Annotated in this window: 45 protein-coding genes and 2 pseudogenes (1 of these 47 running past the window's edge); 28 read left to right on the top strand and 19 right to left on the bottom strand. The window is 44.4% G+C overall.

Annotated features, from left to right (window positions below; translation table 11 throughout):
* Positions 1–427: 427 nt before the first annotated feature.
* The 14 genes from RMX89_RS13520 to aroF all read right to left on the bottom strand — a co-directional run bounded on the left by RMX89_RS13520 (position 428) and on the right by aroF (position 17,610).
* Positions 428–982, bottom strand: a complete 555-nt coding sequence (locus RMX89_RS13520; RefSeq protein ID WP_322689293.1) for a hypothetical protein — start codon at positions 980–982, stop codon at positions 428–430.
* 102 nt (positions 983–1,084) lie between these two features.
* The gene (locus RMX89_RS13515) at positions 1,085–2,818 is read right to left on the bottom strand and encodes a multicopper oxidase family protein (RefSeq protein ID WP_322689292.1); all 1,734 of its coding nucleotides are present in this window, start codon (positions 2,816–2,818) and stop codon (positions 1,085–1,087) included.
* A 119-nt stretch (positions 2,819–2,937) separates the two neighbouring features.
* Positions 2,938–4,173 (bottom strand): bifunctional chorismate mutase/prephenate dehydrogenase, encoded by a 1,236-nt coding sequence (gene tyrA / locus RMX89_RS13510; RefSeq protein WP_322689291.1) that lies wholly within the window; start codon positions 4,171–4,173, stop codon positions 2,938–2,940.
* Positions 4,174–4,239: 66 nt separating this feature from the next.
* On the bottom strand, positions 4,240–4,677 hold the full coding sequence (aroH, locus tag RMX89_RS13505; RefSeq protein WP_322689290.1) for a chorismate mutase: 438 nt from the start codon (positions 4,675–4,677) through the stop codon (positions 4,240–4,242).
* Positions 4,678–5,069: 392 nt separating this feature from the next.
* A complete protein-coding gene (locus RMX89_RS13500) occupies positions 5,070–5,702 on the bottom strand; it encodes a hypothetical protein (protein WP_322689289.1) in 633 nt (210 codons plus the stop codon).
* 64 nt (positions 5,703–5,766) lie between these two features.
* Entirely contained in the window at positions 5,767–6,420 is a 654-nt protein-coding gene (locus tag RMX89_RS13495) for a PEP-CTERM sorting domain-containing protein (protein ID WP_322689288.1), read from the bottom strand.
* Between the two features lie 102 nt (positions 6,421–6,522).
* Positions 6,523–7,158, bottom strand: a complete 636-nt coding sequence (locus RMX89_RS13490) for a PEP-CTERM sorting domain-containing protein (protein WP_322689287.1) — start codon at positions 7,156–7,158, stop codon at positions 6,523–6,525.
* Positions 7,159–7,287: 129 nt separating this feature from the next.
* Positions 7,288–8,037 (bottom strand): Coq4 family protein, encoded by a 750-nt coding sequence (locus RMX89_RS13485; protein WP_322689286.1) that lies wholly within the window; start codon positions 8,035–8,037, stop codon positions 7,288–7,290.
* 94 nt (positions 8,038–8,131) lie between these two features.
* On the bottom strand, positions 8,132–9,277 hold the full coding sequence (locus RMX89_RS13480) for a 3-oxoacyl-ACP synthase III family protein (protein ID WP_322689285.1): 1,146 nt from the start codon (positions 9,275–9,277) through the stop codon (positions 8,132–8,134).
* A 408-nt stretch (positions 9,278–9,685) separates the two neighbouring features.
* Positions 9,686–11,539 carry a ScyA-related TPP-binding enzyme gene (locus RMX89_RS13475; RefSeq protein WP_322689284.1) on the bottom strand — a complete coding sequence of 618 codons (1,854 nt, stop codon included), beginning with the start codon at positions 11,537–11,539 and terminating at the stop codon, positions 9,686–9,688.
* Positions 11,540–11,671: 132 nt separating this feature from the next.
* Complete coding sequence (locus RMX89_RS13470) at positions 11,672–13,195, bottom strand: long-chain fatty acid--CoA ligase (RefSeq protein WP_322689283.1); 1,524 nt, start codon at positions 13,193–13,195, stop codon at positions 11,672–11,674.
* Between the two features lie 47 nt (positions 13,196–13,242).
* A complete protein-coding gene (locus RMX89_RS13465) occupies positions 13,243–14,679 on the bottom strand; it encodes a cytochrome P450 (protein WP_322689282.1) in 1,437 nt (478 codons plus the stop codon).
* A gap of 65 nt (positions 14,680–14,744) precedes the next feature.
* Positions 14,745–16,442: an aromatic amino acid ammonia-lyase gene (locus RMX89_RS13460; protein WP_322689281.1), complete on the bottom strand. Its 1,698-nt coding sequence runs from the start codon at positions 16,440–16,442 to the stop codon at positions 14,745–14,747.
* A gap of 58 nt (positions 16,443–16,500) precedes the next feature.
* Positions 16,501–17,610 carry a 3-deoxy-7-phosphoheptulonate synthase gene (gene aroF, locus RMX89_RS13455; protein WP_322689280.1) on the bottom strand — a complete coding sequence of 370 codons (1,110 nt, stop codon included), beginning with the start codon at positions 17,608–17,610 and terminating at the stop codon, positions 16,501–16,503.
* 484 nt (positions 17,611–18,094) lie between these two features.
* Between aroF and RMX89_RS13450 the strand changes: the two genes are divergently transcribed.
* The 25 genes from RMX89_RS13450 to RMX89_RS13330 all read left to right on the top strand — a co-directional run bounded on the left by RMX89_RS13450 (position 18,095) and on the right by RMX89_RS13330 (position 48,271).
* Positions 18,095–18,991, top strand: a complete 897-nt coding sequence (locus tag RMX89_RS13450) for an SDR family oxidoreductase (RefSeq protein WP_322689279.1) — start codon at positions 18,095–18,097, stop codon at positions 18,989–18,991.
* Between the two features lie 509 nt (positions 18,992–19,500).
* Positions 19,501–19,791 (top strand): HNH endonuclease, encoded by a 291-nt coding sequence (locus RMX89_RS13445; RefSeq protein WP_322674611.1) that lies wholly within the window; start codon positions 19,501–19,503, stop codon positions 19,789–19,791.
* 358 nt (positions 19,792–20,149) lie between these two features.
* Positions 20,150–21,052 (top strand): phytanoyl-CoA dioxygenase family protein, encoded by a 903-nt coding sequence (locus tag RMX89_RS13440; protein ID WP_322674610.1) that lies wholly within the window; start codon positions 20,150–20,152, stop codon positions 21,050–21,052.
* Between the two features lie 343 nt (positions 21,053–21,395).
* Positions 21,396–21,635, top strand: coding sequence for a hypothetical protein (locus tag RMX89_RS13435; RefSeq protein WP_322674609.1), 240 nt, complete (start codon positions 21,396–21,398; stop codon positions 21,633–21,635).
* 122 nt (positions 21,636–21,757) lie between these two features.
* The gene (locus tag RMX89_RS13430) at positions 21,758–28,666 is read left to right on the top strand and encodes a protein kinase domain-containing protein (RefSeq protein ID WP_322689278.1); all 6,909 of its coding nucleotides are present in this window, start codon (positions 21,758–21,760) and stop codon (positions 28,664–28,666) included.
* Positions 28,667–28,672: 6 nt separating this feature from the next.
* Positions 28,673–29,302 (top strand): response regulator transcription factor, encoded by a 630-nt coding sequence (locus RMX89_RS13425; protein WP_322689277.1) that lies wholly within the window; start codon positions 28,673–28,675, stop codon positions 29,300–29,302.
* A gap of 264 nt (positions 29,303–29,566) precedes the next feature.
* The gene (locus RMX89_RS13420; protein WP_322689276.1) at positions 29,567–30,172 is read left to right on the top strand and encodes a DsbA family protein; all 606 of its coding nucleotides are present in this window, start codon (positions 29,567–29,569) and stop codon (positions 30,170–30,172) included.
* A gap of 281 nt (positions 30,173–30,453) precedes the next feature.
* Positions 30,454–33,228, top strand: a complete 2,775-nt coding sequence (locus RMX89_RS13415; RefSeq protein WP_322689275.1) for a PAS domain-containing protein — start codon at positions 30,454–30,456, stop codon at positions 33,226–33,228.
* Positions 33,229–33,240: 12 nt separating this feature from the next.
* Complete coding sequence (locus RMX89_RS13410; protein ID WP_322685817.1) at positions 33,241–33,870, top strand: response regulator transcription factor; 630 nt, start codon at positions 33,241–33,243, stop codon at positions 33,868–33,870.
* A gap of 271 nt (positions 33,871–34,141) precedes the next feature.
* Positions 34,142–34,423, top strand: a complete 282-nt coding sequence (locus RMX89_RS13405; protein WP_322674603.1) for a hypothetical protein — start codon at positions 34,142–34,144, stop codon at positions 34,421–34,423.
* A gap of 287 nt (positions 34,424–34,710) precedes the next feature.
* On the top strand, positions 34,711–35,268 hold the full coding sequence (locus RMX89_RS13400) for a DsbA family protein (protein WP_322674602.1): 558 nt from the start codon (positions 34,711–34,713) through the stop codon (positions 35,266–35,268).
* A gap of 114 nt (positions 35,269–35,382) precedes the next feature.
* Positions 35,383–36,195 carry an alpha/beta hydrolase gene (locus tag RMX89_RS13395; RefSeq protein ID WP_322689274.1) on the top strand — a complete coding sequence of 271 codons (813 nt, stop codon included), beginning with the start codon at positions 35,383–35,385 and terminating at the stop codon, positions 36,193–36,195.
* A 145-nt stretch (positions 36,196–36,340) separates the two neighbouring features.
* Positions 36,341–37,918: a GMC family oxidoreductase gene (locus RMX89_RS13390; RefSeq protein ID WP_322689273.1), complete on the top strand. Its 1,578-nt coding sequence runs from the start codon at positions 36,341–36,343 to the stop codon at positions 37,916–37,918.
* Positions 37,919–38,041: 123 nt separating this feature from the next.
* Positions 38,042–38,503: a cupin domain-containing protein gene (locus tag RMX89_RS13385; protein WP_322674599.1), complete on the top strand. Its 462-nt coding sequence runs from the start codon at positions 38,042–38,044 to the stop codon at positions 38,501–38,503.
* Between the two features lie 31 nt (positions 38,504–38,534).
* Complete coding sequence (locus RMX89_RS13380) at positions 38,535–38,663, top strand: hypothetical protein (RefSeq protein WP_322689272.1); 129 nt, start codon at positions 38,535–38,537, stop codon at positions 38,661–38,663.
* Positions 38,664–38,704: 41 nt separating this feature from the next.
* Positions 38,705–39,454, top strand: a complete 750-nt coding sequence (locus RMX89_RS13375) for a glucose 1-dehydrogenase (protein WP_322689271.1) — start codon at positions 38,705–38,707, stop codon at positions 39,452–39,454.
* Between the two features lie 38 nt (positions 39,455–39,492).
* The gene (locus RMX89_RS13370; RefSeq protein WP_322689270.1) at positions 39,493–40,263 is read left to right on the top strand and encodes an alpha/beta fold hydrolase; all 771 of its coding nucleotides are present in this window, start codon (positions 39,493–39,495) and stop codon (positions 40,261–40,263) included.
* Between the two features lie 184 nt (positions 40,264–40,447).
* Complete coding sequence (locus tag RMX89_RS13365) at positions 40,448–41,887, top strand: SidA/IucD/PvdA family monooxygenase (protein WP_322689269.1); 1,440 nt, start codon at positions 40,448–40,450, stop codon at positions 41,885–41,887.
* Between the two features lie 252 nt (positions 41,888–42,139).
* A complete protein-coding gene (locus RMX89_RS13360; protein ID WP_322674594.1) occupies positions 42,140–43,045 on the top strand; it encodes an alpha/beta hydrolase in 906 nt (301 codons plus the stop codon).
* A 339-nt stretch (positions 43,046–43,384) separates the two neighbouring features.
* Entirely contained in the window at positions 43,385–43,780 is a 396-nt protein-coding gene (locus RMX89_RS13355) for a DUF6130 family protein (RefSeq protein WP_322689268.1), read from the top strand.
* Between the two features lie 226 nt (positions 43,781–44,006).
* Entirely contained in the window at positions 44,007–44,546 is a 540-nt protein-coding gene (locus tag RMX89_RS13350; RefSeq protein WP_322689267.1) for a nuclear transport factor 2 family protein, read from the top strand.
* A gap of 52 nt (positions 44,547–44,598) precedes the next feature.
* Positions 44,599–45,003, top strand: a complete 405-nt coding sequence (locus RMX89_RS13345) for a DUF302 domain-containing protein (protein ID WP_322689266.1) — start codon at positions 44,599–44,601, stop codon at positions 45,001–45,003.
* 242 nt (positions 45,004–45,245) lie between these two features.
* Positions 45,246–45,737 (top strand): hypothetical protein, encoded by a 492-nt coding sequence (locus RMX89_RS13340; protein ID WP_322685805.1) that lies wholly within the window; start codon positions 45,246–45,248, stop codon positions 45,735–45,737.
* A 161-nt stretch (positions 45,738–45,898) separates the two neighbouring features.
* Positions 45,899–47,293 carry a mercuric reductase gene (locus RMX89_RS13335; RefSeq protein WP_322689265.1) on the top strand — a complete coding sequence of 465 codons (1,395 nt, stop codon included), beginning with the start codon at positions 45,899–45,901 and terminating at the stop codon, positions 47,291–47,293.
* A 72-nt stretch (positions 47,294–47,365) separates the two neighbouring features.
* Positions 47,366–48,271, top strand: coding sequence for a malate dehydrogenase (locus RMX89_RS13330; RefSeq protein ID WP_322689264.1), 906 nt, complete (start codon positions 47,366–47,368; stop codon positions 48,269–48,271).
* Positions 48,272–48,772: 501 nt separating this feature from the next.
* Here RMX89_RS13330 and tehA read toward each other — a convergent pair.
* The 3 genes and pseudogenes from tehA to gnd all read right to left on the bottom strand — a co-directional run bounded on the left by tehA (position 48,773) and on the right by gnd (position 51,857).
* Positions 48,773–49,750 (bottom strand): dicarboxylate transporter/tellurite-resistance protein TehA, encoded by a 978-nt coding sequence (gene tehA / locus RMX89_RS13325; protein WP_322689263.1) that lies wholly within the window; start codon positions 49,748–49,750, stop codon positions 48,773–48,775.
* Positions 49,751–49,894: 144 nt separating this feature from the next.
* A pseudogene (locus RMX89_RS13320) lies at positions 49,895–50,709 on the bottom strand (class I fructose-bisphosphate aldolase).
* Between the two features lie 119 nt (positions 50,710–50,828).
* Positions 50,829–51,857, bottom strand: coding sequence for a phosphogluconate dehydrogenase (NAD(+)-dependent, decarboxylating) (gene gnd / locus RMX89_RS13315; protein ID WP_322689262.1), 1,029 nt, complete (start codon positions 51,855–51,857; stop codon positions 50,829–50,831).
* A gap of 207 nt (positions 51,858–52,064) precedes the next feature.
* On the opposite strand from gnd, the gene RMX89_RS13310 reads away from it, so the two are divergent.
* Entirely contained in the window at positions 52,065–53,252 is a 1,188-nt protein-coding gene (locus tag RMX89_RS13310; RefSeq protein WP_322689261.1) for an RNA-guided endonuclease TnpB family protein, read from the top strand.
* 259 nt (positions 53,253–53,511) lie between these two features.
* On the opposite strand, the gene RMX89_RS13305 is transcribed toward RMX89_RS13310, so the two are convergent.
* Positions 53,512–54,801 (bottom strand): NAD(P)/FAD-dependent oxidoreductase, encoded by a 1,290-nt coding sequence (locus tag RMX89_RS13305; protein WP_322689260.1) that lies wholly within the window; start codon positions 54,799–54,801, stop codon positions 53,512–53,514.
* 208 nt (positions 54,802–55,009) lie between these two features.
* On the bottom strand, positions 55,010–55,219 hold the full coding sequence (locus RMX89_RS13300; protein WP_322689259.1) for a hypothetical protein: 210 nt from the start codon (positions 55,217–55,219) through the stop codon (positions 55,010–55,012).
* A gap of 773 nt (positions 55,220–55,992) precedes the next feature.
* Here RMX89_RS13300 and RMX89_RS13295 point away from each other — a divergent pair.
* Both RMX89_RS13295 and RMX89_RS13290 read left to right on the top strand, forming a co-directional pair.
* Positions 55,993–56,115, top strand: a pseudogene (locus tag RMX89_RS13295) (IS630 family transposase); the annotation flags it as partial.
* A 418-nt stretch (positions 56,116–56,533) separates the two neighbouring features.
* Positions 56,534–57,253, top strand: the 5' end (the start) of a protein-coding gene (locus tag RMX89_RS13290; protein WP_322689258.1) for an efflux RND transporter periplasmic adaptor subunit. It continues 954 nt past the right edge of the window; 720 of the gene's 1,674 nt are visible here — the first part of the coding sequence; it begins with the start codon at positions 56,534–56,536; the stop codon falls past the right edge of the window.

Below are 57,253 nucleotides of genomic sequence, written 5' to 3'. Positions count from 1 at the left end.
GTTTCCTAAATCCTTTGTGAGCAAGCTTTTCAAGACTTAACGGGAAAAGTCAGCTATATCATTTGGTCTGAAAGCTTATCAGACAAGATTTTCAAGCTAATTTTTTATATCAAACTCAGGTGAACTAGAGTATCAACGACGACTAAAAAGTATTCTGAGAGATTTGCGAATAACAATTGTAATTACCTAAAATCCCTATTATGAATTAGGCTGACAAGGCTAAAATGTTGTAATAGATTTTTGATAAAATTGAGATAAATTAATGCGTTCTGCTTTTTTCTAATACACTGTTTTAGCCTTGACGTGCAACTAAAAACGGGATTTGGGGTAATTAAATTATTTGTGTGTAGTCCGTAAGCTTTGATAGGAGGTTAGAGGGAATCTAAAAGTAATTAAAATCCCGGCGATCAACTTTTAAAAATATCTGTTAATTAGCAATGCCTCCATTGGAATGATTGAGTTTTTTAAGACTGAGCCTACCGTTTATTTTGTTGATAGCTACTAAAACAGTTACACTTAGTATTCCCAACATTAAAGAAGACTCAGGTATAGGTGTTATAGAAAAAGAACTGAGGGGATAACCTGTATAGGAACCTTGATATCCAACTTCTAAATAGTCATAAGTGTTAAAAACATTATATGACACTTTTCCTGCGGTGAAAGCAAATCCAAATTCACTCAATGCTGGAGAATCAACTAGTAAGAGATTGTCATTGTCAAGAAATGAACCTGGAGGTAATAAAGATTCTATTGGATCGCTATTTCTAGTGCCTGTAATATCTATAATCTCATAACTATTTGTGGCGGAATGGTAAGGGCTAGTTGTTAATGTTCCACTGGCTATAACATTGTCATTTGGGTTCAGTACACTTGTACCAGAGTAGTAAAAATTAAACATGGCAGCCGAAACAGGAGGCATCATAGCCGTTAGAAAACAGATCGTACCAGTAAAAGTAACTGCAAGTTTTTTGTCAAAATTCATTCTATTTTTCTTTTTATTTCAAATCACTATTAAGATCGTCTTTGGTTAATGACTTATTCTTAAAGAACCCCATCTTTGATTCTCTTCTCAACACATACGAAGCTACGGTAGAACGTCAAAAGGTAGCATCATGTCGTTATCCTCGTGATTCAGCATGTGGCAGTGCCACACAAATCGTCCAGTGAATGAATTGCCAAAAGGTAAATTTGCTGCGGCTTTAGCACCAAAAGGAACTATCACACGAACCACCTCAAACGGATTGACTACTACAGTATCTTTCCAACCAGCCTCGTTCGCTGCTGGCGGTTTTGCTGAACCTTTTAAATAGGGAGTAGGGTCGAGTGGTGGATAACCGTATGGGACTGTATCCCCACCAGGTGCGTTGTGCATGAGTACTTTACGCGGCCCAGTAGCCCTGTATGCTGCTGAATACGCAGTATCATTGATTGATTGACGGTTGAGGATTTGAAATGGTACTAGATGCAAATGCATTGTGTGAGCAAATGGCTGAAGATTGATAAAGTTCCACTGCTCTACTGTGTCTACTTGTGGTTGCTCTCTCAATTCTGGGTGGTTGGCTGCCTCATGCCAGTAAACGGCGTTGAGTATCATGGCTAAGACTTTAAAATTAGAGTCCAAAATATCTATTAGAACCAGGTTGCGCTCTTTGACTGGTTTCGTAGCAATTTTTGTGATTAATGGATTGTTTACTCGCAGCCTTGTGGGAATAGCTTTAGGAACGGCAGCACCCTGATTCACTGTAAACTGCATAACTTCTGGCATTTTAAAGAAACCCTGAGCAATTACCGTAGCTAAACCTTTGGGATACGGTGCAGCAGCGTCGTTTTGCAATACAATCTTGTCTCCTGGCAGGCTTTGAGAAAAATCGATGAGTACGTCTGCTCGTTCACCAGGCCCTAGCAGTAGCTTAGACAAATATACTGGAGCGTTTAGGAATCCTCCGTCACTGCCAATTTGAATTAGTTGCTGATTTGACGACAGCTTTAATCTGAAGAATCGGGAGTTTGAGGCGTTGACGATGCGGAAGCGGTACAAAGTTCGGTCAACATTGAGGTTTGGCCAAGCCTTGCCGTTGACGACAGCAACATCAGCGTAAAACTCAGTTTTCCATGTCGCTGGAAAGGACATCGAACCATTGGAATCGAAGGAATGATCTTGCAGCACCAACGGTATTTCATAAGGCGCTCCAGCAGGGATACCAAGGGGGCCATTGCCACCAATGGGATCGTCATCATCCCTAATCAGATACATTCCAGCTAAACCGGCTTGGAGGTTCAAAGCGGTCATGCCAAGGGAATGGTCATGATACCAGAGTGTTCCTGCCTCTTGATTGTTGTTGTAGTTGTACACATTGCTCTGTCCAGGCAGATATGTATCTTCTGGATAACCGTCGCTCTCAGGTTCGGTATTGCTGCCGTGTAAGTGTATAATTGTTCGGGGATTAGTTATGTCGGATGCATTGACACCATGCAAGTTTGTATCTACTGACCCAGCTAATGGATGAGTGCCAAGTTTATTGAATGCCTGAATCCTAACGGGCGTTCCCCTTGCTACCTCGAAAGTGGGGCCAAGATAAGACAATCCGCCGTAACCCCAGGTGGTAGAAGATCCTAAGCTGCTATGGAACGAGTGTGTACCTGGTGCAATATCTAAGGTACTAGGCGGTGAAATTGGGTATGAAATGGGCAGAGACTCGGTAAATTTTGAAAGTGAGGGCGAGGCTGCATAGGTTCTCTTTCCTTTAAGTAGTTCGGGGAGCAGAACTCCGGCTCCTAAACCTGCACTCATCGTTAAAAATTGCTTTCTAGTTAACATTTTTGATTTTGGTTGTAAAAATTAGCATTGAGTCTACAAGGAATTGGACTTACGCAAGAACTCTTTGAAACTCTGATTTCTTTGTGTCCAACTCTTACGAGATGCTGCGCGAATGCGCTCTACCCTTTGGATTCAATAGTTCTTCCATGAGAAAGAACCTCGGCTCGTGGTGCTATAGGTTGATTAGCGATCGCTACGCCCGCCGTTGGCGTTCGCGTTAGCGTCTCTGAAAGAGAAGCCTCTCGTACAGAAGGCATCGTATGTTTACTAAAACATAGTTGTTTTTGTTCGACATCTTTAGCTGCTAAGAGTGTACTCAAGGAGTCAATTACATAAGTACTTTCTTCTACAGCAGAGTGCATTTCTTCTGCCAAAAAGCTATGGGTTGCTTTGAACTCCTGAATTAAACTATCTCGATCGTTTTGAATAACTAATTGCGCCAACCGATTATAAGCGATCGCTAGCTGCCCAATAGCTTCTCGACGCTCTGATGTCGCAAGCATAATATCTACTACCAGAGGTGCAGACTGACTGAACAAGCGGCCAACTATGTCCATTTCTAGACGAAAAATTGGGCTAGAAAAATCTAAGCTACGATGGATGTCAATGTTTTGTTCTGCTAGGAAAACACCAAGACTAAACGTTGTAAAATTACGGATTGCTTGAACAGCAATCATCATTTCATCGTGTTCTTCTGGTGTTGACACAATCAGTTTACCACCATCATGTTCAATTAAATCCAAAAGCCATTGAAATGCATCGTCTCCACGACCAGAACAGACTACCACCTTTTGGCACAAGAAGGATTTTATCCCTGGGTCAAACATTGGATGTAAGCTCATTACAGGCCCACTATGCTGCTCAAGCATAGTCTGTAATATTGGAGTTTTAATACTAGCAATATCAGCTAAAGCAGTAGTTGGAGAGAGGTATTTAGCAAGTTTATGTATCACATCTATTGTATATTCAATAGGAACACAAACTAAAACTAAATCTGCTTTTTTTAGTAGTGATTCTGCTTGTTCCCAGTCCCCCTGGTCGAGAATACTGATGTAGTGGCCGGTGGCTGATAATTTCTGCTGAAAAAAGTACCCCATCATACCGCGTCCACCAACTAGAGTAACCCGTCGTGGTTTGGTATTTGCTGGAGGCGAAAATGCATTAGCAGCAGAGGTACAACCTGTAACCAGGTTTTTCCACATTGACTCTGGAACACCAGCCTCCACTAAGGAGAATGCAAAATTAGTAATTTGTTCTTCTAAAGATATAGATTGTGATTCAGCTAAAACTGCAATTCTTTTACCTAGTGAATCAATGAGTTGTTGGTCAATTTGTTTCAGCTTTTCTGGAAGCATAAGACCTCTTCAATAGATGATTATTTTTTCAGAGATAGCGATGTCTGCGACAGTCTACGCTTACGCTTAACTGCATCTCGCTATATCCGGGCGTAACTGTGCAGCGCCACGCAAATAGATCGGGCGTAATGCATTTTGAGCCATAGGGGTATTAAAGTGAATTAGCACCCGAATACAGCATTTCAGGCTACCGTTTACCTGCATTTGCTGGACATCCAATAGAGGAACTCGATCCCAACCCGGACGTTGACGTGCCACCGCTGCTGGAAACATTGCATCTAAATCAGGAGTTGCTGAAAAGGTGACACTAACGATTTCAGCAGGATCTAAAGGATTGTTTGCTTCTAAAGCATTCAATAACTCATCTACAGCCTCAGCGATCGCTTGTGCTGAGTTTTGGCTAACTGTAGTTGCACCCCGGAGTCCTCGCACCCGCCATTCTCCAAGTGACGCTGATATGTGATTTTGTTGGTATGTATGTGTAAGCAATGTGAACTTATCCATGTTGATTTAACCCTTAAAGACTTAATTTTTGTCTCAACACAAAGTTTTAGTTAGCTACTCTTTCAACCCAAAATAATTGGAACTTTTTTCAGATTTTTAGTCTAATTTTTATTGATTTTTGCTATTTCTTAATACCAATAGCTATGTGCTGCTTTGAAGAGTGCGATCGCCTATTATAGTTTTGATCCGATATATATCAGGTATAGATGATATATTCTGACAAAATTCTAGAGAGATTATTGAGATTAAAGAGTTAAAAAACAATAAACCTATTTGTAACCCTCTTTCATTCTTTAGATATAACGATTGTTTAACAATAGAAAGTTTAACCAAAGGTGATGAAAGAGGAGCAATCTAGATTGGGCTAAAAGTTAACTAAACCAGCGTCAGTCTTAGATATCAATTAGTTTTCCTTGGCGCTGACGACGACAGAAGATAAAGTAAGCGCCTACCCCTAACAATGCAGGCAACAATCCAGGTTCAAAAACCCTTTCAATTCGGGTTTGGACAGTTCCTGTGTACAGTAGATTGCCTATTGAATTAGGAAAGTCCGCATTTGGATAGACATCAAGAATTGCAGTACTTGGAACTGTTGTTCGGATGGCGGTAGATTCCCCAAATGTACCCTTTGGATAATGAAAATAGTTCAGCAAAGCAAACTCAGACGCTGGCTGCCGTTGAGAAGCGCGTACTTCCCAAATAAAATCGTCGGTATCAGGTGATGTAAGACCATCTTCTTGACGGGGTAAAAAAACAATCGGATTGCCAACGGTTCCTTGAAAAACTCCCTTCTCCCCCAAATCAAATTTATAATCATATCCCCCTTCAAAATATAGGGTAGACTTCGGTGAATCTGGAGTTCCTATGGCAGTGTCATCGTAAGTAAAGTAACCGTTCACTCTCTCACCTTCAAAGCTGAATCGATACAAAGCTGCTTGAGCAGTGTCTATATTTAATATTATCGATACGAGGAATGCTGCTGCACTTGAAATAACAGGAAGTGAGAATTTATCAAATAGAGCCATTTCTCTTACCTTTAAAAAAGATTGATTGCCAAATTAAATTTTTTAATAGCTCGGTGAACTAATCTTATGCAGATAATAGTTGTCGGCGCTGACGACGGAAAATAAACCAAGCACTCACTCCCAGTAATGCAGACACTGATGCAGGTTCAGGAATCTGTTCGATTTTTGTTTTAACAGTTCCTTGAAATGTGTAGTCTCCCGTCGTATTAGGGAAATCCCAGTATGGGTAAACTCTGAGTCTAGCGGTGTCAGATACGCTCGTGCGGATGGCAACAGAATCTGAAAAGGTTCCCTCTGGGTAACTAAAGCGAATTGACAAACCGTATTGCCGCCCACTGGCAGCCGGAGGAACGTAAAGAATAAAGTCATCAACGCCACCATCGTAGCCTAAATTACCAGCACGGCTAAGATAAACAATATTTCTGGCCTCATCATGTATATCTTGCTGCGATCCTTTTGTTCCCTCGGTAACAACACCCCCTGCATTAATGGAATATTGTTCCACTGAGCCATCATACTCAGCAAGAGGAAAGTTCTCTCCGAGAGGTTCTAGCTTCTTAGCTGAATCATTATAGATAAAGTAACCATTTGCTCCCTCGCCCTCGAAAGTAAATTTAAACAGGGCAGCTTCAGCAGTATTTATGTTTAATGTTACTGACGCAAGTAACACTGCTGCACTTGAAATAGCCGAAAGCGATAATTTATTCAATAAAGCCATTTTTATTACCTCTAAAAAACATTGATTGCCCAATTAGTTTCTGAAACTAACTTTAATAAAGTACTAAAAAAGACTTAAATATACTAAGTTGGTTTACTATAATTAATTCTCTTCAGTAATAATATGTCGGTGCTGACGACGGAACAAAAACCAAGCGCCTACTCCTAACAATGCAGGCAAGAATGTAGGCTCAGGAACCTTCTCAATCCGAGTTCGGACAGTTCCTGTATACAACAGGTTGCCTCTTGAAGAAGAAGGGTCTACATTTGGATAAACATCAAGAATTGCAGTACTTGGGACTGTTGTCCGTATAGCGGTAGATCCACCAAATGTATCTTCTGGGTAATGAAAATAGCTCACGAAAGCAAACTCAGACGCTGGTTGTCGTTGAAAAGCACGTACTTCCCAAATAAAATCATCAGTGTCAGGATATGGAATACCATCTTCAGCACGAGCTAAAAAAATAATCAGATTACCAACACTTCCTTCAAAAACCCCCTTCTCCCCAAAGTCAAATTTATAATCATATCCTCCATCAGGATATGCTGTAGCATTGGGTGTAAAGGGACTGCTTCCTATGGCACTGTCATCGTAAGTAAAGTAACCGTTTACTCCCTCACCCTCGAAACTAAATTTCAATAAGGCAGCTTGGGCTGGATTTGTACCAAGCGTTCCTAAAGCTAAAAATGCTACAATGCTGACAGCAGAAGCAATTGAGAATTTATTCAACAAAGCCATTTTAGTTATGTCCCAATCAATATATAGCAGTCTTAAATGATATGGGAGAATGAATAAAAGCTGTAATGCTTGTATAATTAAGTACTTTTGCCTCAGTATTTTCTCGCATATCATTTAAGATTGCTATTGTTATACTTTCAGGCTGAAAATTTTATTATTTGGCAGGCGATCGCGTTGTAAAACTTGACCTGGGAGTATATTATACTCTGCCTGAATACTTTCTAAAGGTCTGTGCCACATTTCTTCCCAGCGCACAGCCCAAAGGGGATGAGCAGCACGACCCCGTTGCCAGCCTTCAAATAGCGCCTCTAGAGCCAAGCCTAGATTCTTGGTGTTAATGGTTGCAAAGTGCAGAACCAAAGCTGTCATCAACAAGGTTTGATAGACTGTTGGGCCTTGACCATGACAAAAACCCTGGAGTGCTAATTCTCCCAAAATTTCTGTGTTATAGCCAGTTATGACGTGCCAGATATCGTGAGTCTGCATTTTGCGTATTTTGATATAGTTTAAATCATCAGGTGAATCATAAGCGCTATAGTCATAAGCAGGAATACCATTTTCAGTCATGTGATGATAGTAGACATAACCTAGAGTTCCTGGAGCGCAGTCTTGATTGAGGTCTTCTAATTTATACTGAGGCCCCAAATAGCGTTGCGAAATCATTTCTGCCATCCCAGGATAAAGCTGCAACTGTTCAACATGGTCAGAAGCTTGCATGTCATCCAGATGCCTGATTGTTTCTTCTAACTTGAAATACCATGCAAGCTCAGGATCTTGAGGAAATGCTGCTACTGATAAAAAAGCCTGGATAAAAGCTGGATCGTTCAGCACGGAGTTGGAATTGGTCAGGACTTGTGCCGTTGACTCTGTAATCTCCATCACAAAACTCCTTTCAAAGATGTATGTATTTTGCTGTTTAGATGTATGCAGTGTAGAGACGCAATTAATCACGTCTCTATAAAAGTCAAGAATCCTATTGACGAATCAGAATTCTATCCTCTTGTTGAGAAAAGCTGACTGATGGAGCAGGAGCAGGGCCTAGCGCGACATCGCCCCAGCGCATTACACAGCCACCAGCATTAGATGACGAACCCATTGTGTAGACGAGAACTAGATCGTTTTCACGAATTTTACCTGCATGGGCGGCATGGTAGAGATTCGCAACGGGAAAGGTTGGCCCAATATTGGCATATAGGGGATTAATGTTGAGTGTACGCTCTGGTTCAATACCGAGAGCGCGGGTGCAAACTCGTGAATACCAGGCACTGGGTGTATTAAAGACAAAAAAGTTGATTTGATCTAAGGTGAGTCCAGCATCAGCGATCGCACCGTGGCAACATAGACGAATAAACTTCACTGTTGTCTCGTTAAACATCTTGCTTGCACCCTTGCCACCTCGGATAAACATTTTGACGTTACCATGTTCATCGGTGGTGAATTCATTATAGAAAGCACCGCAGGTAGCAGCAGTATTGGCAATTTTCGTACCGAGAATACCTTGGTTTGCTTTCAGTTTACCAACTACAAAGGCTCCAGCACCGTCGCCTGATAAAAATGCTAAAGTATCATTTTCGTCAGTATAGCGCGAATATGTAGTTGAGACGACTACTAACACATTCTGATACTGTCTCGTTTGCACTAAAGAACAGGCCGTTTGAAGCGAAACTAATACTGAAGTGCAAGTTGATTCTATATTCCACGCCGCAGCTTGTAGTCCCAATTTTCCAGCCAGAAAAGCAGCATTACCAGGTGTGATTTGCTCTGGAAATAGTGAAGTAACGAGCATGAGATCGATGTCTTCAGGAGATAGCTTTGCGGCTTCGAGGGCATCGAGGGCGGCGCGATATTCTAGTGAGAGCGAAGTCTCATCGGGAGCTAACACCCTTCGTTCCACAGTACCACGGAAAGGGTCTGACATATATGGTGTTACTTCTTGTGACCAGATATCATCATCACTGGTGACTGTGGCTTGGTCGGGTACAAACAATTTCGCTAGAGTTTTTTGTTCAGCCTCAGCAACCATCTTTGGGAAATTCTCTCTGTAGTAATTGTTTGTGCGGATGATGCTAGGAAAGTTAACTGAAACTGCACGAATACCTACTGGTTCTAATGTTGTCATGACAAATATCCTTTTGATTTTGTTTTTGGTATTACACGATGAAAGTGGAAAATACTGATACGATTCTCAGTTGAGTGAGGTAAAAGAACCCCACCCCCAACCCCCTCATCGCTTGCGGGGAGGGGGCTATGATATACCTTGTATGATTTGGAAACGCTATATAGTTATTAATCATTGGTACTAATGACTAATGACCGAATGGCACGCTTGTAAAGCTGAAAGCTCGTGTAGGCAGGGTGTTGGGGGTAGGGTTGCAGGTTCGGGGAAAATTAAGAAAACAAAATATCGAGTATGAACATAAATATTTTCCTTCTTCACTACACCCACTCAGCCACACCCCACACCCAAAAGCCTTATAGGTAATGGGTTTGGCGTTAACAAGCGTGCCATTCGACTAATGACCAATGACTAATGACCAATAACCGTTTTAGCTTCTATGGCTCCTTGCTTAATCAAACTTTGAATGCGGCCTCCAATAGGTGCGGGTCGCGTTGGGTCAATTTTCACATCAACAATGAATGGAACAGTAGATAAAAGTGCTTTTTGTAGCGCCGCTTCCAAATCTGATTCAATATTAACACAGATACCGTCAGCTCCCATAGCTCTAGCGATCGCAGCAAAATCAGTACTCGGTATTTCTGTATCTATGGGAACCTGGCCACTTAACCCCTGCAATGCCATTCCTTGGGCGCACATATTGTAACGTCCATCGTTGAGGATAATCCAGACAGATGGAACCTCAAATCTCACTGCCGTGCTGACTTCGTTGTTCATCAGCATTGCTCCGTCGCCAACAATTGCAACGGCTTTACCTTTTCGCCCTAATGCTGTGCCAACTACCCCGGTGGTAGCATGACCCATAGAGCCAAAACCAGTACTAATCCGGTAACGACCTGGTTGCTTAAATCGCAACAAGTGAGTTGCCCAAGCAAAGGAGTTACCCGCTTCAGCTAAGATTGAGGCATCGCTACCCTCAATAATCAGCCCTTGAATTGCATCCATCAGAACTTCGGGGCGCACTAAACCATTGTTGCGGGGAGCATTGGTGTAAATTTCAGGACGGGGTAGTGAGGAATTAGGAAACCAATTAAGACGTTTTGGCAAGTGTTTTAATATCGCTTTGAGGAATGCTTTGATTTCTGAGTGGACAGCAACAGTCTCTACTGATGGATAAGCTACTCCTGGAACTTGCGCATCGATATCAACATGAATGAATCCATTACTGGGAATCATCGCCGGACTCCAAAATGAGGTAGGTTCACCAAGGCGCGTTCCCAACACTAATATGCGTTGCGGTCGTTGCTCTTGCATATATGTCAGGACTGATAAATGTCCGCTAAAACCTGTGACACCGATAAATTGGGGATGATGTTCTGGAAAAATCCCTTTGGCGCGAGGTGATGTCATTACCGCCGCCCCAGTTTTTTGTGCCAACTGGCGGATTTCCTCGGCGGCGTGTCGCGCCCCAAAGCCAACCCAGATGGCAAAGGATTCTTCAGATAATAGTTTTACAGATTTAGCGATCGCTTCTTCACTAGCTGTTGGTACAGATTGAGAAAAGCCTTGCTGAGGTAACTGTGCTTTTAATGGTGTCGTCTGGATTGGGGTAGGAACGCTAATATGGGCTACAAAGCTGCCTGGTTGGGCTAAACCTTGGGCAAGTCTGCGAGAAATTTCTGGCAGTTGATCTCCAGACTCTAATATAGTTGCGTAATTGAATAGTGGGCCCGAAGTAAAAATTCCTGAGAAGGGCATTGTGTGGGCGCTAGTTTCTTGACAAGCTCCCCGACCGCGATTTGCAGTTGAGGTTGCAGCCGACAAGAAAATTACCTTTGCTCCTTCCCCTCGCGCCGCAAAAAGCCCAGTCAGAGCGTTAGTGATCCCAGGGCCTGTAGTAGTGAATACCACGACGGGGCGATCGCTGGCAAAATAAGTTTCAGTCGCGGCGAAGGCTGCTCCTGATTCATGGCGAAAGTGAAGCAATTGGATGCTGCTACGGTTTAATGTTGCCCATAATGGCCCGATACCGCCTCCTGAAACACCGAATCCATACTCAACTCCCAAATTTTCCAGGATCTCGATTAAAGCCTCTGCAACTGTAGGTTGAGCTAATTCTGACTCTGGAGATTTTTCATTCAGTGATGCAGGCGAGAAAATAGAAGATCCAGTTGAATCAAATGAGATTTGATTAGGTGAGAGGCTAGTTTTCGTTCCCAAAGCTTGAGAAGAATTAGTGCTTTTGTTGATGGATTTAATATTCATGATTGCCAATTTTTGTTACTTTCTGTTGACTTTTTACGTACTTGCGTATTTTTGGAAAATTCTTTGATGTAGGGTAAATCAAAAACCTGTTTCCCCTATTTTCTTTTATTTGAAGTGAGTAGTTAGCTCAAACTACGATTTATTTGTTAAAAGCCTTTTAGAACCTGATTGCTGGCGCAAAACTCGTTTTAGAACTTTACCAGTTGGGTTTTTTGGCAGAGAATCTACAAAATTAATGTTACAGGGAAGTTTGTATTTTGCCATTCTTTCAGAGCAAAATTTGATGATTTGTTCTTCGCTAATAACGTGACCATCTTTCAAAATAATATTTGCGTGAACTATCTCACCTTTATAATCATCATTTACACCATATACAGCTACTTCAGCAACAGACGAGTGTTGATAAATTACATTTTCTACTTCAGTTGGATATACCTTAAATCCAGACATATTAATCATGTCTTTCAAACGGTCAACGATGTAAAAAAAACCGTCTTCATCTACCCGACCAATGTCACCAGTATGGAACCAACCATCTTTAATTACTTCAGCAGTTTCAAATGGACGATTCCAATAACCAAGCATGACATTAGGCCCTTTAATTACTATTTGACCCAATTCACCAAGCTCTACCTGATTACCCTTAGTGTCTATAACCTTCATTTCTACATTCTCGATGGGAGCGCCAATGGAACCGAGTTTGTATTTCAAATCATGATTATAAGATGCACATGGTGATGTTTCAGTTAAACCATATCCTTCATTGATGACTTTTCCATACTTATCTCGCCAAGTTTGTGCAACTTCAATTGGCATCGGTGCAGCTGCTGAAAAGTAATAACGCACGCTATTGAGGTTATAACTAGATAAATCGCTATTTAACAGATTAATAAATACCGTTGGTACACCAAAGAACATTGTTACTTGATGAGTTGCGATCGCGTTGAGTATTTGCTCAAGATCAAATCGACGTTTCAGGATAATTGTGGCACACACGTTTAATGCTGCATTGAGAATAGCATTTTGACCAAAGCAATGAAATAACGGTAAGTAAAGTACTAATCGGTCATCTGATTGCATTCCACAACAACGGTTTTGCGAATACATATTAGAAATTATGTTGCCGTGAGAAAGGGTCGCTCCTTTAGGAAAACCTGTTGTTCCCGACGTATAGACAATGCTAGCAGGAGTATGGCGATCTATTTCAATAGCATCTGCATTACCAGAAGCACTTTCCATCAGTTTTGCTAAAGTAATTCCCTTTTTGGCGCTACCTTCTGCAATCAAAATGTGTTGCAGTTCGGGTAAATCTGCCTCTGGTACATTTTCAACGAGTGACTCTGTGGTAATGATTGCCTTAGCAGCACAATCGTTGAGAATATAGCTAACTTCATTGCTTTTCAGCATGACGTTGACTGAGACAACAACCGCACCAATTTTGAGAATACCAAGATAAGAAATGATAAATTCTGGAATATTTGGCAAAAACAAAACTACGCGATCGCCTTTTTTAATTCCTAATCCACTTAAACTGTTAGCTAGACGATTTGCTAGTTGGTTAAGCTGTTTGTAAGTAAAAGATTTCTCTTCAAATATCAGCGCAATTTTGTCAGGATATAGTTGATAACCCCGCTCGATATGATGGGCAATATTCATGGCTAAAAAGACTCACTTAACTTCATTACCTTTGTCTACTTCGACAGTCATTGCTCAGAAGAATTCAGTGTTAATAATATCTTTTGAGTATTTAGCTGACTGACGTTATCGAGTTCCGTTCGTGGCTGCAATGTCATCAGGATGCCTTTGCGTGTTTGCAGAGTTAGCAATGGCTGCGGCTCAACTGGATGTTCAGGCAGTAGATTGAGGCGGAAACGTTGACACACCATTGCCACAATCAACTGAATTTCTGTTAATGCAAAGATGTCACCTAAGCATTGACGTTGGCCGCCGCCGAAAGGAAAGTATGCATAACGGGGACGATCAACAGAGCGTTCTGGTGTGAATCGTTCAGGATCAAAGCCTTCAGGATTATCCCAAAAAGTAGGGAGGCGGTGCGTGACAAAGGGACTGAACAAAAGCATCGAGCCAGCTGGAATATGATAGCCGCCAATCAAATCATCGCCCAAGTTGTTGCGGGCATAAACCCACGCACCCGGATAAAGTCGCATTGCCTCTTGGACAACCATTTTGGTATATTTCAGGTATGGCAAATCCTCGAAAGTAGGGGTTCTGCAAGCCAATACCGTAGCCAGTTCTGCCTGTAACTCGCGTTCCACGGTGGGATATTTGGAAAGCAAGTACCAGATCCAGCCAAGTGTTACAGCTGAAGTCTCAAATCCAGCCGAGAAGAGTCCAACTATCTGGTCATGTAATTGCCGATCGCTCAATCCTTTGCCAGATTCATCCTGAGTACTCATGAACATTGAAAGTATGTCATGAGTAGTATGATTGCCTTGTTTGCGTTGCTGAATAATGTTGTTAGCAACTGTGCGGAGGGTGTTGATTGCTTGGGTAAACTGGCGGTTTTTTGGTGTGGGGAAGCTAATAGGCGGCTTGATGACAGCCCATAAGCGATCGCTAAGGAACTTGTAGATAATATTCCAAGCCTGAATTAGTTCGCTGGTGTCACGATCAGCATCGATACTCAAAGTCGTCTTCAGCAGAATCTTCTGTGTCAGCACGAGCATTTCCGCAGAGATATCGAGAGTTGCACCGGGTGGAATTTTTTGCCAGCGTTCTACCATCTCGGCGGTAAGCTGGGTCATGTCATTGACCATCGCGGCGATTTGCTGGCGGTGAAAAGATGGTTGCATGAGGCGACGCTGGGAACGCCATGAGTTACCCTCGCTAATTACCAAGCCTTCGCCAATTACTAGTTTTATGTCCTGGAAATTTTCACCTTTTGTATAGTTCTGAGGATTTTCTTGCAGGACATATTTTATAGAATCGGGATCGGCAATCAAGTAAAGTTGTTGCGGGCCGATTGACCCCAGATGGACAACGCCACCATACTCACGCGCTGCATTGGTGAGGAATTGCAGCGGATTTGTTGACATTTGTGGAAAGCAACCAATAATCGGAAAACCAGGTGGGCCAGGAGGTTTTTTACGTGCATTTTGGTAGATGCTTTGTTTGATCATTGTATTCTCTCCAATTTAATTAGAAAAAATCATCACCGTTCGTAACAGATTAAGACTTAGGAGTTTCAGGTCAACAAAAGCTCCTTAACTGCTTGCACAATCTGTCCACCATTGGCGATATCACTGGCAATTTTGGCGATGTGTTCGTCTAGGGCTTGTTCGTGGTCATTCCAGATGTAAGGTCTGTCGGCAGAAGGCGCTTGTCCGACGACATCACGGATTGCTAGATATAAATTTCTGGTTGCTGGCGAGAGGGTGACGCGGGCATCATAATGTCCAACAGTTTTGTATGTGCGTAAATCAACTGCTTGCACGCCAAACATCAAGGCGATCGCTATATACTGTTGAAATATTTCTACTGATTGACGTGCTAAATTTGCCGAAGCAAAACCTTGACTATTGATATTTTGGTTATATTGTTCTGCGTGAGTGGGAAAACGATCGGCTATAGAATTTCCATAGAAGGTTAACAGAGGCATAATCGAGTTGCCAGTAATTTGCAATCCCTTCAATCCCATGTTTACAACTCGATCTGTGTTACCAACTAAAGATGGAGATAGCCCATTGTTAAATTCTGGTGCAACCAAGTACGCTATTTGGACATCCAAGTGTTTAGCTAACAACCCGATGTAATAACGCAATTGATCCATGCCTACACCAATGTACTGCCCTAAGAAATTACCGCCATGATAACTTGCTTGGTTTTCTACATCGATAAGTGGGTTGTCAGTTACAGAGTTAATTTCTACCTCAATTTGTTTTTTAATTTGGTCAAAACCATCGACAATTGGCCCCATATATTGAGGCAAACAACGCAGTGAATAACGATCTTGAATCGGATGTTCGCCACGATAGTTGTGAGCGCCATTTAACTCGTCTCTAACTAACTGTGAACCTTCTAACAGGTTGAGCATTTGGCTAGCAGCCCATTTTTGTCCTGAATGTGGTTTGAGTTTATGGATAAATGGGTGAAATGATTGATTAGTCCCATTTAAACCTTGAATAGCTAAGGCGTGGGCAGCCATTGACAATCCTAAAAGATTTTTGGTGTCGTAGACGCAATTAGCGGCGATACCTGTCATGACTGAAGTACCATTCATCATTGCTAACCCTTCTTTAGGAAGTAGGTGCAATGGCTCTAAATTCAGCTTTTTGAGTGCTGTTAGGGCATTTATTTCTTCACCGTTAAAGTCAACGGTGTAACTGGAATTTAAACCAATCAATGCTCCGGTAATATATGCTAAGGGTGTTAAATCACCACTAGCACCAATGGAACCAAATTCGCAGACATGAGGTGTAACACCAGCATTCAGAAATATCAACATCCGCTTGAGGATTTCTAAACGAATCCCCGATGCACCACTAATGTGAGAATTCACACGTAGCAGCATGGCAGCCCGAACATCAACTAGAGGTATTTTTTTACCTGCACCTACTTTGTGATACCACATCAAATTATTTTGTAGTAAAGTCGCAGATTCAGGAGAAATTACCACGTTTGCCATACCACCAAAACCAGTTGTCACCCCATAAATAGGTTCACCAGATTCAACGGCATTACGAATATAATCGCAGGATGCTTGAATATTACCCAGTTTTTCTGGATCGTCAGTTAAACGTACCTGTTTGCCATAACGCGCTACACTAATTACTTCTTCAACAGTGAGATTGCGATCGCCTACGACTACGGCATCATCAGAACTAGGGACAAAAGAAAAAGCTGTTTTCTGGCCAGTGTTTGTACTTAAGCTAACTGTATTCATGTTTTCTAGAGTTTGTTGTGACTAAAGTTTTCAATCTTGGCTGACGAGCTAACAATTCTTAAAGAACCCCAATCTTCCAATTTATTAAAGATGTCTGCGACTGAGTGACTTTACTGTTTGTGTATCTTGGTTCTTGCCAACGACCAAAGAATTTGCCCAGAGGAGTGATTTCTTTCATAAATTGCTCAAAGTTAGGAAAATTGAGCGATTGAGGCCCATCTGAAAGGGCTTTTTGAGGGTTAGGGTGAACCTCAACCATTAGCGAATCACAACCAGCCGCGATCGCAGCCAGCGCCATTGATGTCACCAATTCCGATTTACCAGTAGCGTGGCTAGGATCGATCGCAATTGGAAGGTGAGTTAAATTACGCAAAACCGGAATTGCAGATATATCTAACGTGTTGCGTGTATATTCCCGATCAAAAGTTCTAATGCCTCGTTCGCACAAAATCACATTGGGATTTCCTGCTGCCAAAATATACTCTGCTGACATCAGCCAATCTTCAATAGTGGCTGACAAACCACGTTTGAGGAACACAGGTTTATTGGTTGCACCGACTTTTTTCAAAAGGGAAAAGTTTTGCATATTGCGTGCGCCAATTTGCAAAATATCTGCAACTGATGAAATTATTTCCAATTCAGCCGCATCCATTACCTCGGTAATAATGCCCAAGCCAGAAACCGATTTAGCTGTTGCTAACCAGTCCAAGGCACTTTCTCCATGTCCCTGGAAAGCATAAGGTGAAGTTCTGGGTTTGTAAGCACCTCCTCTGAGAAACTTTGCACCTGCGGCTTTGACTTGCAGTGCAGTTTCTACAATCATTTCTTCGCTTTCTACAGAACAGGGGCCTGCAATTACAACTACAGGATGGTTTTGACCAAAGGTTATGGTTTCAGAGGGTGTAAACACCTTGACTTCACTGGGTTCACCATGACGAAACTCTAAACTAGTGCGTTTGAATGGCTTCTTTATCCGTAGCACTTGCTCAATAAAAGGGCTTAAATTTTGCACTTGGCGCACGTCGATTTCTGCCGTATCACCAATTAAACCAATAGCTACTTTATGTTTACCTACAGAGATTTCTGGGACAACATTCCAGCGTGAAAGTTCTGTGAGCAATGAGTCAATTTCTTGTCGAGGAGAACCGGATTTCATGACAATAATCATCGTTTCAACATCCTTCTAAAATATGTATGCAATTAACTTGTACAAATCTGAAGTTGTGTAATTACTTAGCTTAAAAACCAGGAAATAATGGCGTTCAGTAGTTTTACTGTTGCCAATGACTTACACAATATCTGAGAACTTCATGTAACACAGCAACCTTTTCTGCTGCTTTAGGTGCAGTTTCTCCACCTGGAACATGCAGAAAAGTGCATTGACAGCTTTTCTGCAATTTTTACCCGAAAAATAAGACTTTTTGTGCTTTGTAGAGTCAACTAACCGATATGATTGGTCAGATTCACTCGTTGGAGGAAAGGGATTTCCAGCAGTTGATGTTACCTCTAGCCCAATACAAGCGCATCGAGCAAGCCCGCGCCTAAGTCTTACATACTCTGGAAGATTATTCTGCTCAAAGGGTGAGGAATCGTTCTCCTTAATGCTTGATACTTGAGTCTTGAATTGCAAAAACTATCAAAACAACTAAGTGATGAAATCCGATCGATTAGAGATGCAAGACCCCCGGCAGCAATATCCCGCTCCGCCCTTTCCTCAACAACCACAGCCCGTACCAGGACTTGCTCAAAAGATGCAGCCCCAACCGGATCACGGTGAGCAGAGCTACATTGGATGTGGAAAACTTGCAGGTCGGAAGGCATTAGTCACCGGAGCCGATTCTGGTATCGGGCGTGCTGTTGCGATCGCATTTGCGCGAGAAGGTGCTGATGTCGCGATCGGCTATCTTAAGAGCGAAGAGGCTGATGCTCAAGAAGTCATCCAATTGATTGAACAATCAGGGCGCAAAGCAGTTGCGCTTCCGGGTGACATCACCGACGAGCATTTTTGCCAAAAGCTGGTGACAGATGCAGTGCAATCTTTGAACGGTTTAGATATTCTGGTGAACAATGCTGGCGCACAGACATCTTACCCATCAATTAGCGATATCACGACTGAGCATTTCGATAAAGTGATGAAGACAAACCTCTACGCGCTATTTTGGATTACCAAAGCTGCCGTTCCACATCTTAAACCCGGAGCATCAATTATTAACACCACTTCGATTCAGGCATATCAACCTTCAGCGAGTCTGCTTGACTATGCGATGACCAAAGCCGGCATTGAGAATTTCAGCAAATCTCTCGCCAAACAGATGATCGAGAAAGGAGTGCGCGTTAATGCAGTCGCACCCGGTCCATTCTGGACTCCGCTACAGCCGAGTGGTGGTCAGACCCAGGAGAAGATCGAGAAATTTGGTTCTGAAGTTCCGCTCGGAAGACCTGGGCAACCTGTGGAAATTGCTCCTGTGTATGTGTTGCTTGCTTCCCAAGAAGGCAGCTACATCACCGGAGAAGTTTATGGTGTAACAGGCGGCATCGGGATTGCCTAGTTCAAAATGTTGAAACGACTCTAGGAGAACTTTTATAAGAGTCACCGATCTTGAAAATAGGGAAAACCTTCAAATTAATTCTGGTTGGTTAACTGCGATCGCCACCGGCTTATGGCGGCCCTGCAAGCTGCGGCGTTAATTTTGGGGAGTGAGCCGACACCAAGTGCGATCGCTCCCTATCTGCAAGTCCTAGCCCAGTTGAGGAAAATCAGAGGTGGACAGTAGAGAAGCGGATGCCATCTGTGATACGCTGGCTGATGCTGACTTCTAATCTTTGTAATGCCAACTTGAAGATTATTCGTTTTTTGCATAAAGCACGAAACTTGAGGTGAATAGTATTATATAACGGTATCTATTATGGATAAACCGGGGACAAGATTAATTGTCTCCCATATAATTTACTTCTATCAAAAACTGCTCTGGATAACTCCAGGGCAGTTTTATGTTGAGCCGATTAGCCCTAGTTTAGTAATCGCTATGATATTAGATAGAGTTTTATCATTCATCAGGTGCCAAATAATCAACACAAGCAATGCCAACTGTGTCAAAGAGAGATGGAATATTTAACTGTCCATCACTTAATTCCACGACAAAATACCAAACGCAAAAAACAAGACCCAGGCCCAACAGCAAATATCTGTTCTGCCTGCCATCGACAGATTCATGTTTTATTCGATAATAAGCTGCTGGCCCTTGAACTCAACACACTAGACAAGCTCAAAAGTGAGCCGCAAATGCAAAAATTCTTGGTTTGGGTAAAAAAACAAGACCCTGGTAAGCGAGTTTCAGTCCATCGCTAAAAAGTAAGGTGGATAGTGTGTTCTGTGTTACATCACCATGCACTGAAGCTATAGAAAAGAAACAGAAACCTTAAAAATGACACTAAAGTATAAATCTTGCGTATGTATGACGACAACAGCAAAAGTATTTATTAACTTTATTTACAATTTTTCGGTTAAAAACTAGAGCATTTTTTGGATATTATCGTCCAAAATCCTTTTATTTAGATTTTATAGCCCAATTACGCACCTTCTACCCCAATTTATTATTAGTTCTTGGGGTTATTGTAGTTAGGCAGCAGAACTATATTGCTATCATCTCGCCCAAAATGACCCCTGTTATGTGCTTTTTTCAAAATTCTTTCAGAAGGGGATTAGGATGAATACCGCCGCACGCGAAGTTATTTTTGATTACACGAATACCGTCCAAGCCCAGAAAACAGAAGAGATTCCCCCAACCGCGCTCTTTGAGCAGTATGATACTGCCGCCGTCATGGGCGGACTCTACGGCGATGGGATCGTTGGGTTGAAAGGCGCATTCGAGCCGACCTGGGCAGATCGCCTTGGTGAGGATATTGAGGTTCTCTTCTCTGAAGCGCTTGCGCGTCCGGGAGGAGCAGTGGGGCGCGGGCCCAACCGATACTACGTAGAGATTCACCCGGAGAGGATCGGGGGATTTCTCGATCTGGTCACACATCCTTGGGTAGTGGCAGTGTCAACCGCAGTCCTTGGAGAGGACTACAAAATCGTAGAGATTGGGTTTGACGTGCCTCTGACTGGCTCCATGAATCAGCCCTGGCACCGCGACTTTCCCGCACCCGAAGCCACTCTGACAGGACGCAGGCTCAACTCGCTTGCCTTCAACTTAACCACCGTGGATGTCGAAGAGGACATGGGGCCGTTCGAGATAGCACTCGGTACCCAGTGGGATCGGCCAATCGGCTTCAAACACGAAATGTTTCCGCCAAAATCTCTCTACGACCGATACCAGGAGCGTGCTGTCAGGAAGCTCCCAAAGCGTGGAGATATATCTGTCCGGTCAGCGCTGACCATTCATCGGGGTACTGCCAACCAATCCCAAAAATCCCGCCCGACGCTAGTGCTTGGTGTGGATGCTCCAGATGCCCAAAACGCAAAGCGGCACGATCTCCAGTTCACTCGTGCTTATTACAAAACTATACCCGCAGAACAGCGAAAGCACTTCGCCTGCCGAATCGTCGATGAACTAGAACCTATCGTACAAGCGCATACGATTGAGGGACTCATCATGGGGGAGTCTTAACATCACCCCAGTTCAGGTTAAAACACATTGTTAGCATATAGCAATCTGATTTGATTTCTGAATTAATCGTAGGGACTAGGGACTGGGGACTGGGGACTGGGAAGAAGGAATAAAGCTGTACTGAGTTTTTTTCACGCAATCAAATATGAGTCCTATATAAAAATTACGTGTATTTCCGGGCTGATGGGGCTGGGTGGGGGGAAGGTGAAAAGCTGCGGACGCGTAAATGCCTTGATTGTAGCAATGTTCAGTTATTTACATAAGTTGAAAAAACAATCGCTAATAAATGTTCAGTGCGGTTAAAATTGTGATTTCTTAATATTGCAACAATTATTGTTGCAACATGAAGCCATTGTGGAGAATTCCCATAATCTTAACTGCGATCGCTGGAGCTATCATCACTGACGTTGGTAATTGCGATGCCTGCGGCGGGCTACGCCTACGCATCAATCGGGTGTATTCTAGTGGGCTGGAGGAATCGGTACAGAAGTTTTTGGAGTCGTTAGGAAAGCTGAATCGGGCTTATTTGACGGCGTTGGAAGAAAAATTGTTGAATGTTTTGAAGTCAAAAATTAAAGTTTAGTTATCAATCTCTTATTTCATCAAACTTATTCTCGATGGGAGCAAACAGCAAGTAATAATTCTCAGAATAAGAATTGCTGTATAGTTTAAGTTATGCCAGATCATACTCTCAAGAGTTGCTCTATGATTGCTCTACCTGGTATTGCCATTCAAAACAAGATATATGAAAGTTCTAACTCTCTAGTTTATCGGGGCATCAGAGACGATGGAGTAGGGATCGCCGTAAAAATGCTCAAGCTTGATTATCCTTCTCCCCAAGAACTAACCCGCTACAGACAGGAATATAAAATTACCCGTTCCCTCACAGTGGAGGGAGTGGTGAAGGCATACAGTCAGCAGGATTATCAACGCACTCTGGTGATTATCTTAGAAGATTTTGGGGGAGAGTCCCTAGAGAAATGGATGCAAAAGCGTCCAGATATTTTCTGCCCCATGCCTTTATCGACTTTTCTTGATCTTGCGATCGCCCTCACCGAGATTCTAGGCAGAATCCATGCAGCCAATATCATTCATAAAGATATCAATCCTGGAAACATAGTCCTCAATCTGGATACTGGCGTTATCAAAATTATTGATTTTGGAATTGCCACCCAATTTAACCGCACGAATCCGACTTTCAAAAGTCCTCATGTTTTAGAAGGAACCCTCGCCTACCTGTCTCCAGAGCAAACTGGGCGGATGAACCGTTTGCTCGATTACCGGACTGATTTCTACTCACTAGGTGTGACATTTTACGAACTGCTCACCGGACAACTACCATTTCCCACCACAGACGTGCTGGAGCTAGTTCATTGTCATATTGCCAAACATCCTATTCCGCCTCATGAAATAAATACAACAATTCCCAAACCAGTTTCAGATATAATTCTCAAACTGATGGCGAAAAATGCTGAAAATCGCTATCAAAGTGCCTGGGGCATCAAAGCGGATTTAGAAATTTGTGCTGAACAATTAGCAGAAATCGGTCAAATCTCTAGCATTCAACTGGCGCTTCAAGACGTTTCGGGTCAGTTTCAAATTTCCCAAAAACTGTATGGACGGGATAAGGAAGTTGCAATGTTACTGGCGGCGTTTGATCGTGTAGCCTGTCCAGAGTCAAATCGCGTTGCTTCTTTACCAAACAATTCAGAAACAACTTCACAAAGGGAACAAACAGGCAAATCAAAATTCCAAGTCGAAATGATGTTGGTATCTGGCTATGCGGGAGTAGGTAAATCTGCGTTAGTGCAAGAAATCTATAAACCAATCACCCAAAAGCGCGGCTATTTTATCTCTGGGAAGTTCGATCAATTTGGGCGCAATATTCCCTACAGTGCGATCGCAGATGCTCTGCAAAAATTGGTACAGCAATTGCTCAGTGAACCAGACGAACAAGTGCAACAGTGGCGATCGCTCTTACTCACAGCTTTAGGAAACAACGCACAAATCATCATTGATGCGATCCCCGAAGTTGAATTAATTATCGGCAAGCAGCCACCCGTACCAGAAATTGGAGCAACTGAAGCTCAAAATCGCTTTCATCGAATCTTTGGGCAGTTCGTGCGGGTGTTTTGTTCAGAATCACATCCCCTGGTGATATTCTTAGATGATTTGCAGTGGATAGACTCAGCAACGCTGAAGTTAATCGAGTTGATGCTACTGGATGAGCAAACCAAATCACTATTTTTAATTGGAGCCTATCGAGATAATGAAGTAAATCCAACGCATCCATTAGCATTAATGCTAGAGAGACTGCGAAAACAAGGGGCAGTGCTTCAAGAAATTATCCTAACACCATTAACACTTAAGCCATTAAATCAGTTAATTGCCGAAACGCTACATCGAAATGCAGACATCGTTCGTCCGTTAGCTGATTTGGTGTTGCGTAAAACTGAGGGCAATCCCTTCTTTGTCAGTGAATTTTTGAGAATGCTGTATAGCGAAAATCTGCTGACATTTGATGCACAAAACTTATGCTGGCAATGGAACATAGCTGATATTCAAGCCCAGGATATTACCGATAATGTGGTGGAGTTACTACTGACCCAGTTAAATAAATTACCAAAAAACACACAGCAAATTCTCCAGTTAGCTGCTTGCGTCGGTGCTGAGTTTAATTTAGATACTCTATCGATTGTTTGCGATCGACCACATGAAACGGTTTTTCAAGATTTACTAACAGCCATACAAGGTGGATTAATTCAACCACTATCTGAATTAGATGAAAACTTGTTAATTCAAGAGTATAAGTTCTTGCACGATCGCGTGCAGCAAGCCTCATACACCTTAATCGATGAGTCGCAAAAACAAATTGTTCATTTACAAATTGGTCGCAATCTCCTCCAAAAAACTTTGCCAAAGCGACTATCAGACCGACTGTTTGAAATTGTCGATCATCTTAATCATGGAATTGAGCTTGTCACAGATCGACTAGAACGCAATGAAATTGCTAGATTAAATTTAATCACAGGACAGAAAGCAAAAGCTGCGATCGCCTATAGTGTGGCTCAAAATTATTTAGCCAGAGGTAGAGCATGGCTGGCAGACTCAAGTTGGCAAACTAACTATGAACTGACCTTAGAGTTATATACCCAAACAACAGAAGTCGCGTATTTGTGTGGCGAGTTTGAGCAGGTAGAATCCTGGGCGGCGATCGCTCTGCAAGCAGCCAAAACGGTTCTCGACATCGTGAAAGTTTACGAAGTCAAAATTCAAACTGACATCGCGCAGAACCAGCCATTAGAAGCAATCAACACTGGATTGCAAGTTTTGCAGCAACTGGGAATCAGTTTTCCTGAAACGCCAACTCAGTCAGACATTCAGCTTGAGCTAGATGCGATCGCATCACTCATTGGCGAGAAGGCAATCGAGAACTTGCTCCATTTGCCGAAAATGACCGAACCGGACAAGTTAGCGGCGATGCGAATCTTATCAAGCATCACGATTGCTGCCTATGTTGCGGCTCCTGATTTGATGCCTCTGCTTGTGTCTAAACAAGTAAAATTATCAATTCAATCTGGTAATGCTGTTGTATCTCCCTTTGCCTATGCATTTTACGGATTAATTCTTTGTGGAACGAGTGGGAACATTGCGATTGGGTACGAGTTTGGACAACTTGCGCTAAATCTATTGTCACACCTTAATGTTCATTCTCTCAGAGCTAGAACATTACTCATTGTGAATAACTTTATTATTCATTGGAAAAAGCATATTAAAAACACAATCCAGCCCTTGCTAGAAGCCTACCAAAAAGGTTTAGAAGTTGGAGATTTAGAGTTTGCTGCTTATTGTGCTCATTGTTATTGCTTCCAATTCTATGCAGTTGGAAAGGAACTCGTAGAAGTTGAGCGCGAGATGACGAAATACAATGAAGCAATTCGTCAAATCAAACAGAAAACGGCGCTAACCTGGAACCAAATATATCATCAGGCGATCGCAAATTTGATGGGCTTTTCGGTCAGCCCAACTCGTCTAGTTGGCGAGTTCTACAATGAAGAAAGTGGATTGCCACAACATGAAATAGCAAATGATGGAACGTCAACCTTTGATGTCTATTTCAATAAACTTATCCTGTGTTACCTATTTTCTGAATACGCTCAAGCAGTTGAAAACTCAACCATAGCAGAACGTTATTTAATCCGAATAACAGGCACACCTGTTGCCCCTTTTTACTATCTATATGATGCGCTGGCAAGACTCGCCATATACTCTGAAAGCAGCACTCAAGTGCAAGAGGAACTCCTCAAAAAAGTTACGGTTAGTCAGGATAAAATGAAGCAATGGGCACAGTATGCGCCAATGAATTGTTTGCATAAATATCATCTGGTGCAAGCAGAGACTGCACGAGTTCTAAGTCAGTGGTTTGAAGCAGAGGAATTCTATGAACAAGCAATTCAAGGAGCCAGGGAAAATGAATATATCCAGGAAGAAGCGTTAGCATACGAGTTAGCTGCTAAACATTATCTAGTGCGAGGTCGGCAAAAGATCGCCCAAACCTACATGAAAGAAGCTCACTACTGCTATGAACGGTGGGGAGCAACTGCGAAAGTGAGAGATTTAGAAGCTCGCTATCCGCAGTTCTTTCCTCATTTATCCAGCGTGGCTTCCACACCAATCTGCACTACTGCTGAAACCACTTCTAATACCTCACACATCGCTTTTGATTTAACGGCAGTAATGAAGGCAACTCAGGCGATTTCGAGCGAAATTGAACTAGATCGGCTGCTCCGTTCCTTGATGAAGATATTAATCGAAAATGCTGGCGCACAAACAGGATTTTTGATTTTAGAAAATTCAGGAAAATGGATGATTGAAGCGTCTAGTGAACTTAATGAGGGTGAGAATGTCTATGCTACACAAGTGCTGCAATCTATCCCACCTGCAAATCATCTACCTGAATCAATTATTAATTATGTTATTCGTACTCATGAATCTGTCATCTTAAATGATGCTACTCGTGAAGGTAATTTTATTAATGAGCCATATATTCAACAGAATCAAACTCAATCAATTTTATGTCTGCCTCTGCTCAATCAAGGTAAGCTAGTGGGCGTGTTGTATCTAGAAAATAAATTAGCTGCTGGAGCATTTACATCAGAGCGAGTCTCTTTCACTGCGGGAGGCTGCGCCAACGGAAACGCTACGCGATCGCAAGTTCTGAATCTACTTTCTACTCAAGCAGCGATCGCAATTGAGAATGCCAAACTCTACTCAAAGCTCCGCGCTAGCGAAAGTCAGATGACTCAATTTTTAGAAGCGATTCCAGTGGGAATTGGTATTATTGACGCGACAGGTCGCCCTTACTATGTCAATCAACGGGGAATTGAGCTTATGGGTAAAGGCGTCGATCCTGCTGCGACACCAGAGCAACTTTCAGAAATTTATCAATTTTACGTGACGGGAACGGATCAAATCTATCCGTCAGAGAAACTGCCAATTATCCGGGCGTTGAGTGGCGAACGCACCAGGACTGACGATATAGATATTCGCCAAAACAACGCAACTATTCCATCTGAGGCATGGGGAACTCCAGTCTTTGACGAACAGGGCAATGTGATTTATGCGATCGCAGCCTTTCAAGATATCACTGAGCGCAAACAAACCGAACGTCTCTTAGCCAATTACAACCGCACCTTAGAACAACAGGTAGCCCAACGAACAGCCGCGTTACAGCAAAGTGAAGCAGAATTGCGCCATCGGGAACAGGAATTACGACTGATTACCAACGCTCTACCAGTTCTGATCGGCTATGTAGATGCCAATCGATGTTATCAATTCATCAACCATACCTATGAGGTCTGGTTTAATCGTAGCCGCAATGAAATTCTGGGCAACCCTGTTCGCCAACTTCTCGGTGAGGCGGTTTATCAACGAATTGAGCCGTACATTAATCAGGTGTTTGCAGGGCAAACGGTATCTTTAGAAACAGAGATCCCTTTTGGGCTTGGCAAGCGGTGCATCAGCGCAACCTTGATCCCTGATTTCGATGACAATGCTCAAGTCAGAGGCTTCTACAGTATCATGACAGATATTAGCGAACGCAAACAAGCAGAAGAAGTGTTGCGTCAGTCCGAGGCTCAATTTCGGGAACAGGCAATCCTCTCCGATTTTCGCGCCGATGTGGATAGTGCCTTGGCTCAAAGTGCTAGTTTGCCCTTGATGCTGCATCGCTGTGCCCAAGCCGTTGTTAAGCACTTTAATGCGGCATTTGCTCGGATTTGGACGCTAAATAAAGACAAGAATGTTTTGGAATTACAAGCCAGTGCGGGGATGTATACCCGTCTTGACGGTGAGTACAGTCGAATTCCTGTAGGTAGCGTCAAAGTTGGACAAATTGCTCAGGAACGCTGTCCTCTGTTGACTAACAATGTGTTTGATGAATCATCCATTGATAAAGAATGGGCAAAACGAGAAGGCATGGTGGCATTTGCGGGCTATCCGATACTGCTGGATGAGCAACTTGTTGGCGTGATAGCGATGTTTACTCGACATCCCATTCCGTCGTCCAACTTTGAGGCGTTGGAGTTTTCAGCCCGTGAGATTGCATTAGGAATTAGACGCAAACAGGCAGAAGAAGCGTTGCAAGCCTCCGAAGCAGAACTTCGGGCGCTCTTTTGTGCAATGCCCGATCCGCTCTTGGTAGTAAATGCAGAAGGGCGGATTTTGAGAGCAAGCCTGATCGAGTCAGAGAAATTATCTAACCCGATTGACGAACAGGTGGGTCGAACATTTTCCGAAATTTTTGAGCGATCGCAAGCCGATACATTTCTTGGCTGTATTCGGCAAGCATTAAGCACTCAGCAGCCCCTAACGGTTGAGTATAGCTCGATCGTGGGAGGGTGGAAAACCTGGTTTGCAACTCGCATCTCGCCCATTTCAGAACATTCTGTCATTTGGCTGGCAAGAGATATCAGCGATCGCAAACGAGCTGAAGAAGCCTCGATTCTAGAAGAACGCAATCACATGGCGCGGGAAATTCACGACACTTTAGCCCAAGCGTTTACAGGTATTATCATTCATGCTCGCTCTGCCGCCAATAAGGTAACGGCAGACCCAGAAAAAGCGCAAACTCTCCTGACTCAGATCCTCGACTTAGCCCGTTCTGGGCTTGCGGAGGCACGTCGTTCAGTAGAGGCACTACACCGCCCATACCTTTTAGAGAGCAGTAACTTACAGGATGCCTTAAGCCATCTTACTGCTCAATTAGACTCCTCGATCGCAACCCAGATCGTCTACGAAGTCATAGGTACACCCTATCCCCTATCCTCCGATCTGGAAAATAATCTGTTTCGGATTGGGCAGGAAGCTTTGACAAATGCAATCAAACATGCTAGGGCAAGTAAAATCCACATTGAACTGATCTATGAACCGACCCAATGCAGCTTGCGAATTAAAGACGATGGGCAGGGATTTAATGTAGAAAACCAGGCGATGCGGAATGGCTTTGGTCTACTGGGGATGGCAGAACGGGCTGAACGCATTAGAGCTAAATTAAAGATTCAAAGTGACTTAGGGCAAGGGACAGAAATTATGGTATCTATTAATCGAGGGTAAGTCAGCATGAATCAGCCTAGTAGCATTCGCGTTCTGGTTGTGGACGATCATCCTGTTGTCCGCCAGGGGTTGATCGGAATGTTAGAGGAGGCTCCAGATATTATCATTGTTGGTCAGGGGCGAAATGGGCATGAGGCGATCGCAGTTTTTCAGCAACAGCAACCTGATGTGACTTTGATGGATTTACGGATGCCCGAGATGGGAGGTGTTCAAGCGATTACGGTCATTTGCAATGAGTTTCCCAATGCCCGAATTATTGTGCTGACCACGTATGACACCGATGAAGAGATTTATCAAGGATTGCGAGCCGGGGCAAAGGGATATTTACTCAAGGACTCTGAGCCAGAGGAACTATTGACAGCAATTCGGACAGTGACCAAGGGACAACAGTATATTCCCATCAACGTGGCTGCCAAGCTAGTCCAACGGATGACTGCTCCAGAACTGAGCGATCGTGAGTTAGAAGTTCTCCAGTTAGTCGGACAGGGCATGAGCAACCAGGAAATTAGCACTGCTCTCAATATTAGTGAAAGTACAGTGAAGACTCATATCAACCGAATTTTAAGCAAGCTAGATGTCAAAGATCGCACCCAGGCAGCCATTATTGCGTTGAAACGCGGAATTGCTAGCTTGTAAAAGCAAAGATGGTACTTCTGCCTGGGTTAACCATCATATTTTAGTCTCTGAGGCAATCAAACCTGAGTTTGATTCGTTTTACTCCCTCAAATTGACTCATCCTCAATCATTTTGTTGATTAAAATACAGACCCTGAATTGACGACAAGCCTAAGCAAGTCTCATACATTAAACTCATACAAACGATTATAAGGTTGAAGGGAAGAAATTTCAGAGGGTACACGATGAATCTCTTTTCCTCAAATATTTAGAATGAGAGTTTAAAATGAGCGATGTTATTCCTGACGACACACCTGACGACCCTTGCGGTAACTGCGAAGCAGAGCGCGATCGATTAGTTGTACTTCCTTCTGAGCAAGACCATCGACAAGGATCGTTGAATACTCGCGTTGTGCTTGTTGAGTATGGGGATTATCAGTGTCCCCAATGTAGTGAACTTTATACCTCAATTCAGGCAATTCAACGCCAGCTTGAGGCGACCTTATTCGGGAGAGATTCTCTATGCTTTGTATTCCGACATTTTCCTCAACCTCAAATCCATCCTCAAGCTCAAAAAGCAGCAGCAGCGACAGAAGCAGCAGCAACACAAGGGCAGTTTTGGCAGATGCACGAGATGTTATTGAAGCATCAGCAAGAGCTAGAAGATGGGTATTTAGCAGAATACGCTGACAATTTAGGGCTTGATGTAACTCAGTTAATTCGAGACATTGCCCAAAAAGTGCATGTCGATCGCATCAATCAAGACATTGCTAGCGGAATGGATAGTGGGGTAGTTAACACTCCAGCTTTATTTATCAATGGTGTGCGTTATAGAGACGCTTTAGAGCTTGAGCCGCTACTTGTTGCGATCGTTGGAGCTTCTCATGGCTAGTATTTTCTTAAGAAGGCAGAAGTACAAAGGCAGAGGGCAGAAGGGAATCCCCATAAATAAATTTAGGGGATTTAACTTTTGACACAGTAAATATGCGCTGCGCCACTCGTTATACAAATTTATTTATTTTTTCATAAATAAATTTAGGGGCTTGTGTCCCTTGATTGCTGAGGACAAAAATTGTATTTCTTCCTTCTGCCTCCTGCCTCCTGCCCTCTGCCTTTCTTCGGTCAATAAATGGACTAACCTGCGCGAACTGCCGTAAATGAGGAATCTGATTGATGAGCAGTCTTCTCAAGCAAGTTGTAGCTCAAGTTTCCAGAACGGTGCCATTGCAGACGGTTTTGATTGTGCCGTTTGTGCTGCAAACTTTGGTGACAGTCGGCTTAGTGGGGTATTTTTCCTTCCAAAATAGACAGGAAGCCATCAACGATCTCGCCAGTCAACTGCGGCGCGAACTGACAAACCGGATCGAAGGCAAACTACAAACCTATACCGAGATACCCCATAACATCAATCGGCTCAATGCCAGCACCTTCGCTCAGGGAAAAATTGACCCTAGCGCAGTAAAAGGTGAGTTTCCACTCTGGCAGCAAATTCAGATTTATCCAATGGTGAGTGATATCTACTGCGGCGATCGCAAAGGTTCTCTTCTAGGGGTGCGACGTAGCCCTGGCGATCGCTCAATTGAACTGCGGTCGAGTAATGTTGCTACAGATCGTCAACTCTACGGCTACAGCCTCGATCGCAATGGTCAGCGAGACCAGTTAATCAGTCAAGGCAACAAAGCTTTCGATGCGCGGGTTCGTCCCTGGTATAAAGCAGCAGTGACGGCAGGCGAACCAATCTGGAGTGGAATTTATGCCGACTTTGCTAGCCAGTTGCCAACGATCACCGCCAGTACGCCTGTCTATAGCACAGCCGATCGATCGCTGTTGGGAGTCTGTGCCACCGATGTATTTCTGCCTAATGAGATGAGCCTTTTTTTGGCTAGCCTGCAAATTGGCAAGACAGGCATCGCCTTTATTCTAGAGCGATCGGGACAACTGGTTGCCACGTCCACCGGAGAGGCGATTATTAGTAGTGGGGCGGCAGCAAATCGATTGTCCGCAGTTGAGAGCCGTAACCCTACCGTGCGAGCTACTGCTGCCTATTTGCGCGAGCATTTCAGCGATTTGTGGCAGATCCAGACTGCGGAACAGCTTGATTTTAAGTTCGATGGCAGGCGGCAGTTGATTCAGGTGATGCCATTCAAAGATACTCGTGGGCTGGATTGGCTGATTGTCACGGTGTTGCCTGAATCCGATTTCATGGCCAAGATTAATCAAAGCATCCACACGACGATTCTGCTTTGTATTGCGGCTTTGCTGCTTGGCATTGCGATCTGCATTTTGATTGCCCGATGGATCGCTAAACCGATTGTCAGCGTCAGTCAATCGGCAAAAGCGCTAGCAGACGGTGCATGGGATCAGACGGTAGAAATTGAGCGATCGGGCGATTTGGGCGAACTGGCTCGATCGTTCAACCAGATGGCACAGCAGCTTCAAATCGCATTTGCCAAAATGCAGTCTTTAAACCAGACCCTCGCCCAAAGTGAAACCCGCCTCCAGAAAATTTTAGAGTCGGTTCCGGTAGGAATTGTAGTTATGGATGCAACAGGCCGCCCTTATTACGCAAATCAGAAGGCAATCCAACTCTTGGGCAAGGGCGTGCTGCCGTCTGTCACCCCAGAGCAAATTGCCGAGGTCTATCAACTCTATGTAGCAGGAACCGATCGCCCCTACCCAACCGAAAAACTGATGATTAGGCGAGCGCTAAACGGCGAACAGGGCAGTGTGGATGATATCGAAATTCATCAGGGGAATCGCATCATTCCGATCGAAAGTTGGGGAACTCCAATTTTTGATGAGTCTGGCAACATTCTGTATGCGATCGCAGCCTTTCAAGACATCACCGAACGTAAACAAGCAGAGAAGCTTTTAGCAGAATACAATCGCACCCTAGAGCAAGAAGTTGCCCAACGAACGACAGCATTGCAGGCAAACGAAGCAGAGCTACGCGGTGTCTACGAGGAGCTTCGCTTACAGGAGCAGGAATTACGACTGATTGCCGACGCTCTACCCGTTCTGATTAGCTACGTCGATGCCAATCGCTGCTTTCAATTTATCAACCGTACCTATGAGGTTTGGTTCAACCGTAGCCGCGATCAAATTTTGGGCAACCCTGTTCGTCAACTGCTCGGTGAGGCGGTTTATGAACGGGTTGAGCCGTATATTAATCAGGTGTTTGCAGGGCAAACTGTCCCTCTAGAAGCAGAAATCCCTTTTTTGGATGATAAGCGGTGCATCAGCGCGACCTTTATTCCTGATTTCGATGACAATGCTCAGGTAAGAGGTTTCTACAGTCTCATGACAGATATTAGCGATCGCAAACGAGCTGAACACACTTCTATCTTAGAAGAACGCAACCGGATGGCGCGAGAAATTCATGATACACTAGCTCAATCTTTCACAGGTATTCTGCTTCAAGTTGGAGCAGCAACACAAGTGCTGGCGGACGACCCAGAAGCAACCCAAGTACATCTGGAAATGATTGAGGAACTAGCACGCGCTGGGCTAGCAGGGACACGGCGATCCGTAGCAGCACTCCGTCCGCGGCTACTAGAAGAAGGTAATTTAGAGAGTGCCTTGCATCGTATTGTGGCTCAAATGCTAGCAACGACCGACACGGCTCTGATTTGCGAAACTCAAGGTATAGCCTATTCCTTATCAACCGAAGTGGAGAATAACTTACTTAGAATTGGGCAGGAAGCATTAACCAATGCGATTAAATACGCTGATGCTGCCGAAATTCGGGTTGAGTTAGTGTATAACGAAACACAGTGTATCTTACGGGTTAAAGACGATGGCAGGGGCTTTGGAGTAGGTAGCACTCCTTTGAGCGGTGGGTTTGGCTTATTAGGAATGAGCGAACGGGCAGAGCGCATTGGCGCACAACTATTGATTCAAAGCCAACCTGGTCAAGGAACAGAAATTATTGTCACCATCAACCCTTGAGTGAGAATTATAATGAGCCAATCCACTACGATTCGGGTGCTAATTGTTGATGACCATGCCATAGTCAGAAAGGGTCTAGCAACCATCATTAACCGCGATCCAGAAATGACAGCGATCGCTCAAGCTGAAGATGGACAGCAGGCGATCGCCTTGTTTCGAGAATACCAACCTGATGTCACACTAATGGATTTACGAATGCCCAAAATGGGAGGTGTTGAAGCCATTATGGCGATTTGTGCTGAATTTAAGCAGGCTCGAATCGCGGTACTCACAACCTACGATGGCGATGAAGATATCTATCGCGGTTTACAGGCGGGCGCTCAAGGCTATCTGCTTAAGGATGCTAAACCTGGCGAGCTTTTGAATGCGATTCGCGCTATTCATAATGGTCAGAAATACATTCCGCCAGAAGTGGGCGCAAAATTATTGCAGCGAATGAGCAATCCAGAACTGAGTGAACGAGAGTTGGAAGTGTTGCGTTTGATGGCACAAGGAATGGGTAATCAGGAAATTGGGACTGCTTTGATTATTGGTGAAAGTACCGTCAAATCTCATGTGAATCGGATTTTAAGCAAACTGGGAGTGAGCGATCGCACACAAGCTGTGATTACTGCTGTTAAGCGTGGGATTGTCAATTTGTAAATAAGTTGTACTCAAGTTGAAATTTGGATTCCAACTTGAGTTGGAGGCAACCTTCCATTTTGAGATGGACTGATTTATCAATCACTCTATTGAGCAAAAGTTTCAACTTTTAGAGGACGACAAGTTAGAGTTAATTGCATATATTTGTACACAAAGCCGCCAAAGCTTCAACAAAAGTATGTAAACGTTTAGTTGCTCACTGGCGGCGAAATCCTCTAGTTAATTGATGCCAAAGAATATTTAGAATTGGTAAAAAAGGCGGAATACAATTATGCATGTTTGGAATTTGGCTAAAGGTTTAGGAGTCGTAATCGTTGGCGCAATAGCTTTCTCTGGAAACTCTGCTATTGCCAAAATCAATCAGGGTGTGACTCTAGAGAATAATCTGAATGCACCTACCTTAAACACAGCGATTAAAAAGCACAATACATTAGGAGACGATGCCCTAAAAATTAATTACAGCATCAAACAAACTCAATCTCAAAATAGAAATGCTGCTCTAGATAAGAAAAAAACTTTGCTAGCAGGCTGCCGGCCATGGTCGTGTATTTAAGCCTTAGAGGATGTTTGAAAAGTATTTTTGGTAACTTCTGAGGCTCGGAAACCTAACCCCCCTAGCCCCCTTCCCTACAAGGGAATGGGAATTTCAAAGCCTCTCCTCGAAGTAGAAAGAGGCTTTGAAGAGAGGTTTCTGGTATACCTTATTACATTTCGTTAACGCACCATCTAATTTTCTTCTGAATGACTTAGACCTTTCCAAAAACTAGATTTTAGCTCAGGTAGTACAAGGATTTCAGAAGAGATCGCTGGCGATGAGCATTTTCTTTTTCGGAGGTCTCAGTGAGTTTTGAGAGCGATCGCAGTTTGTTATTCGTCCCACCTTCAACACAAGATCGCATAAAAGGTGTACTGAATGCGATTGTAGTGTTGGTGATGTATGGGGACTATCAATCTCAAGAGAGTGCAAATGTTGACAGGCTGATTAAAGTCATTGGGCGACAACTTAGTGTTTCTTTAGGGGAGAATTATTTATGTTTTATCTTCCGTCATTTTCCACAAATTCAGATTCATCCACATGCTCAAAGGGCAGCACAAGCTGCAGAAGCAGCAGCGGCTCAAGGGCAGTTTTGGCAAATGCATGAGATGCTGTTTATCTATCAACAGGAATTGGGAAATGGCTATCTAGTGGAGTATGCCAATCGTTTAGGACTTGATATTTCTCAATTTTTGCAGGATTTATCCAAAGGAGCATATGTCAATCGGATCAATACGGACATCGAAAGTGGACTACGAAGTGGAGTGGAGGCTGCACCCGCTTTGTTTATTAATGGAATTCGCTATCTCGATCGCTGGACTGTTGAGCAGATAATGGCAGCTATTGTTGCTGCAAATGATTAAGGTTTTTGATGCTTATCCTAACAAGTATTTCAGCAGGGAGTATTTCATAACTTCTATACCGACGACAAGAACCAGAGATTTCAGCAATTTAGCAAGAATACAGAGGCGATCGCAATGATAGTTTTTACATGGAAAAAAGTTCAAAAAATGTTGCTGTGGTTATTTGCATTAAGTGTTGTCGTTGTCATATCAATGCATCCAACATCAGCCACCTCCAAGGAATTACCTCAAGCGTCCAACTCTAAACCTGCGATCGTTCTCGTTCATGGGGCTTATGCTGATGGTACATCATGGCAACACGTCATTCCATTGTTGGAGAAAGATGGCTATAGAGTAACTGCTGTGCAGATTCCGCTCACCTCGCTTGCTGATGATGTCGCAACGACGAAGCGGGTGATTGATGCTCAAAAGGGTTCTGTTGTTGTAGTCGGACATTCTTATGGTGGAAATGTAATCACGGGTGCGGCGGCTGGCAATTCACAGGTGAAAGCTTTGGTTTATGTTAATGCTTTCGCACCAGATGTCGGTGAAAAGACGAGTGATTTGAATAAAAGGTACGCAGCACCTCCGATTAGTACGGCGATCGTATCTGATGCTGCAAACTTTCTCTATGTAGATCGCGGGAAGTTTCACGAATTTTTTGCCCAAGACGTATCAAAAGCTGAGGCGCGAGTGATGGCCGCAACCCAAAAACCGATCGCCAGCGCAGCCTTTGAGCAATCAGTGAATGAAATCGCTTGGAAAACGATTCCTTCCTGGTTTATCGTGACTCAAAGCGATCGCGCCATCAACCCTGAACTTCAACGATTTATGGCTAAACGGATTAATGCTAAGACAACCGAAGTTAACTCCAGCCATGTTCCTTTTATCTCTCATCCAAAAGAGGTTGCCAAAGTGATTGAAGCAGCAAGTACTGCTGTGAAGTAATCGCAATTGTAAGAGAAGCAGTTTCTCAGTACAAATAAATAGAACAGACCTAGTTATTGACTAACAGTATTTCAGCGATCGCTCTTTAAATCAGTTCATTCTTGACTCCATTTATCCATTGTAGATAACAGAGGAAGAGAACTTTATGACTAATTATGACTACATTGTAATTGGTGCAGGTTCGGCTGGTTGTGTGGTTGCCAATCGTCTAACCGAAGACTGTGACACAACCGTGTTACTCCTCGAAGCGGGCAACCCAGCTACAAAACCAGAAATTCAAATTCCGGCGCAGTGCTTTAGCCTAATAGGCTCTGAAGTAGATTGGAGTTACGTTTCTGAGCCGGAACCCTACCTGAATTACCGCAAAATGTTTTGTTCCCGTGGCAAAGTCTTGGGGGGCAGCAGTTCGATTAATTTCATGATGTATGTCCGGGGCAATCCTCAAGATTACGATCGCTGGCAGGAATTAGGAAATCCCGGTTGGTCGTACCTTGATGTCTTGCCCTATTTCAAGAAATCGGAGCAGCAGCAGCGAGGCGCGTCAGAATTTCACGGGGTTGATGGGGAGTTGAGCGTTACCGATTTGATGTCCCCTGCTGTGGTTTCCCAACGCTTTGTAGATGCCTGTGTATCAATGGGATACAACTACAATCCTGATTTTAATGGTGTACAGCAACAAGGGGTAGGACTTTATCAGTTGACGATCGAGGATGGTAAACGGCACAGTGCTGCTGCTGCTTTTCTTCTACCCATTTTCCATCGTCCCAATTTGACCGTAACGACTGGGGCATTGGTGACGCGATTGCTGTTTGAAGGCACTCGCTGTGTGGGAGTAGAATATCTGCATGAAGGTAGGCTCCACCAGGTCAGAGTCAACCAAGAAGTGATTTTAAGTGCGGGTGCGTTTGATTCGCCCAAACTGCTAATGCTTTCTGGTATTGGGGATGCAGAATATCTGCAAGCGATGGGAATTTCTGTGATTGCAGATTTGCCGGGTGTCGGTCAAAACCTTCAGGATCACATTCTCACTTGTGTCGTTCAAGCAGCTACTCAAGATATACACCCTGCCATTACCAGTAATGGAGTTGAAGCCGGATTATTTTTGCATAGCAAAGGGAATGTGGAGGCTGCACCCGATTTGCAGTTCTTTTTCGGCCCGATTCAATTCTTGTCACCTGGTTATACTCCTGCTGATTTTGGATTTACAGGTGCAGTCTCTCTTACCCGTCTCCAAAATGTTGGCAGCGTTCGTTTGCGTTCATCTAATTTCAACGATCCACCAACCATACGGATGAATTATCTACAAAGTCAAGCTGATGTGCAGAAGTTGGTTGAGGGAGTGAAATTAATCCGCCAATTGTTTCAGAACAGTGCCTTTGATGAGTTTCGTGGCAAAGAAATTGCTCCGGGTTCCCAAATTCAGATTGATGCAGCACTCGAAGCTTACATTCGGGACACTTGCAGCACTGTATGGCATCCGGTTGGCACTTGCAAAATGGGCATTGACCCAATGGCAGTGGTAAACCCTGAACTACGGGTACATGGAATTCAAGGTCTTCGTGTGGTTGATGCATCAATCATGCCAACAATTACCACAGGCAACACAAACGCACCCACTATCATGATTTCTGAGAAGGCAGCAGATTTAATTAAAGCGGAGCGTACTTCGCAAAGTGTTCTTAACAAGCTTAATGTTCAAAATCTGACACACTCATCTATTTAGGAGTTCGGAAATCTCTTTTTTCAAGAGTTTATCGGACGCTTCGCTTTAGCGCTCGGTTTCTATGACGTACTGGCATTGACGGTATGAACGCCTGCTTTATTTGAGTCGCAAGCTTGAGCATTCATGACACAATTCATTAGAAATATCTATTCCATGACACAATCGTTCTGGCTTCTTGGTTCTCGCCTCACCATCCTCGCCGATCGCACCACGACTGATGGTAAATACGACCTGATTGAAGGCTATTCTCCTCCTGGTATGCAGACTCCACCCCATCGCCATACACGCTATTCCGAACAACTTTATGTGCTCCAAGGAGAGTACACTGTCTGGCTTGGTAAAAACAAGGTTGTGCTAGGCATAGGTGAAAGTGTTCTGATTCCTATGGGCATACCCCATGTTGTTGCTACACTCGGCGATCGACCAGCTCGTGCGTTAGTCGTTTCTGCCCCCAGTGCCTTTGCTCAACTAATTGCTGCAACAGGGACGCTAAACGAGAATGAGGCACCTGATTTGGAATTGTTCATTCGCATCTCTACCGAAATTGGCGACGAAATTCTGGGTGTACCTGGAGATATCCCTTAGAGATTAGTTAGTATTCAATAAGCCTCGCATCGTGGAGACTCCAGCGAACGATCCCACTGCACCCCTACCCCCAATTACAGATGCAGATATTCAAAAGACGATCGCCCTAGCTCCCCAATACGGGCTGACTATTCTTCCTCCTGACTCCACTCTCCATTAGTAACTGACCGCTTTAAACCCAACAATCGAAGGATTAGCATAATGAAAAAACTAGAAGGAAAAATCGCCCTTGTCACGGGTGGCAACAGTGGTATTGGTCTTGCCACAGCCAAACAGTTTGTTGCTGAAGGTGCCTATGTCTACATCACAGGTCGTCGCCAAGCCGAACTGGATGCTGCTGTAGAAGCCATCGGTAAAAATGTTACGGCTGTGCAGAGCGATGTTTCTAATCTGGCAGACCTCGATCGTCTGTTTGCTACCATTAAGCAAGAACAAGGACACCTCGATATCATCTTCGCTAATGCTGGCGGTGGACAAATTGCCCCACTTGGAGCAATCACTGAGGAACACTTTGACAAAACATTCAACGTAAACGTCAAAGGTTTGCTGTTCACCGTACAAAAGGCATTGCCACTGTTGCCAGAGGGCGCTTCTATTATCCTGAATGCTTCGATTACTTCTATAAAAGGTACGCCAGCATTCAGTGTTTACAGCGCTACCAAAGCCGCCGTGAGATCGTTTGCTCGGAATTGGATACTCGACCTCAAAGAACGGAAGATCCGAGTGAATGCCATTAGCCCTGGTGTGGTTCCGACTCCTGGTTACGATCATTTGGGACTGAATGACCAGCAGTTGCAAGAATTTGTGGACAGCCAAGCCAGCACCATCCCACTGGGGCGAGTCGGCACACCCGATGAGATTGCCAAAGCTGTTGTCTTTCTCGCTTCAGATGACAGCAGCTTTGTGAACGGCATTGAGTTGTTTGTCGATGGCGGTATGGCACAGATTTGAAGTTCAAAAGGCTTTGATCGCTTACAAAGAGTAATCCCATGACTACATATCGCACAGTTTCAATCGATGGTTTAGATATCTTCTACCGTGAAGCTGGTTCTCGTAATAATCCGACGATTCTGTTATTGCACGGCTTCCCAACGTCGTCTCACATGTTCCGCAATCTTATACCTGCCCTCGCTGATAAATTCCATCTCGTTGCTCCTGACTACCCTGGCTACGGCAACAGTTCGATGCCAACTGTAAATGAATTTGATTACACGTTCGATCGCTTGGCTGAGATTGTAGAGAAATTCATTGCTGCGATCGCTCTCAAAAAGTACAGCCTTTATGTGATGGATTATGGCGCGCCGATTGGCTATCGGATTGCCGCTAAATATCCAGAGCGCGTGCAATCTCTGATTGTTCAAAATGGCAATGCTTACGAGGAAGGTCTACGCGAATTCTGGGAGCCGATTAAGGCATACTGGCAAGAGCGATCGCCTGAAAATGCTGAAAAGCTCAAATATCTTGTCACCCTGGAAGCAACGAAGTGGCAATATACCAATGGTGTTCGCAATCTAGAAGCGATCAGCCCCGATACCTGGACTATCGATCAACATTTCCTCGATCGCCCCGGCAACGGTGAGATTCAACTGGCACTGCTGTATAGCTATGGTACCAATCCACCGCTCTATCCCCAATGGCAAGAGTATTTCCGCCAGTATCAACCGCTGCCTCTCTTGCGGCTTGTTCTTGCGGATACAAATAAATTTCTGACTTACTACACCCACTCAGCCACACCCCACACCCAAAAGCCTTATATATAATGGGTTTGCCGTTAACAAGCGTGCCATTCGGTAAAGGGACTCATGGTAAGGGATAAAAAACATGAGTCCCTTTCACCCTTCCCCTTTACCCCGCTTGCGTTGCCTTGGCGTACTACTAGTAACAGCTTAATTGTCTACTATTCCGATTTTTTCATCCATCGCAACGATATCTGAGGAGATCGAAATGACAACAACGAGCAATTCCGATTTTGCTGCCCGCGAGGCACTACGCCTGCTCGGTCCCGATCCCGAAAACTGGGTGCCCGATCGCCCTGGCATCGATCATAATGTCACTATCATAGGTGGCAGCGGTAGCGGTAGCACCTTTGTATTTGCGCTACGACGTGCTGGGATCGGTCGCGTAACGGAGATTGATGCAGCCGATGACGAGGCTCATGCAGGCGTGTGGTTGACGCGAGCGCGGATGAGAACGCTCCGCACACCGAAACATCTGCCTGGCCCAGAACTAGGCATCCCAGAATTGTCCTTTCAAGCCTGGTACGAAGCGCGGCACGGTGCGGCAGCCTACGCGGCGATCGATCGCATTGGGCGAGTGACATGGGCTGAGTACCTCAGTTGGTATCGGCATTTCCTGGGTATCCAGGTTCGTTACCAGACGAAGTTGGTGCGGATTGAACCAGTCGCAGGTTTCTTCCGCCTACACCTTGAGATAAACGGTGTCCCGCAGGTAGAGACTACGCGCAAAATTATCTTCGCCAATGGCGTGGCTGGCACGGGTGGCCCGAACATACCTCCAATACTGGCTGACTTACCCCGCACGTTGTACGCGCATACCGCCGATGCGATCGATTTTGAAGCACTGCGCGGTAAGACTGTGGCGGTGCTGGGTGCGGCGGCTTCAGCTTTCGATGCAGCAGGAGTGGCGCTGGAATCGGGAGCTAAGGCAGTACATTTATTTGTACGGCGATCGGCGATCGCATCTCTGTCACTCCTTCGGGTACGGGATTACCCTGGTGCTTACGACAACTATCCCCAACTACCCGATGCAGCCCGCTGGCTCCAGGCTTGGCGCTTTCATCAAGCAGGCACCGCGCCACCCCCGAACTCGATTAAGCGAGCGATCGCTTTCCCGAACTTTCACATCCATCTATCTGCACCTTGGAAATCGGCACGGAAACTGGGCGAACGCATTGCCATCCAGGTGAACGATGATGTTTTCGAGTTTGATTTTGCGATCGCTGGCACTGGTTACTTCGTTGACCCAACCAAGCGTCCCGAACTAGCCGACTTTGCCCAACATATTGCCCTCTGGCGCGATCGCTACCAGCCACCAGAAGGACTGCGCGACGACGGTTTGGCGGCACATCCTTACCTCGGTAGCGCCCACGAATACCAAGAAAAAGTACCTGGTACTGCCCCTTATCTGAAAGACATTCACGTATTTAATCCTGCTGGTTTGGTCAGCTTCGGATTGCCAGTTGGTGACATCCATAGCATCCGCCGCGACGTACCTGCAATAGTATCGCGCATCAGTCACGACTTGTTCTTTAAGGACTGGGCGCATCATGAGGCAAGTATCACAGGCGATATTGCCCCCGATTTTGAGGACTCGCTCTATGCTGCTGCGGTGTGGAAACAACCGATCGAGGCAGCGACGCGCTAGGTTAACAACTTTTTCACCAGTAACAAATAATTCTGGCTCTTAAACGATGTCAGTAGAAAGCGATCGCCATTTCACGATCGCTGCCGATCGAGCATCACTGTTAAACCAATTCACTTAACAGTGTCATTTCAACAGATTGTTTACTAATTATCAAAGGAGAATGTCATGGTTGCTCAAGTAAATTCACAAGCAAAGATTTTGGAAGTTGCAGATGATCCACGTCTTTCTAAAGGGGTGAAGGCATTTTTGAAAGTGCTGAACTCAGGAGGTGTGCCTCTAGAGACATTACCTCCACTCGAAGCGCGTCAAGTTCTCGTAGATGCACAGGCTTCCGTTCCAGTAGACCTTTCAGGCATTGAAGAGTCTGAGAAGACAATTACTGCTGACGGTTATTCGATTACGCTCAACATCGTGCGACCGGAAGGTGTCAAAGGTACATTGCCTGTTTTCATCTTTATTCATGGTGGTGGTTGGGTGTTGGGTGATTATCCAACACACAAGCGGATGGTTCGCGATCTGGTTGTGCTTTCAGGGTTTGCAGGAGTCTTTGTCAACTATACGCGCACGCCAGATGCTCAGTACCCACAAGCGATCAATGAGATTTATGCTGCGACCAAATGGGTTGCCGAGCATGGTGAGGAGATTGGTGTAGATGGCAAGAATCTGGCAGTGGTCGGCAACAGTGTCGGCGGAAATATGACAGCTGTCACTGCTTTGAAGGCGAAAGAAAACGGAGGGCCACACATCAAGCTACACATCATGATGTGGCCAATCGTCGATGCCGATTTTGAAACGAATTCTTATCATCAATTCGGCGACAAACGATACCTAACCGTACCCACGATGAAGTGGATGTATGACCTGTACATCCCTGACCCAGAAAAGCGCAAAGACATCTACGCATCTCCCTTACAAGCGACGGTTGAGCAACTCAAAGGCTTGCCTCCAGCATTAATTGCGGTTGCAGAAAGCGATATTTTGCATGACGAAGGCACAGCCTACGGACGCAAGCTCGATGAAGCTGGGGTAGAGGTGACAACGGTGCAGTACAACGGCATGATTCATGACTTTGGACTGCTCAATGGTTTAGCCGAACTGCCAGAAGTCCGCTCTCTGTTTGTTCAAGCTGCTGCTGAATTGAAGAAACATCTGCAATAGGATGCGATCGATGTTTTTGGGGAAAAGAAAAGACGCTCTTCCATCGCTTTGCTGCTTACCGAGTTAGCGCAGGGGAAAAGGGTAAAGCGGAATGGCACTAAGTTAAGATACAGCCCTTGCTGTAACTGGTTCCCAGCCTCCAGGCTGGGAACCCATTCTGGGAGGCTCTGCCTCCTCTTTCTTGACGAGAGGCAGCAGCCCATTCTGAATACATTCCCAGTCTGAAGACTGGGAACGAGACTAAATAAGCCTTTGGGCTTTTCTTAGTACCATTCGACTCTGCGCCGTTTCACCTTTAAATGGATCGTAATACAAACTACTCTCAGGTAATTACCTGCTATGAACAGCCACATACCGAGCGCTAGGGACATTATTGGATCATCACCGTTGATTGCGATCGCAAACGAAGCACCACCCAAGCTGATTGTCGATCCACCGCTTCCCGAACCACTGGCACAGGGACGCGTCTTTATCCAGTACCGGACGGAGAATTTGCGCGTGTTGCCGGTGTTCGGCAAAGGTGCCCTCGAAGTATCGCCGCGCATCGGTCATATCCATATCACCGTTGACGATGCGCCGTGGCACTTTGTAGATTCCAGTGGGGAAACGATCATCCTAGTCGGACTAGAACCTGGCGTACACAAGGTGCTGATCGAACTAGCTGATCCCACGCACAAAGTAATCACTAGCGAAACTGTAGAGTTCACGCTGCCCGATTTTAAGAAATCATCATGAAAAAACTAGAGGGAAAAATCGCAGTTGTGACGGGGGCTTCTGCGGAAACGCTGCACATTGCGGGTGGTAGTCGTCGATCTGTATTAAACTGCTTTTGAGGTAATTCGGCCGGCACGTACTTACAGCAAAATTCAGAATCCAGAATTAAAACAGGATTCATACCTGACTTTGGGACTTAGTTTGTGTACTCCACCAACTTGAAATCTGCTGTAATTTTAATCTAATCATGCTGAGACGTTGGCAAAGCCTCTCGGAACGAGAATCGCCATCATATCACTTACATACTATGAACAACCCTGAAAATTCTCGACTACCCCTGCCGCCTTTTGATAATGAATCCGCTATCCAAAAAGTCCGAATTGCAGAGGATGCTTGGAACACACGTAACCCTGAACTAGTATCACTCGCTTACACCTCGGATAGCGTTTGGCGCAACCGTTCAGAATTTCTATCTGGTCGTGAGGCGATCGCACAATTCTTGACACGTAAGTGGCTTAAAGAATTGGACTACCGTCTGATAAAAGAGCTTTGGGCTTTTCAAGACAACCGCATTGCTGTCCGATTTGCTTACGAATGGCATGATGATGCTGGCAACTGGTTCCGTTCCTATGGCAATGAGAATTGGGAGTTTGACGAACATGGATTCATGCGATGGCGTATTGCCAGCATCAACGACCTGCCAATTCACCAAAGCGATCGCAAATACCACTGGATACTAGGTCGTCGTCCTGAAGAGCATCCAGGATTGTCAGACCTCAATCTTTGAAAAGCCCAACGACCATATCACCCAGTTTTTATTCTACAAGAAGTCCACTGCTATGAATGCAAACAACGGCATCATTAGCCAGCTCAGTCAATATTCAGTGCCTGTAACCATCGATCGATTAGAAGCCGTCCTTCAAATAAAAGGCATCACCATTTTTGCCCGTATCGATCAACAGGCTGAAGCCGAAAAAGTCGGACTAAGCCTGTGTCCTACACAGTTGTTGCTGTTTGGCAACCCGAAAGCCGGAACTTTCCTCATGGTGGCAGAACCAACGATCGCCCTGGATTTACCCCTGAAAGTACTGGCATGGGAAGCGACTGACGGCAAGGTTTGGGTGAGTTACAACAATCCTAATTACTTAAAACAGCGATTTTCTCTCTGTGATGAGTTGGTGAAAAATATCGCTATCATTGCACCTTTAATCAATCAAGCACTTAGTTCCGCCGATCGCAAATAAGTTGTAGAATTAGCACGCGATGGCGCAAAGCGCCTGCCCAAAGGGCGATCGCACATTAGCGTTTTTGAAACAGTATTTAGGCAGTGGTGTCAAAGTCTGAAATAGGGTGACTACTGCTAGATAATTCGCCCACCGCGATCGCCCTGATAACCAAGATATTCTGATTTTGAATCACTGGAAAAACGCTGCATATCGCGGGTAGTTTTTAAGAAAGAGAACGGTGAAAATCAACAAGAAAAACCATGAACATTAACAAGAATGACATCGCAGTAGTCGTCATCAATCCGCAAAACGATGTCTTGAACGAAAAAGGGGTTTCCTGGGATTTGGTAGGTAAGAATGTCAAACTCGTTAATTTTACAACACTCATGAAAACATTTGCGTTACTCCTGGCTCTACCAATAAGTATCTTAGCTAATTTTTCCTTAAGAGCTTCTGCTGATTCTACTGCTGGCATCGTCCTGAGTACGAAATGCCGAGGCGGCTACAACGTAAATATTTGGCAGAAGTATACGAACGGTGAACTGCTTTATCGCGCCACTAGTCCCAACGGTAATTTAAGTTTGGGCAAAGGAACTAGCCAAGCGACAGAAGGTGTTCGAGTGTATAAGTTTCGGAGTGGAATTTATCAATACTGGGTGTGGGATGGCACGTTGGATAACCCGCAGTCTGGAACTTTAGAGGTGTATAAAAACAACCGTATCTTGATGAAGCAAGCTTGTAGAAAAAGTTGAATCTTCTAGCAGGTGTTATGTACTTTTTGTCAACCCAGCTAGGGCAAGCATCTTGAGTTACGCTTGCCAAATACATTATCGCTGAAACCCTCTTAGTCAGTTTTTTCTGAAATTCATAACACCTTCTAGAAATCGTATTCACCTTATCAAACTCAAAGGATATGGAAGTGAACGCTCAACACTATGACGACATTATTATCGGCGGCGGCAAAGCGGGTAAAACACTTGCACCAGCGTTAGTCGCTGACGGACGAAAAACCGCTCTGGTTGAACGCAGCTTAAACATGATTGGTGGCGGGTGCATTAATATTGCCTGCATTCCTACTAAAACTATGGTGGCGAGTGCCAGTGTCGCAAACACAGTGCGAAAAAGTGCCGCTTATGGGGTTAAAACCAATACACCCATCGTTGATCTAGCAGAGGTAATCCAACGAAAACGAGCGGTTGTGCAATCTGCGCGTGAAATGAATTTGCACAATCTACAAACGGCTCTCGATCGCAACTTGATTATTGGCGAAGCAAGGTTTGTTGCTCCTAAAACAATTGAAGTAACGACGACTGAGGGGAATACTCACATACTTACTGCCGAACGCTTATTTATTAATACAGGCACACGACCGTTAATTCCAGCCATTCCCGGACTCACAGAAGTTGAGTTTTTAACAAGTGAGTCGATTATGGAGCTAGAATACCTGCCCGAACACCTGATCGTTCTCGGTAGTGGTTATATTGGTTTAGAGTTTGCCCAGATGTTTCGGCGCTTTGGCTCTGGCGTTACTGTCATTGGGCAAAATGAGCAAATCCTGTCACAGCAAGATCCAGATATAGCGATCGCAGTTCAAACATTACTGGAACAAGATGGTATTAAATTCTTGCTGAAGGCGAAGGTGTTGAAGATCGATCGCACTGGTAATGAAACCATCCTGCAAATCCAAGTTGGCGATCGTGAAATCACTCTCCAAGGGTCGCATTTGCTCGTCGCCGTTGGTCGTGCGCCCAATACCGAGAGCTTAAATTTAGCTGCTGCTGGTGTGGCAACCGATACACGGGGATTTATTCAAGTTAGCGATCGCCTAGAGACAAATGTACCCGGAATTTGGGCGTTAGGCGATATTAATGGCGGCCCACAATACACTCATATATCGCTCGATGATTATCGCATTATCAAAGCTAATTTAATTGATGGGGGCAACCGGAGTACAGGCGATCGATTGCTTCCATCGTGTCTATTCATCGAGCCAGAACTGGCTCATGTGGGTTTGACTGAAACTGAAGCACAGCAACAAGGATATGCCATCCGCGTGGCGAAAATCGATGCGTCAGCCGTTCCTAGAGCAAGAACACTCGGTCAAACCGATGGACTTCTGAAGGCGATCGTGGATGCAGATACAGGTCGGATTCTAGGGTGTTCTCTGTTGTGTCATGAAGCAGGTGAAGTGATTTCAACGGTGCAGATGGTGATGCAAGCTCAGATGCCCTACACCGTTCTACGCGATGGTATTTTGACTCATCCCACGATGACCGAAGGGTTAAATATATTGTTTTCCAAGTTGTAAAGAGACAGCAATTGTAGACCCAAGGACTTACCAAATAAACGACATTTCACTCTTGAAAAAAGTAGATATAGCATGATGAGTAAAACATCTAAAGTCGGTATTATTGGTGCAGGTAATGTAGGTGCAAACGTTGCAAATGCTTTAGTTTTACTCGGTAGATGTGTAAGGGTTGTCCTTTTTGACCGAACCTTATCAAAAGCTGAAGGACAAGTATGGGATATTGAAGACAGCATTCCCCTACTTAAAGAGATGGAGATTTTACCATCAAATCAGTATGAAGATTTAGCTGATTCAGATATCATTATTGTGACTGTTGGGGTACAGCCAAAACAAGGACAGACCAGATTAGATATATTGAACGACAATGCAGAGATTATGTGTTCGACAATCAAAGAATTGGATCGAGTTGCACCGAATTCAATCATAATTATTGTTAGCAATCCAGTGGATGTACTAACGCGGATTGCGATCGCTACTTCCACCAGAGCAGAAAACCTAATTTTCGGTTCCGGAACCGTTCTTGATACTGCTAGACTGAGATATCAACTTGGAAAGCAACTGAATGTTGCAAAACAAGACATTCATGCTTATGTGATTGGAGAGCATGGAGACAGTCAATTTGTCGTTTGGTCTAGTGCATTTATTGGAGGAATTCTGTTAACTGAATTTCCCATACCACAAGGTGCAACGCTAGAACAAATTCAGCAAGAGTACGCACAGTTAACTCGTAAACGAGGCCAGAACATTTTTGAACGCAAAGGAAATACAAGCTATGGTATATCAACAGTAGTTTGTCAGTTAGTTGATACCATCCTGCGAGATGAAAAGCAGATATTTCCAGTATCGGCCAGAGCAGATTCTAACTATGGAGTTGGCAGTGAAGTTGTTTTTGGACTTCCATGTATCATTGGCTCAAAAGGTATTGAGCGCCAACTGCTGTTATCAAGAAATGCTCATGAACAACGCTTATTAGAATAATCAGCCAACAAACTCAATGAAGCCCATAATTATTTGCATAATTAAAATCAAATTGGAACCCTATTAAACAACATATTTGCCATTATATTGAAACGCTTTTTAGTGAGACAATAAGTTATTTCCCTAAATCGATTTGTGCTTGTAATTTGCCAAGTTTTTTGCTGAAACTTCAAGTATTTATTTTAGCATTTACTCTCCAAAAAGCATTTATTTAATCAGCCAATTTTAATACATTAAAATGATTTAATGCTCTGACCTTAGCTTGACTCTAATTTCCGGTTGCCCATAACGCCACCGCTAGTTTTTCATGTGCATTTGTTTCAATCAATGGTCACGAAGTATTCAGAATTTTATAACCCGCAACTTGGGTTATCTAGTTGCGATCGGATTTCTACAGAAATATCAATTCGAGTTGAGTAAACGAACGATTTAGTGTCATTTTGCTTAGTTGTTGCAGCCATAAGTTCTACTTCCAATATGTTCTGGAAAAATGAATGATCGTTAGCTTAGTAATTTGCCCCGCAGCAAGAGCCACACTGTCCCTAGAGCAATACTGCCGATCGCAATATTTGCGCCAATGAATAGCAGTAGTGCCAATTCTTGCATCATTCCAGTCATGCCGCGTTCAACAAGGCGCAAGGATGCCAGCGACAAGGCAGCAATACCGAGGGTGAATGCCCAGTAGGAAGTTGTAAAGGGTTGTTGAAATAACCACGGTAGCAGCCGCAGTAGAATCAGTGCTTGCAACAGTCCATAGCCGAAGAGGAACTGGGCAAAGGCATCGGGCTGACCAGTGGTGATACTCAAATAAGCAACACAGCCAACGACAGGGGGGGCAAGTTGAATGCCCAGCGTTGGACGTAGTGGTTTAGGCAATGCTTCTAACAAGTAGAGGCGCTGCATAATCATCGACTCCAGTGCTAGCCACGAAAACAGCCCTCCTCCAAAAAACAACTGGCCCCACTCTTGATAACCGAGGGTACTAGCAACGATCGCACTGACAAAACTACCCGCGACTGTAGAGAGGTAGAGAATGGGTGTAATAATTTCTGGCTTACGTCCTCCCATCCATAGCTGACCGGAACGATACACGCCAAAGCTTAACTGACCAATTGCACCGACAACAAATAATGTGATGGCGATCGCATGAGAGTAGGGCGCGATCGCTAGCGCCACAAACATCGTAGACACAGGCACTAACCCGATAAAGCAACACAAAACAGGATGCTCAAATTCAGCTAAGGCATCTGCTCTCGCCCACAGCCATTTACCCACATAAAGCAGCAACAACACGAGCCAGATTGCAATTGTCAGCAACATAATTGCTTCGCTAATCCAGGTAGGCAAGTGCCAAAGTTTAGCAGCTACTCGCCAGCAACTACCTAATCCTGCCAAACCCAGAATCATGCCAAAAAAGGAAGCAGGAATGATGGCACGATAATCTTTCAATAGGGTAGGCTTTGGACGTGATTTTCTCATGATCTAGCTTTCCTGGCAGCAGCAGAGAGATGCAAGCGATGAAAAAAGTCAGGCATATTGGGGTGGGAAAGATTGCTTCAGGGTGAGGAGTCGGTTCGTAATAGAGACAAAAAACCCAATTTTTAGGCTGTTTTGATAGACAAATTAGGTCAGTGCAGGAGTGCGAATGGGTGCAGACTGTTCACTGTAAATATCCATGATTGTGTTGAGCAATCGCAGTGCATCTGGCTTGGAACGCTGGAAAGAATTGCGTCCGATAATCGAACCAAATCCATGTCCGGCATGAATGGCACGAACTTCATTGAGGAAAGCATCATCACTGTCGATCGGCCCACCCGAAAAAATGACAATCCGCCGTCCGTTAAAGGCACATTGCACCACATGATGCACTCGTTGAGATAATGTTGCGATCGGAATTTGCTCTTGCTCATACACCTTGCGGGCTGCATCCTGTTCAACGTGTTCGTTTGGTAGCTTCACCTTGATGATGTGAGCGCCCAATTGAGCCGCAATCTGAGCCGCATAGCCAATCACATCGATCGCTGTCTCACCCACTTTACTTAAACCCGATTCCCGCGCATAAGACCAAATCATCACGACCAATCCATGCCGCTTTGCTATCTCGGCACAGGCTCGAATCTGCTGATACATCTCAAACCGATGGGCTGAACCTGGATAGATAGTGAAGCCGATCCCCACGCATCCTCCACGCTGCCAGTGAGTGCTTGCGTTGGGTCTGACTCAGCTAGTAACACATCGCGATCGTTAGCTTTCAGAATTAGGGGAATTTCACCTGCAAATTCTCGCGCTCCCGCTTCCAAAAATCCTAACGGTGCGGCATAGGCATTGCATCCTGCTGCGATCGCTAACTCAAAATGATAGCGAGGATCGTAGGCTGGTGGATTGGGCGCAAAACTGCTAGCTGGCCCATGCTCAAAGCCTTGATCCACAGGCAGCATGACGACTTTGCCAGTTCCAGCTAGTTTGCCATGATTCAGCAACCGGGCTAAATTAGTCAACGTTCCGGGATTGTCGCTGCCATACCAACTGAGAATTTCTTTTATTCGATGAGTCATCGTCATGATTTTATCTCCGTCTGTTGTTCTACGTGTCCGCCAAACTGGAAACGCATGGCAGACAGTAGCTTATCCGCAAAATCATTTTCGCCGCGTGAGTTGAACCGTTGATACAGGGCTGCGCTGAGTACAGGAACGGGAGTGCCTTCGTCAATGGCAGCTGCGATCGTCCAGCGTCCTTCGCCTGAATCAGACACGCGCCCGCCAAAGCCTGATAGGTCTGGTTGTTCCAGGAGGGCGATCGCAGTTAGATCCAGTAGCCAGGAGGCAATTACACTGCCCCGTCGCCAAACTTCGGCAATATCGGGCAGATTCAAGTCATACTGATAGTGTTCAGGATTGCGGAGGGGGGTCGTTTCAGCATTAGCCACACGGTTCTGCTTACCCACATTGGCGTGATGCAAGATATTCAATCCTTCTGCGTAGGCTGCCATCAAGCCATATTCGATGCCATTATGCACCATCTTGACAAAATGCCCCGCCCCATTCGATCCGCAGTGCAGATAGCCTTCTTCAGCCGTACCGCCCACCTTTTCCCGTCCACCAGTACGCGGAATATCACCCCGTCCGGGAGCTAATGATTTAAAAATGGGATCGAGATACTGAACCACCATCTGAGATCCACCAATCATCATGCAATAACCCCGCTCCAAACCCCACACTCCGCCACTGGTTCCCACATCTAGGTAGTGAATGCCCTTTTGCATCAGATCGTTTGCCCGTCGAATATCGTCAATGTAGTAAGAGTTGCCCCCATCAATTAAGATGTCGCCGGAATCCAGTTTTGCAGCCAGTTCCTTCACCATCTGCTCGGTTGGTTCTCCGGCTGGCACCATCAACCAAATTGCACGAGGTTTATCGAGCTTCTGGACAAAATCATCCAAGCTGTAAGTGCCGATCGCCCCTTCTGATGCAAGCAGTTTCACTTTGTCAGGTGTGCGATTGAACACCACACATTCATGGTTGTTTTGCAGCAATCGCCGAACAATGTTCGCACCCATACGTCCCAGACCAATCACTCCCATCTGCATAATTTTTCTCCAATGTAATTCTCGTTTGCATACAGTCGGTTCTGATTAGAGATAAGATTCTGGTTCATCTAACACCCCCAGGAGACTTCCGCCACATCCGCAGGGATTGGCGGTGAGAGGAATCGGGACGAGCGACGAGTGAGTAATTAAACTTTGGGACATAGCGGGTTGTGCGTATTTCACAGATTTAATGGTAAAATGTGAGGTATGGAAAAAGCCTACCGCTACCGTTTTTACCCAACCACCGAGCAAGAACAAATATTGCGCCGGACACTTGGTTGTGTGCGGTTGGTGTTTAACCGAGCCTTGGCAGCGAGAACCGAAGCTTGGTACGAGAGGCAAGAACGAGTTGACTACGTTCAAACTTCTGCTATGTTGACGCAGTGGAAAAAAGTTAATGACCTCCAGTTTTTGAATGAGGTTAGCTGTGTGCCACTGCAACAAGGATTGAGACATCTGCAAACAGCGTTAACCAACTTCTTTGCGGGCAGGACGAAATATCCCAACTTCAAAAAGAAGCGTAGCGGTGGTAGTGCAGAGTTTACCAAATCTGCTTTCCGGTGGAAGGATGGACAAGTCTATTTGGCAAAGTGTTCTGAACCATTGCCAATTAAATGGTCTAGGCATCTGCCCAAGGGGTGTGAACCTAGCACTATCACGGTTAGGCTTGAGCCTTCTGGACGCTGGTTTGTCAGTTTGCGGATTGATGATCCGACCAATGAAACCATGCAACCAGTTGATAATGCTGTGGGGTTGGATGTTGGGGTGAGTAGCCTTGTTACCCTGAGTACGGGTGAAAAGATTGCTAACCCTAAAGCTTTTGATAAGCACTATCAAAAGTTGAGGAAAGCACAAAAGTCTTTGAGTCGCAAGCAGAAAGCCTCTCGCAATCGGGATAAGGCAAGACTCAAAGTAGCTCGTCTTCAAGCTAAAATTTCTGACTCTAGGAAAGACCATCTGCATAAACTGACAACTCGACTGATTCGTGAAAACCAAACGATAGTAGTTGAAGACTTGGCAGTTAAAAACATGGTCAAAAATCCCAAACTTGCCCGTGCTATCAGTGATGCTGCGTGGGGAGAATTGGTGAGACAACTGGAGTATAAAGCCAAGTGGTACGGTCGAACCTTGGTGAAAATAGACCGTTGGTTTCCCAGTTCTAAACGCTGTGGGAATTGTGGGCATATTGTTGATAAACTGCCCTTGAATATCAGAGAGTGGGACTGTCCCAACTGCGGAACACACCACGACCGAGACATCAACGCCAGTCGGAATATCTTGGCTGCTGGGCAAGCAGTTACAGTCTGTGGAGCGAACATAAGACCTGATGGGCATAAGTCTAAAGGGCAGTTGCAAAAAACCCGTAAGGGAAGGAAACAGAAACCTAAGTCGTGAGTCTTGGGAATCTCCCGCTAACAAGAGCGGTGTAGCGGGAGAGGATGTCAAGCCAATCGTTAAGATTCCACCAACCAATCGTTTTGTTGTTCGTGTCTTCATCAGAAAAATGTGTAGAAACGCCGTCATAAAGGACGGCTTTACATGGAATGTGGTAAAAAGTTTTTGCTTGGCGGTGGTGAGGAGGTTGTTCACTCTAATCCAGTGGCATACACAGCTAGATGAGCGATCGCTCTCGTTGTTCAACCGAAGAGAGAGGCTATTTTGCGGTGGTTTCTGGCTTCATCTTGGGTCTGCGATCGCGATAGAAAGTTTCTTCCCTTAGCCATTCTGTGGTTGCCTTAAAGTCATGCAGTGGGGTGGGCAGCATTTCCAAATACACTGCACTGCGAATTAGATCGCCAGGTTTGCCAGTTATCTGCACTTTGTCAAACAAGTTTGCTACCCCATTTCCTAAACCCAATTTCATTAGCGTACCCCGAGGACTCACATGGGCTGGGCTAGGGGATGCTCCTTTAGCAAGGGCAATCAAATTGTGAGCAATGCTCGCACCTTGCTGATATGCCACCTGGGCTAGAGCCGGTAAGGGTTGTGGCTGCACGTTGGCGCAATCGCCTGCGGCAAACACTTCTGGAAAATCCAGCAGTTGCAGAGTTGAGGTGACAAGCGGTAGCCCATGTTTATCCAAGCGATCTGCGGGAATTTGGGACTTGAGATTTTGGATGAGTGGGTTTACGGCTGTCCCGGCTGTCCAGATGGTGGTTTGAGTCAACAGCGTTTTTATCTCAGTGCTGTTGGCAGGTTGATACTCCAGGTGGTCTTGAGCAACCGCTTTCACCCCTACGCCTAGTATCAATTCAACAGGTACTGTTCGAGTTCTGAAAGCTTGGAGAGCCTCTTCCTGCAAACCCGCGTTGACATCGCCTGCGAGAATCGTCTTGCCATGATTGATTAAGACAATGCGAATCTGACGAATATCGCCGCCGAGTTGGGCGTACCAGTCGGGTAACAAATCTGCCAGGGTTGCTGCCATTTCTACCCCTGCCGGGCCTGCCCCAACGACAGCAAACGTGAGGAGCGATCGCCGTTGTGTTTCGTCATCCGTTTGGCTAGCACGTTGCAAGCATTCTCGTAACTGGCTCTCCAGAGCGATCGCATTCTCTTGTGTCCGAAATGCGAATGCGTTTTTTTGTGCGCCTTCTGTTCCTAAATAACCCTGAATGCTGCCAACAGCTAAGACCAAACGATCGTAGATATAATCTGAGCCAGAAGCTAACTTAAGACATTTTTCTTGCAGGTCGATCGCCACTACTTTGTCCTGTACAAAGTTGATATCACTGCCTTGCAGCAACTCTTTATAAGTCGGACAAACGACATCTTCTGACAATTCACCTGTCAATAGTTCATACAACATTGGCTTGAAAACAAACCGTTCTTGTGGATCGATCAAAACGATCGAGCGCAAGTCTTGTTGATGACGCAGATGCAACGCTGTAAAAAGACCTACGAAGCCTGCTCCGACAATCACTGTAGGGCGAGAAGAATTCATTTTAGGAAGTGGTTAATAAACAGCAGCAAGCAATTTAACCAACGGCTTAACTAGTTCAAACAAATTACCAGATGGGAAAAGCCTTCATTTGCACAGGCGGTTTCTGCTTTCACATGAGATGGAAAAATGTTCACAGTTTCGTATATATCTGACATAGATTTGACTCTAACTCTCGCTCAGTCAACGTTTCAATAGTAAGGATTTGGCTTTATTCCGGTTCTATGGCTCGAATTGCAATTGTTTCAGCGTGGTTGTTGCCATCAGCTTGAACAGGATTTGCGTGTTGAAGCAATCTAGCAACCTCTTGGGCTACAGCAGTGAGTGCATGATTAATAGGAGAATTTCCAAAAAAGTTACTCTGAGTTGGAACTTTGGAATACTCAAAATTATCTTCAACTGGTAATGGTATACGTGTCATAAAATTATCCTCAACGAAATATTGATTGAGATTACTGACTCAATTAGTAGACGATCTAAGCTGTTTGAAATACTGAGAAATTATTCTGTTGCCATTCGACCATGAATAAGAATCAATAACACAATTGATCTGACGATGACGTAAAGCTGATCGTGCTGTTACCAAAACGCGAACATTGATGCGAGCAATGTACACTTTTTTAGATATATCAGGCAGGAATTGGGAAATATCATGTCACGGTCAAAGCTCACTGATACTATATGTTCAGTATCAGCGTTGAGCATACAACCCTCTTCTTACTCTCTTTATGTCAAATAAACTGAAATATTGTAACTAAATTGCTCTCAATATTTGCCTGAATTAAATATATGCAATTAACTCTAACTTGTCGTCCACTTAAAGTTGAAACTTTTGTACAATACAATGATTGATGAATCAGCCCATATATCAATGTAAGGTTAGCTCCAACTAAGGTTGGAATCTAAATTCATACTAAAGTTCAGCACTTAGAGCTTGTCAAGAAACAACTTTTACATTTTAAGCTGTAGATGATAGACTCAAGCGATAGCTTGTTGGTATGGCAAAAAGTAGACATGGCAACCTTAGAGCCTGTCAAGAAACAACTTTTACAAGTCTTAGAGAATATTGAGGTTTGATGAGATAGTGTAATTCCATTCGCCATGAAATTCATGTGGTGTAATTTGCAAAGTTGCTATAGCAATCTGGAATCATTCATGAGAAAATACGGAAGAACTAGTAAGTAGTTTAAATGACTAAAAAGAGAATTTTACTTTTTTTGTCATTCTTTCTCTGTGGTCAAGGAGTTATTTGAGTTAGCAATCAATTGTCAAATTTTTGACTTCACTAAGCTGCATGAATATAGTGTTTTCTCATGAATGATTTAGGATTGATATATCTACATAAATCCAAAAGTCTCTATATTTTGTGTACTTTATACTTATTGAAAATCTGTAATGTTTAAAATATAAATATAGTTTAAATCTCATATAGTAATTTTATTTGATTGATCAGAAAAAACCTTTGAATACCTACAGGTACTTATTTTATGTTTACGTATTTTCTCAGGTTTTAATTTGGATTGCTATAGTTTTTTTTAATAGAGATCGCCATTAAAAATTTCACCCAAATTTCATATCGATATGAAACACTAAAAAAGGAGTACTATTCAAACTCCTTAAATTACTCACAAAAGCAATGTAACTAGCTAAAGAAAGCGGTAGTCCAAATTTGCACATTAAATGCCAACATCCAAAGGCGATTCTGCTTTCTCACTAACTTAGGACACAACAAGCTATGGGAATCTCTAATTTGTTTCAATCTTCTACTCCACTGCGTTATGTTTCATTGACAATGTTGATGTTACTACTAAGTACTCCTACTACTGTTTTAGCTGGTGGTGGTCATGACCACAGTGGCAGCAGTTCCTTTCAGGCAGGAGGCGAATCGACGGGTTCTGTGGAAGTCGATGCAGAAACCGCAAAACTGCTAGGAGTTAAGGTAGAACCAGTGCAACGCCAACGATTAGCTGTAGGTATTAAAACTACTGGGCAGATTGAAACTTTGCCTAGCCAGCAAGTAGAAGTCACCACCCCAATTCAAGGAGTAAAAGTAGTTGAACTGTTGGTAGAACCAGGCGCACTAGTAAAGAAAGGTCAACCCGTCGCCATTCTAACTAGTCCTGATTTAGTGGAACTGCGAGTTAACTCTCAGGAAAAACTGGCACAAGGACAGGCTGATTTACAGCAGGCTGAAGCTGACTTGAGGTTAGCACAACAAAACCGCGATCGCTATCAACAAATAGCCGACGCTGAAATCGCCCAAGCCCAAAGCCAAGTGGCATTTGCTCAAGAAAAGTATGAGAAAGATCGAGTGTTAGCTACTGAAGGTGCTTTGGCACGTCGCAACGCTCTAGAATCTCAAACCCAGCTAGCAGAAGCTAAAGCTAAACTAACTACAGCCAACAGCCGCCGCGATGTCATTGCGTCTGAAAATCAGCTAAAGCGCGCTCAGGCA

The organism is Nostoc sp. DedSLP04 (assembly GCF_034530775.1).
In the GTDB taxonomy this organism is placed as follows: domain Bacteria; phylum Cyanobacteriota; class Cyanobacteriia; order Cyanobacteriales; family Nostocaceae; genus Nostoc.
The sequence above is the reverse complement of the archived record's forward strand: the minus strand, read 5'-3'. Positions and strand labels throughout refer to the sequence as shown.

Excerpts from the sequence above, each read along its gene's own strand:
- RMX89_RS13520 (WP_322689293.1), bottom strand. The coding sequence starts at position 982 with ATGAATTTTGACAAAAAACTTGCAGTTACTTTTACTGGTACGATCTGT.
- RMX89_RS13515 (WP_322689292.1), bottom strand. The coding sequence starts at position 2,818 with ATGTTAACTAGAAAGCAATTTTTAACGATGAGTGCAGGTTTAGGAGCC.
- tyrA (WP_322689291.1), bottom strand. The coding sequence starts at position 4,173 with ATGCTTCCAGAAAAGCTGAAACAAATTGACCAACAACTCATTGATTCA.
- aroH (WP_322689290.1), bottom strand. The coding sequence starts at position 4,677 with ATGGATAAGTTCACATTGCTTACACATACATACCAACAAAATCACATA.
- RMX89_RS13500 (WP_322689289.1), bottom strand. The coding sequence starts at position 5,702 with ATGGCTCTATTTGATAAATTCTCACTTCCTGTTATTTCAAGTGCAGCA.
- RMX89_RS13495 (WP_322689288.1), bottom strand. The coding sequence starts at position 6,420 with ATGGCTTTATTGAATAAATTATCGCTTTCGGCTATTTCAAGTGCAGCA.
- RMX89_RS13490 (WP_322689287.1), bottom strand. The coding sequence starts at position 7,158 with ATGGCTTTGTTGAATAAATTCTCAATTGCTTCTGCTGTCAGCATTGTA.
- RMX89_RS13485 (WP_322689286.1), bottom strand. The coding sequence starts at position 8,037 with ATGGAGATTACAGAGTCAACGGCACAAGTCCTGACCAATTCCAACTCC.
- RMX89_RS13480 (WP_322689285.1), bottom strand. The coding sequence starts at position 9,277 with ATGACAACATTAGAACCAGTAGGTATTCGTGCAGTTTCAGTTAACTTT.
- RMX89_RS13475 (WP_322689284.1), bottom strand. The coding sequence starts at position 11,539 with ATGAATATTAAATCCATCAACAAAAGCACTAATTCTTCTCAAGCTTTG.
- RMX89_RS13470 (WP_322689283.1), bottom strand. The coding sequence starts at position 13,195 with ATGAATATTGCCCATCATATCGAGCGGGGTTATCAACTATATCCTGAC.
- RMX89_RS13465 (WP_322689282.1), bottom strand. The coding sequence starts at position 14,679 with ATGATCAAACAAAGCATCTACCAAAATGCACGTAAAAAACCTCCTGGC.
- RMX89_RS13460 (WP_322689281.1), bottom strand. The coding sequence starts at position 16,442 with ATGAATACAGTTAGCTTAAGTACAAACACTGGCCAGAAAACAGCTTTT.
- aroF (WP_322689280.1), bottom strand. The coding sequence starts at position 17,610 with ATGATTATTGTCATGAAATCCGGTTCTCCTCGACAAGAAATTGACTCA.
- RMX89_RS13450 (WP_322689279.1), top strand. The coding sequence starts at position 18,095 with ATGAAATCCGATCGATTAGAGATGCAAGACCCCCGGCAGCAATATCCC.
- RMX89_RS13440 (WP_322674610.1), top strand. The coding sequence starts at position 20,150 with ATGAATACCGCCGCACGCGAAGTTATTTTTGATTACACGAATACCGTC.
- RMX89_RS13435 (WP_322674609.1), top strand. The coding sequence starts at position 21,396 with ATGAAGCCATTGTGGAGAATTCCCATAATCTTAACTGCGATCGCTGGA.
- RMX89_RS13430 (WP_322689278.1), top strand. The coding sequence starts at position 21,758 with ATGATTGCTCTACCTGGTATTGCCATTCAAAACAAGATATATGAAAGT.
- RMX89_RS13425 (WP_322689277.1), top strand. The coding sequence starts at position 28,673 with ATGAATCAGCCTAGTAGCATTCGCGTTCTGGTTGTGGACGATCATCCT.
- RMX89_RS13420 (WP_322689276.1), top strand. The coding sequence starts at position 29,567 with ATGAGCGATGTTATTCCTGACGACACACCTGACGACCCTTGCGGTAAC.
- RMX89_RS13415 (WP_322689275.1), top strand. The coding sequence starts at position 30,454 with ATGAGCAGTCTTCTCAAGCAAGTTGTAGCTCAAGTTTCCAGAACGGTG.
- RMX89_RS13410 (WP_322685817.1), top strand. The coding sequence starts at position 33,241 with ATGAGCCAATCCACTACGATTCGGGTGCTAATTGTTGATGACCATGCC.
- RMX89_RS13405 (WP_322674603.1), top strand. The coding sequence starts at position 34,142 with ATGCATGTTTGGAATTTGGCTAAAGGTTTAGGAGTCGTAATCGTTGGC.
- RMX89_RS13395 (WP_322689274.1), top strand. The coding sequence starts at position 35,383 with ATGATAGTTTTTACATGGAAAAAAGTTCAAAAAATGTTGCTGTGGTTA.
- RMX89_RS13390 (WP_322689273.1), top strand. The coding sequence starts at position 36,341 with ATGACTAATTATGACTACATTGTAATTGGTGCAGGTTCGGCTGGTTGT.
- RMX89_RS13385 (WP_322674599.1), top strand. The coding sequence starts at position 38,042 with ATGACACAATTCATTAGAAATATCTATTCCATGACACAATCGTTCTGG.
- RMX89_RS13375 (WP_322689271.1), top strand. The coding sequence starts at position 38,705 with ATGAAAAAACTAGAAGGAAAAATCGCCCTTGTCACGGGTGGCAACAGT.
- RMX89_RS13370 (WP_322689270.1), top strand. The coding sequence starts at position 39,493 with ATGACTACATATCGCACAGTTTCAATCGATGGTTTAGATATCTTCTAC.
- RMX89_RS13365 (WP_322689269.1), top strand. The coding sequence starts at position 40,448 with ATGACAACAACGAGCAATTCCGATTTTGCTGCCCGCGAGGCACTACGC.
- RMX89_RS13355 (WP_322689268.1), top strand. The coding sequence starts at position 43,385 with ATGAACAGCCACATACCGAGCGCTAGGGACATTATTGGATCATCACCG.
- RMX89_RS13350 (WP_322689267.1), top strand. The coding sequence starts at position 44,007 with ATGCTGAGACGTTGGCAAAGCCTCTCGGAACGAGAATCGCCATCATAT.
- RMX89_RS13345 (WP_322689266.1), top strand. The coding sequence starts at position 44,599 with ATGAATGCAAACAACGGCATCATTAGCCAGCTCAGTCAATATTCAGTG.
- RMX89_RS13340 (WP_322685805.1), top strand. The coding sequence starts at position 45,246 with ATGAACATTAACAAGAATGACATCGCAGTAGTCGTCATCAATCCGCAA.
- RMX89_RS13335 (WP_322689265.1), top strand. The coding sequence starts at position 45,899 with ATGGAAGTGAACGCTCAACACTATGACGACATTATTATCGGCGGCGGC.
- RMX89_RS13330 (WP_322689264.1), top strand. The coding sequence starts at position 47,366 with ATGATGAGTAAAACATCTAAAGTCGGTATTATTGGTGCAGGTAATGTA.
- tehA (WP_322689263.1), bottom strand. The coding sequence starts at position 49,750 with ATGAGAAAATCACGTCCAAAGCCTACCCTATTGAAAGATTATCGTGCC.
- gnd (WP_322689262.1), bottom strand. The coding sequence starts at position 51,857 with ATGCAGATGGGAGTGATTGGTCTGGGACGTATGGGTGCGAACATTGTT.
- RMX89_RS13310 (WP_322689261.1), top strand. The coding sequence starts at position 52,065 with ATGGAAAAAGCCTACCGCTACCGTTTTTACCCAACCACCGAGCAAGAA.
- RMX89_RS13305 (WP_322689260.1), bottom strand. The coding sequence starts at position 54,801 with ATGAATTCTTCTCGCCCTACAGTGATTGTCGGAGCAGGCTTCGTAGGT.
- RMX89_RS13300 (WP_322689259.1), bottom strand. The coding sequence starts at position 55,219 with ATGACACGTATACCATTACCAGTTGAAGATAATTTTGAGTATTCCAAA.